Below are 57671 nucleotides of genomic sequence, written 5' to 3'. Positions count from 1 at the left end.
CACCCGAATCCGGTGCCGGTAGGCCAGTTGCATAATATCCCTCAACGATTCCGCCGCGCTGACCTCCCGGAGGGGGATTTCGTAATATTTTTCCCGCAAGCGTTCTATATCCCGGCGTAACTGGTACATGTTGACATGCGGAGGCAGCACCCCCAGGCTCATCACCGCCCGCAAAATTTCACCGGAGTTTTTATTGATCAGGCCGAATACCAGCCGGGTAATTTTATCGCGCAGTTCTTGCTCCAAGTAACCCATAATGCCGTAGTCCAGAAAAGCCAACCGGCCGTCGGCCAGCACCACCAGGTTACCGGGATGGGGGTCGGCATGAAAAAAACCGTCCACAAGGATTTGCTTTATTATGGCCTCGACTAATTTGCGCGCGATTTCGGCCGGGTCGTGGCCCGCGTCAATTAATTCTTGCCTGTTAATTAATTTTTGCCCGGCCACAAATTCCAGGGTAAGCACTTTTTTGGTGGTATAATCCCAGTATACGGCGGGGATATGAATGCCCTGGTCGGCGGCAAAATTCCGGGCCAGGGTATCGGCGTGGCGGGCCTCCAGAACAAAGTCCAGTTCATCCCGGAGCATATGGTCAAATTCCTCTACCATGGCGGTAAATTTATATATTTCACCCCATGCGCTATGTCTTTCCGCCAGGCCGGCCAGGTCGTACAGTATTTCCATGTCAGTCTCCATATTGGCCCGGATGCCCGGGCGCTGCACCTTTACGGCCACCCGGCGGCCGCCGGCCAGCGTGGCTTCATGCACCTGGCCGATGGAGGCGGCGGCCAGCGGCACGGGATTGATGTTGCTGAATATATTGCTCAGCGGTTGGCCCAGTTCCAGTTCCAGCCGCGCCTGGATTTGGTCAAACGGCACCGGGGGCACGTCGTCTTGCAGTTTTTCCAATTCGTCTATATACGCGGGGGCAAAAATATCGGACCGGGTGGACAGCACCTGGCCCAGCTTGATAAAAGTGGGACCCAGTTCCTCCAACACCAGGCGCAGGCGCGCCGCTCTGGTTTCCCGGGGTACGTCCGCCTTTTCGGGCGCGGAGATGCGCCCCGGCGGGATGAACTCAGCCAGACCCAGGGTGTCGAACAGGTAGCCGAAACCGTGCTTGGCCAGCACGTTGGCTATTTCCCGGTAACGGCGAAAGTGCTTGTACCGCTTGTGCAGTTGCAGGCGCAACCCCAATCACCCCCAGTTTATAGAATGCCATTATTTGCCCCGGTTTAAAAACGAGTTGGTAAGTATTATTGTTATAAGGAATGCGGTATATGACAAATTTAAAGGTTAGCGGAGCCATGGGGACGGTTCGAGCGTCCCCGAAGCGCAGCGAAGGACCGAAGGGAAGACGATGGAACCGTCCCCGTGTAATGAAAATAGATTTAGAAAGGATGAGGTTGATTTGTACATAAAATTAATCCCGGTTGCCGCTTCGTGCGATGTAACAGACTTGGCCGGAACCACGGCAGTGGTTTTTGACGTGCTGCGGGCCACCAGCACAATTGTAACCGCGTTGGCTTCCGGGTTTCGCCTGGTGTATCCGGTGGCGGAGGCGGATGAAGCCCGGGCGCTGGCCGAAGCCCGCGGCTTTTTGCTGGCCGGTGAACGGGGCGGGGAAAAAATTGCAGGTTTTCCCCACGGCAATTCGCCGCTGGAATTTTCCGCAGGGCCCGCCGCCGGCAGCGATGCGCTGGTGCTCACCACTTCCAACGGGACCGGGGCGATACGCAAGGCCGCCGCGGCCGCCTGCGTGCTGACCGGTTCGCTGCTGAACGCCCGGGCGGTTGCCGCGGCGGTCTTGCGGGAGGGCCGGGACGTGCAGCTGGTTTGTGCCGGCACGGCGGGGGAATTTTCATTGGAAGACGCGCTGGGTGCGGGATTTGTGCTGGTGGAAATGGAGCAGGCCGCCGGCGGTCTACCGGAGATGGACGACCTGGCCATGGCGGCCTACGACCTGGCAAGATTTTATAGCCGAGACCCGCTTGCCGGCCTGCGGGCGGGACGGCACGGGCAAAAGCTGCTGCGCCTGGGCCGCGAGGCGGATTTACGCTGGTGCGCCCGGCTGAACCGGTTCGACCTAGCCCCGGTATTCACCGGCGACTGCCTAATGGTGCCGGGTGTTGAAAGTTGAATTGTTGAAAGTTGCTTAAATTCGCTCAATATTTCTTCCAGTAGGGAATTGTTTTTCAAAAAGTCCGCGAAGGAAAGATTGACAAACCTGATATTGGGGGTCAGGGCCCGGTAATTATATTTTAATTGCTCTTTTTTGCTGTTATTTACCACGATTATTTCCTGCCCTGCGGTAAGGCTTTTTTTGAACAGCGCCTTGAAGTGCACGTCAGCGTCGGGGAAAGAATACCCGACAAAGACAATTTTCCGACAGGCCCTGATTTCCCGCAGCGCCTCATTTAAAATTTGTGAAATGACGGGGTGCGATATTTTTTTAATATGTGAGGGCGGAATGATCAGGGTTTCAAATTCCGACGCGTCAATTGGGCAGCGGTGTTTACCGGCATCAGCGTCAGGTTTGTCAAACCCGTCGCTGAACAAATCTATTTTGGTGTCCCAGGGCGTGAGCAGAATCTGGTTGCAGCAGTTGCAGTATTTCCAGTTCAGACTGCCGTGGCCTTTCATTATCTTGACCGGCGTCGGGCTGTCCCCTTTTGCGGGCGCTGCACTTTTTTCGGGGAACGCCCACCAGTTGGGGGCGCTGCCGTTGCCGGGTAAATCATAGTTCATGAGATGAATGCAGTAATTAATGTAACCGAGATTGGGGCGCACAGAGCCAAACGCTTCTTCCAGCAGCGTGTCGTAATTTAAGGTTAAGACGGCTATGTTCCGGTTGTATTTGCGGACGGCTTCCCAAAAGGAACGGTAGGTTTGCCCCTGTTTGTTTGATTTTGCGCTGATTACATAGTGAATCAGTTTTATCAGCCCTTCTTTTATGTAGCGGATCTTTCTGTTGGTGTACTTGGCGCTCAAGTGTTCATCCTGGCTGATAAAGTAGTCCAAAAAGCCGAAAACGGTTTCCAGGGTGGGGTAAATCCGGGCACCGGCGTTCCAGGCAAAATTATCCGCGATAAACTCCCTGACCGTCCGGCCCACGGGCGACACGGGAATATCCTGTAATTCGTCGGACATGATGATGGGAAGTATTTCCGCCTGCAGCGGCGCGCCGTCCGCGTAAGACGCCCCGGCGCCCAAAACAAAAACCACATTGGAATTTCCCATAAAAACACACCTGCAATTAAACCACCGGTATTGTAAGCCGGTGGGTTTAGAATAATGAGTTATTAAAATACTTACCAATTCAAATTCATTGTATGTAACCCCTGAAAACAAGAATAAAAAGGGGAGAGGCACCGTAAAAGGGGACTGGCTCCGATTCGTTTTGTAAATCGGTGCCTGTCCCCCTTTTACCATATTTTGCGTATACTTTAAAATAAAAAAAAGGCCGTCCTGTGCCTTCTTTACCGAACTAATATTGGGGTATCAAAATAAAATCCGGCACCTTTTACTGGTGCCGGAAACCCTTGATATTACTGGTGGGGCTAACTGGTTTCGAACCAGTGGCCTCTTGAATGTGAGTCAAGCGCTCTCCCGCTGAGCTATAGCCCCGTTTGTTGACAAAAATTATTATAACACAGACAGCCTGCCAATGCAACACCATATTGCGTAAATGTCTGAAGTATATTTTACCGATTTACGTACCAGCAGCAAGCAGAATTTGCTGGACAAATTATCCAAGCTGTGTGACCGGTTGGGATTCCGGGATATGATAGTGGACAAGGTCAGGGCTGCCGGGGGCAAGCCGTTCCTTACCGACGCCAACACCTTGTACGCAGGCTCCCGGGCCAACGCGGCGGATCACCTGGAAACCGCCGTCCAAAACGGGTTTGATTTCGCGGTGGTCAACGCGCCGCTGGTGATTGCCGACGGGCTTACCGGTAAAGATTATATTAACGTGCCCATCGAGGGCAAACACTTCAAGGAAGTCAAGATTGGCAGCGCGGCCTGCCATGCCAACGCCATTATATCCATCACCCATTTCAAGGGCCATGAATTGACCGGGTTTGGCGGGGTACTGAAAAACCTGGGCATGGGCCTGGGTTGCCGAAAATATACACTTGTTAAAGTATAGCGTGGCGACCGGTCTCTGGTGCCGGGTGTTAAATTGTTGCGATTTGACAAATCGCAACAATTCAACACCCGGCACCTTTGTTAGTTAGCCCGGCTGATCGCGGAGCCGTGGCGCCGTTTGACGGCCAACGCGGCAAAAGCCACTATCGCCGGCAGGGCCAGCAACGAGCAGCTGTAATACAGATACCGGGAGCCCATTTCGTCCATAACAAATCCTCCCAGCAGAGAGCCCGCTATGCCGGCCACGCCTCCCGCGAATGTGGAAAGCAGTCCCTGTCCGCTGGCGCGCAGTTCGGGCGGTACAATTTTACTTATATATGAGACCGCGGACATATAAAACAGCCCGAAGGACAGCCCGTGCAGCAGTTGAATCAAAATAACGGCATATGAATCGCCGGTGGTGGTGAATAAGAACCAGCGCAGGGAATAAATGGCCGCCGCCAGCGCCAGCAGGGCCAGTTCATTAAAGCGGGCGAACAACAATCCCGACAGGGCGAATACGGGCACTTCGCTGAGCGGGCCCACCGTCCAGGCCCAGCCCACTTCGGCCTCGGTGCCGCCCAGTTCGTGGATATAAATGCCCAGAAAAGCGTCGTTGGCCTTGTTGGTGGTACTGATCAGGGCGATAAACAACAAAAATGCCAGCACTTCCCGCCGGCCGACCAGCGCTCCGAGTTGCGCCGGGGTGGCCGGCCGGCCCGCCGGTGGGGCGTCGTGCGCCAGAAACGCCAGCAGCAGTGCCAGCAGCAGCAATCCCTGGTATATATAGTTGACTCGCTCAATGCCCACTGCGGCCAGCGTTGTGCCGGCCGCCAGCGCAGTCAGGGCAAAACCTAGAGAGCCCCACAGACGGTAGCTGCCGAAACTGCCACCCGCCTCCCTGATGGTGGCCAGCACCAGGCAGTCCAGCAGGGGAATGGGCGGCCAGGCAAAAGCATAAAAAAGGAACATCACCGGTATCAGCCAGTAAAAGGAATGCAATTGAAAGAGTACCAGGCTTAATAAAAAAGTTACACTGATCTGCAGAATAATTACCTTGCGGACGGTCTGCAGGCGGTCGCTCAGGTATCCCCAGGGTGACTGCACCAGCATGGATACAAAAGGCCCGATGGCCAGCAGGATGCCGATTTGTCCGGCGTCCAGCCCCCGGGATTGCAAAAGCAGGGGCAGAAAGGGCAGTAGGATTCCGATGGTTGAAAAATACAAAAAAACCAGTAGTTTTATTTTCCAGTACAATTTATTAACATCTCCCGGGTTTAGTCTTCGCCCTTAATGACCGCAGTAAGTCTATTCTCAGCATAACTTATTTTTTTAGCAGGCGCAAATAAAACTGTTCGCAGAATAGCGGTTTTAAAAGGGGACAGGCAACTTTTTCAAAAAGCGAAAAAGTAGCCTGTCCCCTTTTAAAACCATTATTTAACTAATACGTAAAGGTGAATGAATCCAGTACTACGCTGACCGGACGGGATTGCAGGAATTTATTTGGGACCCAGGATTCAAAGAAATACAGCGCTCCGTTGGAGGGATCCCAACCGTTTAACGCATCCCTGGCGGCCTGTCTCCCGGACTCGCTGGCCGGGTTGTTGATCCAGCCGTTCAGTACCGGCTCAAACTGGTACTTGCCGCCGGCGTCCACCTGGTAAACTACTCCCCGGATGGAGTCGGGAAACTGCCGGCTGACCACGCGATTTAAAACAACCGCGCCCACAGCCACCTGGGTTTTGTACGACTCGGAATCGGCCTCGGCGGTGATAATGCGGGCCAGCAGGTCAAAATCATACGAACTGATTCCCCCCCTGCTCACCGGTGTGTAACCGCTTGACCTTGGTGCTGGTATGTATAGAACTTGTCCCGGATAAATCAGGTCGCTTTTAAGTTGATTGATGTCACGAATATTAATATAATTAACACCGAATTTTTGGCCGATGATAAATAAAGTATCTCCCTTTTGCACGGTATATTTGGCAGGGATGGTCAATCGCTGACCCGGGTAAATTTCATCGGTCCACAGTTTGTTGGTGTAACGCAGGGCATACTGGCTGACATTGTACCATTTGCTGATCAGGTAAATGGTATCCCCTTTGTTGACGGTATGTACCTGCGCCATGGCAGCCGCGGGAAGTGCCAGTAATAATACAGCTACCAATAAAAAAAAGATAATTTTTGTTTTACAGCCTGTACTCATGTTGTCGATCAAACAATTCCCTCCTTGACCATAGATTGTCGGCTTTAATTATACAAGCCTGCCGCTTTTTGGCCAAGGATCAATATTTGGTAAAAAATCAATGCATTTTATTCTTCCGCTGCTTGTACATTTTTTCGTTGATATGGTCCACCAGAAACATCGTTGAAAAAACATGGAAAATACGGATGACAACACTTTCCATAGAGCCATCCATGGTACTGAGACGTTCATTAAACACCGGGCGAAAACCGAAACGCTTTTCCAGAGTTTGCATAAACGCTTCAATAATATCCTCCCGTAGCTCTTCACCGCCCACATCTGCCCAGGCCATGTAAGTGTTTTTTGTTTCCACCGGCGTGTGTTTTTTTACCTCTTCTACGAACCATTCCTTGAACTGCTCAAAGGAAGGTCGCTTCCGACTGAAACTTTCTTCCATTTTTAGTGCCTCCTTTTCCAAAAACGGTCTTCTGTACCCGTGCGGCACGGGCGTTGTTCTACAGCTTATTGTAACTCAATAAATGCCCTTTGGTAACAGTTATAGAAATAATAAGAAAAAAAGGGGACAGGCTCCGTAAAAGGGGCTTGTCCCCCTTTTACCGGAGCCTGTCCCCTTTTCCTTTAACCATTGATAAACCGTCGCATTAGCGAAGGGCCGTCCGGAATCATGAGTCCTGATGCAGTTGCCGTTTCTTCGTTATATGCTTGCACACTACTGTGGGCGCTGCCTTTGCCGCTGACGACAAAGGGCACCGGCTCGGCGGTGTGAGTACGGGTACTGAGCGGCGTGGGGTGGTCGGGAAGCACCATGACTTTGTAATCTGCAAATTCCGCCAGACCGTCCATTATCAGACCCAGCACATTGCGATCTATTTCCTCAATGGCTCTGACCTTGATATCGGTATCTCCCTGGTGCCCGGCCTCGTCGGGCGCCTCCACATGCAGGTATACGTAATCCGCCCCGTCCTGCAGTGCCTGCAGGGCAGCCTGTGCTTTACCCTTGAAGTTGGTGTGGATATTGCCGGTGGCGCCGGGCACCTTGATCACTTGCATCCCGGCGCAGATGCCGATGCCCATGATCAGGTCCACCGCCGATATTACGGCACCCTCCAGCCGGTACAAATCCTTGAACAGCGGCAGCGCGGGCCTTTTCCCCTGTCCCCACAGCCACACCGAATTGGCCGGGCGCAGACCTTTTTCCACCCGGGTAACGTTTACCGGGTGATTCCGCAGAATCGCATAACTCTGTTGCATAATTTCCAGCAACTCTGAGCTGCCGTCGCCCCGGGGCAGATATTCACCCACTATTTGCCCGGAAATGTCATGGGGCGGGGTCAGTGCGGTTTTTTCCGGCCCACCGCGCCAGACCATCAGATGGCGGTAGCTGATGCCCGGGTAAAAATGTTTATCACCGGTGCCAAGCTGCGATTCTATCACATTAATTAGTTCGCGGGCCTCTTCACTGGATATTTCCCCGGCGCTGTAATCGACCATTTGCTTGCGGGCATAATCCGGTTCACCGGAAAGCGTTACCAGGTTGCAGCGAAAGGCCACATCTACGTCAGTAAGGTCCACCCCCATACTCACCGCCTCCAGCGGCGAGCGGCCGGTGTAATACTTTTCCGGCGCGTAGCCCATCACGGACAGATTGGCCACGTCGCTGCCCGGCGCAAACCCCTCGGGCACGGTTTTAACCAGCCCCACTTCGCCCCGGGAGGCCAGCAGGTCCATATTGGGGGTATTGGCGTACTGCAGCGGCGTTTTATTCTCCAGTTCGGGACGGGGGTAGTCGGCCATCCCGTCACCGACGACTATTATATATTTCATCGCTAACCTCCGGTTTGCTTATCCGATATTTTCCAACTCAAATTTATTATGTAGTATCTGCACTGCTTTTTCGGCAAATTGGTTTTTAACTATGCAGGAGATCTTGATATCTGAAGTGGAGATCATATCTATATTGATATCTTCGTCGGCCAGTGCGCCGAACATCATGGCCGCCACGCCGGGGTTGCTGTTCATGCCGGCGCCGACCACCGAAACCATGGCCACGTCCCCGTCATGGGTGTAACCTTGCGCGCCCACCACCTTAATGATTTCCTCGATGGTTTCCAGGGATTTGCGCAGGTCATCCTGGGCTACGGTGAATGAAATATCGTTAATGCCGTCGCGCATGGAGCTTTGGACAATCATATCCACGCTGATATTGCGATCGGCCAGCATTTTGAAAATCAAATATGCAATGCCCGGCTGGTCGGGTACGCCGAATATGCCCAACTTGGCTACGTTCTTGGTGTAAGTTACGCCGGTAATAACCAGGTTCTTTTCCATTTCATTTTCCTCCTTTACAATCGTGCCCGGGTTATCATTGAAACTACACCGCACATGCAGCGGGATGCCGTATAGTTTGGCGCATTCCACTGCCCGGGGATGCAGCACCGCGGCCCCCAGGTGGGCCAGTTCCAACATTTCATCGTAAGTTATGTAATCCAGTTTGCTTGCCTGGGGTACCAATCTAGGGTCAGTGGTATAAACGCCGTCCACATCGGTGAATATTTCGCACAGATCGGCTTTCAAAGCGGCCGCCAGCGCTACGGCGGTGGTGTCGGAACCACCCCGGCCCAGCGTGGTGATATCGTTGAACTCGTTTAAACCCTGGAACCCGGCCACCACCAATATTTTGCCTGCGTCCAGCTCGGCCCGCATCCGGGTTACGACAATGTCCGTAATCCGCGCCTTGGAGTATATATTGTCCGTTTTTATGCCCGCCTGCGGCCCAGTCAGGGAAATAACCTCCGCGCCCAGGTTCTTAATGGCCATGGCCAGCAAAGCAATGGACACCTGCTCCCCGGTGGACAACAGCATGTCCATTTCCCTGGGAGAGGGGTTGTCGGTAAGCTGCCGGGATAAATCAATCAACTCATCGGTGGTGTGCCCCATGGCGGAAACCACCACCACCATTTGATGGCCTTCCCGCTGCTTGGTGACCACCCGCCGGGCCACGTTTTTGATGCGGGCAGCGTCCCCCACCGATGTACCGCCGAATTTTTGCACAATCAACATTTGTTTCCACTCCTTATATTACTTCCAGTGCTCTTGCTCCCACCGGGCCGGGCGCCAGGATCATGGTACGGGCACCGACGCCGCACTCCCGGAAGGTATTTTTCATGACTTCCGCAATAAGTTCAAAGTTGCCGTCCGCCAGGGCCACGATGGTCGGACCCGCGCCGCTTAACGCCACGCCACGAGCGCCGGCCAATCTGGCCGCCGATATCACTTTTTTGAAGCCGGGAATGGCCCCCTGACGGTAAGGCTGGTGTAATCGATCATCCATGGCTGTACCCAGGATGGACAGGTCGCCTTTTTGCAGTGCGGCTACCAACAGCGCCGCCCGACCGATATTATACACCGCATCCCGCATGGTTACCAGTTGCGGCAGGGCTTCCCGCGTATCCCTGGTATTCATGATGAAATCAGGTATGGCTACCACTGCCTTGAGCGCCGGTGGCAGGTCAATTTTAGTCCAGGTAATTTCGCCTTCCACCGAAGTATAAATTATAAGACCGCCCAGCAGGGCCGGGGCGATATTATCCGGGTGTCCCTCCATTGAACAAGCCAGGTTAAGCATTTCCCGCATGCTGAGATTGGCGCCGCACATTACGTTGGCAGCAATGATGCCCCCGACGATTGCTGACGCGCTGCTGCCCAGGCCCCGGCCCACCGGAATGTTATTGACCAGCTTGATGCGCAACCCTTCCGGAACACGGCATGCACGTTCAAAAACCCGCCGGGCCGCCCGGTAGACCAGGTTTTTTTCATTGCGCGGCAGTTCCTCGGCGCCGTCGCCCTCAACCTCGATCACCAGGCCGCGGCTGATTTTGCTAAACTCAACAATATTATATAACTCCAGGGCCATCCCCAGGCAGTCAAACCCCGGGCCCAGATTGGCGGTGGTGGCCGGAACCTGAACTCTTATCACGGGTTTATTCACCCTCCACGCGAATAATATTGGAAACCTCGTTTACCGACGAAAGGTGTTTGATGATTTCCAGCGCCTCCTGCATATTCTGTTCCCTGACCAGGTGAGTTACCAGCACTATTTCCGCATTTTTGGTGTCGGTTTGCTTTTGTAGCACCGAGGCCAGGCTGACTTCCTTATCCCCGAAGGCGTAAGCAATGGAGGCCAGAACGCCGGGCCGGTCGGCCACATTGAGGCGGATGTAGTACTTGCACAAAGTGGCACCCATATCCTTGACCGGTTTTTCCTCGTAACAGGTGCAGGAGATAATACCGGGCACGCTGCGCAAGAGGTCCCGGGCGGCGTCCATAATGTCCGCCGTCACTGCGCTGGCCGTGGGCAATTCTCCGGCCCCCTGGCCGTAAAACATGGTGTCGCCGACGGCATCGCCGGTGACAAATATAGCGTTGTAAACATCGTTGACCGCCGCCAGCGGGTGGTGATGCGGAATCAAAGTCGGGTGTACCCTGGCCTCGATGCCGTCCGCCGTTTCCTTGGCGATGCCCAGCAGTTTGATGGTGTAGTTCAATTCCTTGGCGTAAGCGATGTCCGCCGCGGTAATCCTGGTAATACCCTCAACGTATACGTCATCCAACCCAATGCGCGAATTAAACGCTATGGAGGCCAGGATGGCCAGTTTACGGGCCGCATCGTAGCCCTCGATATCGGCGGTGGGGTCCGCTTCAGCATATCCTTTGGCCTGCGCCTCCCGCAATACGTCGTCGAAATCGGACCCTTCTTCGGTCATCTTGGTCAACATATAATTGGTGGTACCGTTTATGATGCCGATGACTTGCGAAATGCGGTTGGCGGCCAGGCATTGCTTTAGCGGTCTGATAATGGGAATGCCGCCCGCCACACTGGCTTCAAACAGCAGATCCGCATTGTTGGCCTCGGAAAGCTCAAACAATTGCTTGCCGTGGGCGGCGATCATGTCCTTGTTGGCAGTGACCACGCTCTTACCGTTCTGCAGCGCCCGGCTGACGTAATCCAGGGTGGGTTCAGTGCCGCCCATAACCTCAACTACTATGCTTATCTCCGGGTCATCAATAATATCTTCCACCCTGGTGGTAAATTTAGCCGGACCAACGTCGATGCCACGATCCTTGTCCATATTGCGTACCAAAATTTTCTTTATTGTAACCCCGGCGCCGATCTTTTGTTTGACACTCTCGCCGTTGCCGGTGAGAATGCGATAAACTCCCCTGCCCACCGTGCCGAAGCCCAGCAGACCTATTTGTAAATGCTCAGCCGACATTGCTTGCGCCCCTTTCCCGTAATGTTAAGATCCCAGCAGTTTGGCCATTTTGACCCCAATGGTGCTGCGCAATATGTTCAACATTTTATCCACGTCGCAACTCAATTGGGCCGTTTCAATGGTGATGGTGGCGGTGGCCACGCTCTGCTGCGGAATGTTTTGATTTATGGTGACAATATTGCCGCCTACCACGGCAATATTGTTCAGCACCGCCGATAAAACACCGGAACGGTGTTCCAATACTATTTCGATGGTCACTGTCTGATCCCGGTTCCAGCGGTGAAACGGGTAAACTTTATCTTTATATTTGTAAAAAGCGCTGCGGCTAAGCTGCACCCTTTCCACCGCTTCGTTTACCGTGGCCACCTCGCCGCGCAGCAGCAATTCCTTGGCCTGGACCGTTTTATGAAAGGCCTCGGGTAGAATATCCTCCCGCACCAGGTAAAATCGCGGTTCTCTGCCTCCCACCCGTTTTACACCTCCCGTTTTAGTCCATGACAGATGGATATAATTCCATGCATGATAGACATTATATCACTGTTCATATTACTTTACAATATTTGCCCATGAAAAAAGCGTGCTTAAATCAGTTTACTTGGCTCGCGCTTTTTAATACTTTAATCCTTAGCCCTTGCCATATATATGGTAAGGTATATTTCACAAAGTAAAAAAACCGGTCCCTGCAGACCGGAGTTAAACGCAATTTAATTAAGCATTATTTCATATAAAATATTTATCCACCATGAAAACCCTTATTTTGCCGGTTCGAGGCTAATCGTCTTAAATAATAATGCAAATGAGGCCTCCGCTGCCGTCGTTTACAATCCGCTGCACCGTTTCTTGCAATTTAACCTGGGCGTTTTCCGGCATCCGCTGCAGCTTGTTTTGTATACCCTCACGGACCAGGTCGCTAACCGACTTGCCGAATATTTCGGAACCCCAAATTTTCTCCGGGTTTTCTTCAAACTCATTCAGCATGTAGCGCACCAGTTCCTCGCATTGTTTTTCCGTGCCGATAATCGGGGTGAGTTCGGTCTGGATATTGGCCTGGATCATGTGAATGGACGGCGCGCTGGCTTTCAACTTGACGCCGAACCGGCTGCCCTGCCGGATAAGCTCGGGCTCAACCAGTTGCATATCTTCAATGGTGGGATTTACCACACCGTAGCCGTTTTCCTTCAGCTCCATGAGGGCCGGCGCCACCTTGTCGTATTCTCGCTTGGCCACGGCCAGTTCTTTAACCAGGCGGAACAGCTGGTGATCCCCCTCCAACTGAAAACCGGTTTCTTCTTCCAGCACCCGGTAAAACAGTTCCGGTTTGGAAGTGATTTCAATGGCGGCAGTGCCGGTCCCCAGGTCCATATTGGTAAGATTGACCTGATGAACCATATCATATTCGCCCAGTTGCTCCACCGCCCCGTCAATATCCCGGAGGCGACGCACCTGCTGGACCGTTTCCTGAACGGCCTGATCAAATTTATCCCGCAGCCAGTGTTTTTGCTCCAGTTCTTCCACCCAGAGCGGCATGGTGATGGAAACCTCGTTAACCGGAAATTCAAACAAAGCCTTTTCCAGGATGAGCATGATATCCTGTTGGGACATTTCCGCGCTATTAATCGGGATTACCGGCACGTCGTATTTTTCTGTCAGTTCATCGGCCAGTTGGATGGTTTCTTCATTATCAGGCACCCTGGTATTTAAAATTATCAGAAATGGACGGTTTATCTCCTTAAGTTCCTGCACAACCCTTTCTTCAGCGGCAATGTAGTTTTCGCGGGGAATATCCGTGATCGTGCCGTCGGTTGTCACTACCAGGCCGATTGTGGAGTGCTCGCTGATAACCTTTTTGGTGCCCATTTCCGCGGCTTCCTCGAACGGAATCGGTTCCTCGAACCAGGGAGTGGATACCATGCGCGGGTTGCCTTCCTCATCCTCGTACCCTAGGGCCCCCTCGACCCGGTATCCTACGCAATCGACCAGGCGGACCTTAACTTTTAAGTTGGGACTAACCTCGATTTCCACCGCTTCTTTGGGCACAAACTTGGGCTCGGTGGTCATGATGGTTTTCCCGGCCCCGCTCTGTGGCAGTTCATCTATGGCCCGCTCACGCTCGTGTTCGTTTTCAATGTTGGGAATGACCATTAGGTCCATAAATCGCTTGATAAAGGTTGATTTGCCCGTTCGAACGCCGCCGCTTACACCCAGGTAGATATCCCCCTCGGTGCGTTCCGCTATATCGCGGAAAATATCAAACTTTTCCATGAACGCACTCCCTCCTTATAAAAAATTTATATAATTAAAAAATTGTTGTTATCAGATCAGCATCCCCCCCACAAGTTAGGAAAGGCGTCTATCAAAAAACCTCGCAGCCTAGTTAACGAGAAGTTTTTTCCAATGGCATACATTAACAATATATATATATGATTAATGATTAAGTTTAATACTAATTTTTCTCAAATTTTTCGGGAGAGCAGGGGAACATATTCCATATGTCGAATAATTAATTATAATTGCTGATATCCCAATATAGTTAATTAGGGCTTAAATTTTTAGCAAAGGAGTTTGTTGTGCGTAAGAAATTGCTTTTGCTGCCAACTTTAGTCTTGTTTTTGTCGTGTATGTCTTTTGGTAACAATGCTTATGCGGTACCCGTTCGCAGTCCGATAGTGCTTGTTGACCTGGCCGGTCAAGTATTTTCCAGCGGGCTTTTTCAATATAATGAGTTCAATAAGCCTTCTACCAATACATATAACCAATCCGTCTCAAAAATTCCGGTAAAATTACCAACTAATAACCAGCCTGTTAAAAAAACCGGCCAAAACAATTATGCCGTTTCCCGGGCGGAAAACGACAATGTGCGGGTGGTGCTCAAAACTGCCGGTAGCTTGCTGGGCAGCAGTTACGTTTACGGCGCGGAGGGACCGCATAGTTTTGATTGTTCCGGGTTTACCAGGTACGTATACGACAAAGTGGGGGTAAATTTGCCCCATCTGGCTTCCAGCCAGTTCAATTACGGCAAAAGGGTCTCACGCAGCGACCTGTTGCCCGGTGATTTGGTATTCTTCGGTTATTACGGCAGCGCCGGTATCCAGCATGTAGGGATATATGTCGGAAGCGGAAAGTTCATCCATGCTTCTACCAAGTACGGGGTGATTACCACCCCGCTGGCGCAACCTTATTATGTTGAGAATTATAAAGGCGCTGTGCGGCTTATACGGTAAAAAAAGGGGACAGGCACCTTTTTCAAAAAACGAAAAAGGAGCCAGTCCCCCTTTTTTACCCAGTCCCCTTTTACGGTGCCTGTCCCCTTATTGCTTTTTTGCTTTTCGTTTTTGTATATCTTTTAATTACGCTCAATCCACCATTTGATCTTGGAAAGGGCCACTTCTTCCACTTCATGGGTTTTTACCCGCGCCATTAAATTATTAACCGCCTCTTCCGGGGGCATGCTCTGGAACAAAACCCGGTACATCTGCTCGGTAATGGGCATCTCCACCCCCCAGCGCCTGGCCAAGCCATACGCGGCCCGGGTGGTACGCACGCCCTCCACCACCATATTGACTCCGGCCAGCGCCTCCGCCAGTTTTTTGCCGCGGCCGATTTCTATGCCGGCGCGGCGATTGCGGCTATGCATGCTGGTACAGGTGACTATCAGGTCCCCCAGACCGGCCAACCCGGCAAAGGTTAGGGGATTGGCGTGCATGGCCATCCCCAGGCGGGTGATTTCTGCCAGTCCCCTGGTCATCAGCGCCGCCTTGGCATTGTCGCTGCCGCTCAGCCCGTCTACTATACCGGTGCCCAGAGCAATGACATTTTTTAATGCGCCGCCGATCTCCACGCCGATAACATCAGGGTTCGTGTAAACCCGAAAATTATCCATCATAAACAAATCCTGCGCCTTTTCCGCTGTTGTCCGGGAAGGTGAGGCAACTACTACGGCGGTGGGCATATTCAGGGCCACTTCCTCGGCGTGGCTGGGTCCGGATAGTACCACGTAATTACCGGCTCTTCGGGCACCGGCCTGGCTTGTATAGACTTCCGACAAACGCAGCATGGTATCTTCCTCAATCCCCTTGGCGGTATTGACAATCAGAGCATCTTCGCGGATGACGGGAAGCGCGCTTTTCAATACCTCCCGGAAACTGTGGGAGGGAACACTGAAAACAATGTACTTGGCTCCGGCCAGCGCCCCCGCCAGGTCCCCTGTTACTTGAATGTTTTCCGGTAAAATAATGCCGGGCAGATAACGTTTATTTTCCCGGCATGCTTTTATTTGCTTCACCAGTTCCGGCCGCCTGGCCCACAGTTTTATCTTTCCGCCCCGACCCGCCAGGTGACAGGCCAGCGCCGTGCCCCAACTGCCCGCACCCAGAACAGCAACATGGTTTGTACCCGCCATTTTATGATCTCCTGCCCTTCCCAACCTTGAATTCCGTTCCTGCCAGGATTCGCTCAATGTTTGCGCGGTGTTTGTAAATGACAAATATCATCAATAATACGCCGAACAAAACATATAACCCGTCCATGTGCAGCAGGTATAATGAAATGGGCACTGAAACGGCCGCCAGTATGGAACCCAGGGACACATAACGGCTGATGCCCACCGTGGTTAACAAAACCACCAGCGCCACCAGGGTGGCGGCCGGTGAAATGGCCAGCAAAACGCCGGCCCCGGTGGCCACAATTTTACCGCCCTTGAAAGTCAAAAATATGGACCAGCTATGCCCGCACAGCGCGCCGAAAGCAGCCATCAGTTCCGTTTCCGTACCGCCAAAATGCCGTCCGATTAGAACCGCGGCCACACCCTTACTCATATCCAGGAGCAACACAATAATACCCGGCACCGGTCCCAGGGTGCGCCACACATTGGTGGCGCCGATGTTGCCGCTGCCGTGTTCACGGATATTAACCCCTTTCGTACGGGATATTAAAACGCCTATGGGTATTGAACCAATCAGGTAGCTAGCCACAATGGCCAGTAAAGTTTCCACATTCTCCACTCCTACCTTTTACGCATCACCATCTTGATTGGGGTGCCCTCGAAGCCGTAGGCCGACCGCAGCCGGTTTTCCAGGTAGCGCAAGTATGAAAAATGCATGATATCGGGCTCGTTGACAAACAAAATAAAGGTCGGCGGCTTGACCCCGGATTGGGTAGCGTAAAAAATTTTCAATCGCCGCCCCCGGTCCTGGGGCGGCTGGCTGTACATTACGGCCTCCCGCAACAGGTCATTCAAGTTGGCGGTGGCAATGCGCATGTTTTGCTGCTCGCTGACATAATCAACCAGTTCCAGCACCCGGTGCACCCGCTGGCGGGTCAGGGCGCTGACGAATAATACCGGGGCGTACTGCATGAACCCCAGCCCGTCCCGAAGGTTTTCGATATAGCGATTAGCGGTATGACTGTCTTTTTCCACCAGGTCCCACTTATTGACGACCAGTACCGCGCCGCGCCCTTTTTCATGGGCGTAGCCGGCAATTCGCTTATCCTGATCGGTCAATTTTTCCACGGCGTCGATCATCATCAAAACAATGTCACTGCGATCAATGGCCCGCAATGAGCGGATGACGCTGTATTTTTCCGTGGCCAGGCCGATTTTGCTCCGGCGCCTGATGCCGGCGGTATCAATAATGAGGTAATTTTTGCCGTCGCGTTTGATATATGTATCAATGGCATCCCGAGTTGTGCCCGGTATATCGCTGACGATAGTCCTTTCTTCGCCCAAAATGGCGTTAACCAGGGAGGATTTACCCACGTTGGGCCGGCCTATAACCGCTATTTTTATGACGTCGTCGTCTTCTCCATCTTCTACAACCGGCGGCAGCTTTTCCATCACCATATCCAGCAGATCCCCGGTATTTCTGCCTTCCGCCGCTGAAACCGGCACCGGCTCGCCCAGGCCCAGGCGGAAAAAGTCGTAAAGTTCGTGCACCCTGGCGAAATCCTCCACTTTATTGGCCACCAGGATAACCGGTTTATCGCTGCTGCGTAGTATTTTGGCCACGTCTTCATCTGTGCCGGTCAAGCCGAACCGCGCGTCCACCACGAACAGGATCAGGTCCGCCTCGGCAATGGCCAGTTCGGCCTGTTTGCGGATATGGGTGACCATTTGGTCGTCGTCCTGGTAATCCAGGCCGCCGGTATCAACCAGGGTAAACAGGCGGCCGTTCCATTCGGCATCCTGGTAAAGGCGATCCCTGGTAACGCCCGGGGTATCTTCCACTATGGCTACCCGGCCGCCCACTATGCGGTTGAACAGTGTGGATTTGCCCACGTTGGGGCGACCCACTATTGCTACAATTGGTCTTGCCATGATTCACACCATCTCTCTATGTACTACGAATTGAAATACCTTTACGTCAACAAACCAAGCTCCCGCACCAGGTCTTCCGGCCCGTTCACCATCGTTATCGGCACGTGCAAGCGGCGGGAAAGTTCGTCCACTGTGATGTCGTCCAGGAAGACTTCCTGTCCCTCCCGCAGCATGACCGACGGGATGAACAGGCGGTCGCCCAGATCGCGGCCCGTTAGGCCGTCCAGTAGGTCGCGCCCGGTCAATAAACCGGCTACGGTTACAGTGTTACCGAAAAAGTTGTTTTTCAGAACATGCAGCATAATCGCCAGGTCGGAAATCCGGTTCAATTTCTCCACCACGGGCGCCAGCACCGGACCGGCTAGCCGGCCGGTCACCACGGAATACCGTGCCGGATGAGCAACCCGTACGGGCAAATGCCTCCGTACCCGGTCCCATTCATCCATAAACAAACGCAACAAACCCACCCCGTTTTCAGTCTGTGGGAAGCCGCCGTATTTTTCCGCCGGGGGAACGGGATACCCGGCCAGCAGGTAAAATTCGTCACTGGCAAAGACCAGCGGGTACTGAATTTGGGCCAGGAAATCATTTTGCCGGCGATGCACTTCCTCAACCACCGCTCTGGCCTCGTCCCCGTTAAAGGGACGCAGGTGGTGCAAACCCCGGCGGTGGGCGGTCAGGCCCACCGGCACAACCGCCAGGGAGCGCACCGCGGGCCAAAGTGCGCCCAGGTCGCTGACGGTCCTGGTAAGTTCCGCACCGTCGTTGACCCCGGGGCACAACACCGCCTGGGTATGCATTTCAATGCCGTTATCGGCCAGGTAACGAAGCTGTTCCATGATGCGCCCCGCACCGGGATTGCCCATTATACGCCGCCGCAGTTCAGGGTTGGTGGTATGCACTGATATGTACAACGGGCTCAGGCGCATAGCGACAATTCGCTCCAGGGCGGCTTGTCCCATATTGGTCAGGGTAATAAAATTGCCCTGGGCAAAGGACAGGCGATAATCATCATCCTTGACGTAAAGCGTGGAACGCATTTCCCCGGGCATCTGGTCCACAAAGCAAAAGATGCAATTATTGGCGCACCGGCGGGTGTGCCCCCAGCCGCCGTCCCGGAAAGTGACGCCCAGGTTTTCATCCGGATCTTTTTCTATTTCCAGCAGCCAGTGCTCGCCGTAGTGTTTCTGCACCAGTACCTGTAAATTTTCTTCCGCAATCAGGTACCGGTAATCAAGGACGTCTTCTATTTCCTGATCATTTATTTTTAATATAACGTCGCCGGGTTCCAGTTCCAGTTCACCGGCGATACTATCTTCTTCCACCGCTGTTATAATCAGCCCGTGGTCCCGCATGGGGACCCTCCCCTCATGTAACATTCTCGTTACATTATCCGATAGCTGGCAGATTTAGTCAAGCTGCCCGAATTAAAAAGTATGTTATACTCTTATTTGCGCCAACAACAAGGGTAAAGGCGGGATATGGGTTAAGCTTGTGTTCATGCAGCCCTTGATCAAATTTGCCGGACCGGTGCGGTAGCCTTTGGTGCCAGGTGTTGAAAGTTGAAAATCTTCGATTTTCAACTTTCAACACCTGGCACCAATCACATTACGCTACAGTGTTTAAGATTAATAAGTTTAAGTCTGACCCCAGTAAATGGTTTTTAGCTGGCGGTGGATTAAACCAAGGCCGCAGGAACGCAGGCCGGGTACTTTGGTCAGCCAGACGCCCAGGGTCAACAGCGGGGTTTTGCGATGAGGCAGTTGTACCAGTTCATAATCATGGATTTGAAAAAGACCGAGAAAGCTTTGCACCGTGCGCCTGATCATGTCGCCATTGCCCTGGGACCACAAGGCCAGGCATTTCTCGCCCCGGCTGCCGTAACCCAGGTGATATACGGTTGCGTCCCCCTTACCCAGCCCGCACCGGCGCAGGACCCTTTCCAGTTCGTCCCGTTCAGGAGGCCGTTGCGCGGGCAATTCGCCGCTCCTCACCGCAGCGGCAAGTACGGCATATGGAAACCCGGTGTCATTGAAATATATGATCTGCTTCACTTTATCGGGCTCTCTTCCGCTTTAATTTTCCGCACCAGGTTTATTATCTTGGCGTAGGCCCGCACCGTGCCCCAGGTTACCAGCGGCCGCCCGGCTGCAATCCACTTGAGCCGGCGCGACATCGTGCCCCCTATTTTCATGCTCACGTTCACTTTATACATCACGTTGACCATCTTAAAATCCCGGGAGGGTATGTCAAAATGCCGGGCCAATCCGAAGATAACATTTTCCAGCATTTGCGGCGCCCCCCTTTGCCCGACAAAGTAAACTTCATTGCCGCTGTCATCCACTCCCATCAATTTAATCTCACCGTGGTCATCGTTTTCCCTGGTATCAAAAAACGGGACGGCCAGCAGGTCGGCCGGGCGAGGCGGACGGTCGGCGGGAAGCATTCCCAGGTGGGCGGCGGCCGCCGTTACGGATGAGTGGGTACCCCCGAAACAATGGTAAATAATTTTCAAATGAAATCACCCTCAGTGTCGGACGATGAAGTAAACACCGTTTTCCAAATCGTGTACCATGGCGTCCAGTGTTTTGGCCAAAAAGAGTGCGGTTTTTTCCTTTTCCCGATCGTTTTCGGCGATAAATATGGGCACGGCACCGGTCACCTTATCTTTATTGGTGGTGATCACGGCCAGAATTTGCTTTTCCCCTTCGCTCAAGCAGCACTACCTCCGGTTGCTATGATTTTAATCGGCCGCCATGCGCCCGGCCTGGGTTTTCAGCGGTTTGACCCGGGCACTTTCCAGCACGGGCGTACGTTTTACGGCTAAAACAAGTACTTCCATATCTTTCTCCATGGGCATGATGTACAGCGCCACCGCACCGGTATCCGGGTTTTTGCGCACCAGCGGGGTAAACTCCGGGATATCCACGTCCTTTTTACTGCCCATAATCACTGCCGCCGTGTGGGCTATAGCCATGCGCTGACCCATGTCGTGCAGCGTGGCCCTGGCGTCGTCATTTTTAGGTTTGATCATGACCCCCAGCGCTTCGTTTATAATCTTTTCCCGCATTTCCGGCAATCCCACCGACATGAAATTAATATCCTCCACATTCAGCAGAGAGCCCTGGAAATGCACTTTGCCGGGGACCACCTCGCAAATGTCTCCAATTGTTTGTCCCGCCATGAAGGTCAGACTGAATAGAATCAGTACAACCGCCGCCACGGCGCCACCCCAGATGCCGGCAACAACCGTCGCCACGCTGGTAAAAAACGCGGTAATCATGACCAGGTAATTGCGGGCCTCAAAAGTCCGGGCAATCCCTTCTATGTAGTCCTTACCCCTCTTTTCCAGCCTGGTTTCCTCCAGGTTTTCCAGTGTCTCCCGTTCAATATTTCTAATTTCACGAAATTGCTGGGCCGCCAGGGCCAGGAAAGTGAAGGCGGTAAAATCCTTTTCCAGGATGGCGGGAACGGCAACGGCGCCCAGGGCCGAGGCTATGGCGCCCAGGGACAGGTGCGATATGTATCCGTGGGGATAACCCGGGTACTGGCGGTAATCCAAGCGGAGCAGCAATAATCGGGCCAGTGTGCCGGCACCGCTGCCGAACAAAATGACGTCCAAGTATTTTTCCAACTGGATCACACCTTTAACAATATGTTAAAGAGTTCTTTTTATTTTGCAGTAATGTGGGCGTATCACTTGGTTTTTGGTAAATGATACGCCCATTTATTGCTACCCTATTTTCTTGTCGGGGTTTAAGTTATTACAGTTACGACGGGTCTGACCCCTTTAATCGTTTCTTACCTTCTCCAGGTTTTCCCTGGCCGCTTTATTGGCCTCTTCACTGTACGATGTTTCCACGTCGCCCTTTTCGGTGCAAATTTTACCCTTCTTGCGCTGTGGGGCCATAAAGCCGGCGAATTCACGGCCCCAGTAGCCGCTCAGGCGCTTGCGGGCGTTATCCCAACTGCCTGAACTGATAAGCAGGAAGGCACCGCCACCCAGTATGGTAATACCGATTATCCAGGCCAGGGTTTTCCACCCCGCCGGCGTCGCGGCACCGGGTCCGACGGCACCGCCGGGACCTGGCACATGGCCGCCCACTCCCAGCAAGTCCGGCAGCGCGTCAGCAAAAAGCCTGGCACCGTTTTCAGCAGCTGCTCGAGAATTGGTGTGGGTGCCAACCTCCACCAGCATTGCCGTTGACATTAAATCCTGGTTATAGTTGCCTCGGGCGATAAAAATTTCTTTCACCAGACCCGGGTGGACCTTATTGGCATAGGCCATTACTTTTTTGGCAAATTCCATGTTGGAACCCATCTTGGGGTTTTGCCTGCCCACCACCAACCGCACTTGAGTAACATCTTTGCCGTCAATTTTTCTGCTGTAGTAGTCCGGGTCCGGTATCCCGTCCCGGTGTACGTCAATCATGGTTACCGGGTTTTTCTTCATCAAACCCGCCACCGTGCGCCGGGAACGATAATACGCGTTTTTATCCCGGGGTTCGTGGGGTGTTTTGTCATGCAGCACCTTGACGCCTTCCTTGCGCAACTGGGCGGCCATGGCATCCCCCACCTCAAATATACCGCCATGATAAGGCTCGCTTTCCGTGCCGTCGGTGGGTACATAAGATTCTGCACTGTGGGTATGATAAATGGCCACCGGTCTGTTTTTCCATTCCGGCTGTCCGGCCACCGGCACGGCCATGTTTTCAAATTCGTCCATAAACCCCAGAAGTTCCCGGTCCAGTCCGTTAAATTCCGCCCGGGCGTCGAAGCCATTTACCGATGTGATTTTATATCGCCGCCCGCTGCCTGTGATCAACTCGTCCCCCACCGTAACTGTGCGGGACATTTTACTGAGCAGCTTGTTACCGGCATCATGTATTTTAAACACTTGTCCGTCTTTATGTTCAGATTCCATAGCTTCGTTCCACAACCCGCCGGGCGACCAGGCCGGGTTTACCGAACGGTGCACCGAGAAAAACGCCAGCAGAGAAACGCCCAGCACCAGGAGTCCGGCCCCCAGGGCTATTTTATAACGCTGATTTCTCACTTTTTTCACCGCTGCTCCCCCTCCCTGTGATCTGCGTTTTCGGAATTCTCCCGATCGTGTTCCGGGCTGTTGATGCCGGGTTTGCGCAAGCCCTCCATCAACTCCTGCGACCGCCCTTCCGAAGCAGGGCCACCCTGCAGTCTTTCCCGGGTTTCCCCGATAATTTCCGCCAGTAATACGGCCACTATGCCGGCCAGCACAATGCCGTCAAACGCGCCGGCCCCGCCGATGGCCACCCTGCCGGCGGGCGCGCCGGTGTAGACAAGCCAGACCAGATAAGCAACGTCAACCAGCATCAACCCCAGCGTAGCGGCTATAAAGGCAGAACGCCGGGAACGTCCTGCTATATAGGCCACCAGTCCGCCGATGATGGGGTAAACCCACAGGGCATCCAGGTAACCGAAAAACCGGCCGCCGGGTTCAATCTCGGTGCGTCCCATAAGGTTGCCCACACCAAAAATAACCGCCCCGGTGATAACTGCCGCCAGAAGCGCCCTGCCCCATTCCCGGTCGGTGCCCGCCCTTGTCAACAGGTAAATGGCTACCCCCAGGGGAACCAGGGCGCCGCCCAGATTAACTGAAACATCATAGCGCCCGGTGGATAGCGGAATGTCAATGAAGCTTCCCACGGCCAGCAGGGCAATGATCCCCAGGGCGGCCCGGTCCGACAGGCGCATTCTGTCCAGCACGCGTTGGGCCAGGCCGAAGTAAATGAGGATTGAAACAGCAATTAGTACAATAATGCCGATAGGTAACCGCGTCATTGCGCTTCCTCCTTAGCCAAAAATAAATTGATTTTTGATTCCATAAAATTATGCTTCCCCGAGAAAGCCTAAATATACACAAGAAGAGGAGTGCACTTAACCAGTTCCCATAATGCGGGCAAAAAAAATGAGGCTTATTCAGCCTCATTTTATAACGAAAGCTTTATTTTTTTTCGTCAAATATGTCTCCCACCATTTCACCGATGGTGACTGTCCCGCCGTCACTGGTCGGGTTTTCTTGCTTCTTGGCTTGATATTCTTTATAATTGTTCTTGCCTTTTTCCCGGTTCACTTCCCTGATAGAAAGGCGGATACGCTTATCTTCGGGGTCCACGCTTAGCACTTTAACCCGGATTTCTTCTCCTTCCTGTACCACTTCATCGGGAGTGGCCACATGCCGGTCGGCCAGGTGAGAAATGTGCACCAGACCCTCCACGCCGGGCTCCAGTTGTACAAAGGCGCCAAACGGAGCCAGGCGTACCACTTTGGCAGTGATAATACTGCCTTCTGGATACTTTTCTTCCACGTTGTCCCACGGATTGGGCAGTACCTGCTTAAGGCCCAGGGAAACCTTTTCATTTTCCCGGTCCACCCGCAGCACCATGACTTCCAGTTCATCGCCCACGTTAACCACTTCAGAGGGGTGGTTGATGCGGTACCAGGCCATCTCGGAGATGTGCAGCAGGCCATCTACACCACCGATATCCACAAAGGCGCCGAAATTCGTCAACCGCCTGACGATGCCCTTAACCACCTGTCCTTCTTCCAGGTTGGCCAGCAGATCCTCGCGCTTGCGGGCGTACTCTTCTTCCAGAACGGCTTTGCGGGAAAGAATGACCTTCCTTCTGGGCCGGTTGAGCTCTATAACCTTGGCTTCAATTTCCATGTTCAGGTATTTGCTGAGATCTTCAACGTAACCTCTCTCTACCAGGGAGGCCGGGAGGAATGCACGCACGTTCATTACATCCACCAAAAGGCCGCCTTTAACCACTTCGCGAACGTTGCCCTTTACGACTTGCTCCTCCTGCATGATTTCTTCAAGGCGGGTCCAGGCCTCCTCTTCATCGGCCTTTTGTTTGGATAGGATCAGCTTGCCCTCGTTGTCTTCCGACTTCAATACGTAAACATTTATTTCATCGCCCACATTGACCACGTCATGTGGGGAATCAACACTAAAGCTGGAAAGCTCTCTGAGGGGAATAACTCCTTCCGACTTGGCGCCCACATCAACCAACACCTCGTCCTGGTTGACCTGCACCACTATGCCCTTGACGACTTCGCCGTTTTTAAGGTTTTTTACTTCCACGGCTTCTTCCATTTCCTGCTGCATTTCTTCCCGGGCGCTTTCTTCCTGCTGCGGCTCGGCTTCCACCGTTGGCGGTTCAGCCTCTACCACGTCATCAACCTTTTCTTCCATTACTTCTTCTTCCTTCATGTCTTCAAACTCCATCATTCGACTACAAACCTCCTCTATAATCCAGCCGGGTGTAGATGCGCCTGCCGCAACCCCGATGGTTTTCAGACCCTTGAACCAGGCCGGGTCTATTTCCCCGGCTGTTTCTATCCGATAAACCGGAATTCCGGCAGTGCGACAAATTTGGGCCAGTTTGGCCGTATTAGCGCTGTTTTTGCCACCCAGCACCAGCACAGCTTCCACCTGCCGCGCCAGTTCCAGCGCTTCCTGCTGCCTCTCGGCAGTGGCCGAGCAAATGGTGTTATACACATACACCCGGCTTCCACTGTCCTTAATAACATTCACCACGGCATCCAAATTATCCTGCCGCTGGGTTGTTTGGGCTACCACGCCCACTACGGGGTATTGATCAAGTTCTCCGGCCTGTGCGGCATCTCTGACCACCCTGGCCCTGCCTCCGGCCCAGCCCACGATACCCTGTACTTCCGGGTGTTCCGGATCACCCACTACGACCACGGGTATATTTTGTTGCACCATGTCATGTACTGTTTGCTGTACTTTGCGTACAAACGGGCATGTGGCGTCCACCACTTGCAACCCTTTTTCTTGCGCTTTTTGCAACACTTCCGGAGCCACGCCGTGGGAGCGAATAATAACGGTGCCCGGCCCGTCGATATCATCCAGGTCGTTTATGATGTTAATCCCTTCCCAGGCCAGCGCACCGGTCACCTGATCGTTATGGATTAGCGGACCCAGTGTGTAAACCGGTCCATCCCTGTCGTGCAAACACTTACGGGCCATATCCACGGCCCTTTTCACGCCAAAGCAGAAGCCCGCTTTGGCAGCCACCTTCACTTCCATCCCATTCACCGCTCTCGTTAAGTTACACCGCTATTTCTCTACAACCGACAGCAGCCGGCCTATTTCCGCCATTAACTCCCGGCTTACCGATTCCATTTCGGCCCTGGATATTTTGCGCCGGTTCTGGGCGGTAAAATACATGGGCTGGCCGATAATGACCTTTACCTGTCCCAAAATACCTTTGGTCCCGCTGACCGCTACCGGCAATAATGGCACACCCCCTTTAAAGGCCAACATGGCGGCGCCCAAATGGGGGTTTAAAAGTTCACCAGTTTTGCTGCGGGTACCCTCTGGAAAGATGCCCACCACTTTGCCGGCGCCAAGTAACTCCAGCGCCCGCCTAATTGACGACCGGTCGGTGCCTTCACGGTGGACCGGAAAAGCACCAAGCTTGGTTATAATAAGCCTGAGCACTGGAATTTGAAACAATTCTGCCTTGGCCATAAAAAAAATCTTTCTATTTATGGCGCAACCTACCACCACCGGGTCCCAGTAACTGACATGGTTCGCCACCAGCAACATGCCCTGCCCGGCGGGCAAGGCAGTGTTGCCATATACCTTCCAGCGACGCAGCAACAGCAAAGTTACCCGGCAGATGATCTTGGCCACACTGTAAAACATTAATTAAACCTCCCTGAAACCCTGGTCACTATCAGATTTACCACTTGCTCCACCGTCATTATGGAGCAATCGATAATTTCAGCGTCCGGAGCCGGTTTCAGGGGCGCCACTGCTCTACTGGCGTCAATGTTGTCACGCTGCTTGATATCTTCTACAATTTCCGCGAAAGACAATGTATAACCACGTTCCTGCAATTCGGCATGCCTGCGCCGGGCCCGTTCTTCCACCGAGGCGGTAAGGAAAAATTTCATATCCGCATCCGGCAAAACATGGGTACCGATGTCCCGGCCCTCCATTACCACGCTGCACCTGGCCGCCATTTCCCTTTGCAGTTGAGTCATGCGCTTTCTGACGCCGGGCACGCGAGAAACCAGTGATACATGGCGCGATACCTCCGGCGACCGTATTTCCTTTGATACGTCCAGACTATTCAAATAAACGCGGGTATGACCTTTTTCGTTGACCCGTAATGCAATATCCACGTCGACGGCTACCCGGGTCAGGGCTGTTTCATCATTTATATTTATTTTATCCATTAAAGCCTGTAATGTTACAGCCCTATACATGGCACCGGTATCTATGTAAATATAACCCAGTCTTTCGGCCACCAGCCTGGCCACCGTGCTTTTACCGGCGCCGGCCGGGCCGTCGATGGCAATGCTCACGCGGTTATCCATCAAGTTCCACTCCAGTGAAAACGAATATCTCAACTAATTCGACATGCTGTTTGAATTTCCTTTTAAAAATAAAAAATAAACCTGAAAAAGGTAAATACCTTCCAGGTTTATTATGACACGCTGATAGAATTTAATGTATCAAAAAAATTCGGATAGGAAATTTTTACACATTCTGCGCCTTTAACCGTGGTTTCCCCGTACGCGGTCAGGCCGGCGACGGCGGCAGACATAGCCATACGGTGGTCGCCGAAGCTGTCACAAACTGCGCCCCGCAGGCGCCGCCCGCCGCGAATGATAAAACCGTCGGGCCGCTCCTCGATGTCGGCGTTCATACTGCGCAGCACCTGTACCACAGCGGCGATGCGGTCCGTTTCTTTGTGTCTCAATTCAGCGGCGTCTTGCACCACCGTTTCTCCTTCCGCCACTGCCGCAGCCACCGCCAGCACCGGGAGTTCGTCAATCAGGTAAGGTATGATGCTGCCGCCGATTTCCGTACCGGTCAGGCGACTGCCGCGCACCCGGATATCCGCCACCGGTTCGCCGTTAATTTCCTTCGGGTTCAACAATTCAATCTCGGCGCCCATTTGGGTGAGCACGTCCAAGGCACCGGTGCGGGTGGGGTTGACCCCCACATTGTGGACCACCAAATCGGCGCCGGGCACCGTGGCGCCGGCCACCAGGAAAAACATGGCCGAGGAAATATCCCCGGGCACGGTAATTTTTTGTCCTCGCAGGTCCGGCTTTCCCCACACAGTAACCCGTGTGCCGGCAGCCTCCACCCGGGCGCCGAAATAGCGCAGCATTCTTTCGGTATGATCTCTGGATTGCGCAGGCTCAATAACTGTTGTCGGACCGTCCGCAAACAGACCGGCCAGTAATATGGCAGACTTTACTTGCGCACTGCCCACCGGCGACGTGTATTCCACGGCCCGGAGACCGCCTCCTTTAATGGCCAGGGGCGCGTAAGCGCCGCCCGCCCTGGCCGCAATTTGCGCTCCCATGTCTGTCAGCGGCCGGATAACCCGCTTCATGGGGCGGCGGCGTAGCGATCCGTCGCCGGTGAGCACCGAGAAAAAAGGGTTTCCCGCCAGTATGCCCGCCACCAGGCGCATGGTGGTGCCGGAATTTCCGGCGTCCAGCACATTATCAGGCTCCTGCAGCCCTTCCAGGCCACGGCCCTGCACCACCACCCGCTTGCCCACGGTGGTTATCCGCACCCCCAGGCCGCGCATCACACGGATGGTGGACAGGCAGTCCGCGCCGAAAAGGAAGTTTTCTATTTTAGTTTCGCCGTCGGCCAGGGCCCCCAGCATCACGGCGCGGTGAGAGATGGATTTGTCACCGGGCACCTGGACTTCGCCGCGCAAGGTCCGCACGGGTTTTATGGTTACTTCCATAGATAAAATCACCTCGGGGTCAGACTTAAACTTGTTTAAACTAACACTACAGCGTAATATTGCTTATTTCGCTATGCCCACTACGCCACGGGGACGGTTCCATCGTCTTTCCTTCGGCCCTTCGCTGCGCTTCGGGGACGCTCGAACCGTCCCCATGGCTCCGCTAACCTTTAAATTACGCAGTAGTACTAATTTCTGTTATAAAATTAACCTCAGTGTCCAATAATCTCCTCGCTCACGGTGTGAGGATCCAAACTGCAACAAGAATAAAAAGGGGACAGGCACTTTTTTCAAATGCGAAAAAGAGCCAGTCCCTTATTGGCGTATACTTTCCCAACAATAAAAAAATATACGCTTGGGCCTTACCCTTTCCGGCGGCACTTGATATCTTTATTCCGCAGCACCTGCAGCGCTCGTTCCTGTTCTTCCACCGTGGCGAACCCGATCCGGATGGTGCCGCCGTAGCCTTCCCGGGCGCGCAATATTTCAATTTCCGATATATTGATCCCCGCTTCGCCCAGCAATCCCGCCAGCATAGCAATGATACCGGGCCGGTCGGGCACCGTGACGACAATTTCGTAAATGCAGGGTAAATACCCTTTAGGCCTCAGCGGCAATTTTCTCCTGGTCGCGCTGGCCCCGGTCAGTATGTTCATTAACTTTTCTTCATCTTTTCGGTACACTGCCGCTTTTAATTCATCAACAGCGTTTTGAAAATACTCAAGCGCTTGCAGCACCTGCTTACGGTTGGATAGGAATATGTCCCGCCACATCCGGGGGCTGCCGGCGGCAACGCGGGTGGTGTCCCGAAAACCCCCGGCCGCCAGCGCCATGGCCCGCTCTCCCACCGGCATACCGGCCACCGCGGCCACTGTGGCCACCGCCACGAAATGTGGCAGGTGGCTGATGGCTGCCGTCATCAGGTCGTGCTCTCGTGGTGTCATTTCCATGACCACTCCGCCGATGGCGTCCACCATCCCCCGCACCAGACCCAGGGCAGTTGGGTCGGTACGGGTCGTGGGTGTCAGCAGATAAAAGGCGTTTTCAAAAAGATACGGGTCGGCCCCCGCAAAGCCGGCGGTTTCCGCGCCGGCCATGGGATGCCCGCCCACAAAACAGTTACTGTCCAGAATTTCTTCGGCCCGCGCGACCACATCCTGCTTGGTGCTGCCTACATCGGTGATTACGGCGCCCGGTTGCAAGTAATCTTTAATTTGCCTTAATATCGGCGGCGTTGCCCCCACCGGCGCGGCCAGGATAACCAGGTCGGCTCCCGTTACCGCTTCGGGCAGTTCGGCAATTTCGTTGATCGCACCGGCGGCCAGCGCCATGTCGAGATTTTCCCTGTGCAAGTCAACCCCGCAAATGTGCCCTGCCAGACCCCGCTCATTGAGAGCCAACCCCAGTGAGCCGCCGATCAGCCCCACCCCGATAATGGTACATCTTTCAACCATCATGGTAATTTAGCCAATTTCCTTTCCATAACTGCGGCGATGCCGGCCAATTTTTGCATCAACGCCTGGAAATTTTGCGGTGTCAGTGATTGTGGGCCGTCACAAAGGGCTTCCGCCGGTTTTGGATGCACCTCCACCAGCAGCCCGTCGGCGCCAGCTGCAACGGCGGCGCGGGCCATGGGTTCCACGAACCGCCACTTGCCGATGGCATGGCTGGGATCCACTATAACCGGCAGGTGACTGAGGTGTTTCACCACCGATACGGCCGTTAGGTCCAGGGTATTGCGGGTGTATTCCTCAAAGGTGCGGATGCCCCGCTCGCAAAGAATCACGTCCCGGTTACCCTCGGCCAGTATATACTCAGCCGCCAACAGCCATTCCTCGATTGTGGCCGAGGAACCGCGTTTTAGCAGGACAGGCTTTCCAGCCCGGGCCACTTCCCGCAGAAGGAAAAAGTTTTGCATGTTGCGCGCCCCGATTTGCAGAATATCCGCGTACCGGGCCACTACATCCAGGGTACGGGGGTCCATTACTTCGGTTACAATCGCCAGCCCCGTCTGCTCCCGGGCTTCTGCCAGCAATTTCAATCCCTCTTCCTCCAATCCCTGAAAGGAATAGGGGGAAGTACGGGGCTTGTAGGCACCCCCGCGCAGGATGGTGGCACCGGCATTGCGGACCGCCTGCGCCGCCTGCAGCAATTGCTCCTTGCTTTCCACCGCACAGGGGCCGGCCATGACATGAATGGTATCCCCACCTATTTCCAGGTCCCCCACCTTGACCACGGTGGGACCGTCCATGTAGGCACGGCTGGCCAGCTTATAAGGCTGCAGTATGGGCACCACCTTTTCCACACCAGCCATGGCCTCCAGGGACAAGTCACTTAACCTGGTTTTGTCACCGATAGCCCCGATAATGGTTCTCTCCACCCCTTGGGAAAGGTGAATTTGAAAACCGGCGCTTTCCAGCCTTTGCAGTACTCGATCTATATCATTTTTCTCCGCGTTATGATTCATTATCACGATCATGATTAAACCTCCATATATATACATTCTAAAGGCAGATAATGGTAAACAAGCCTTTATATATATTATTATCGTGACCCGCAAATGACATTTTCACGCAAAAAAACAAAAACTCCCCCAGGGGAGCGCTATGTAATCATGATCGCATCGCCTCCCTACCGTCCTACCGTATTAGTCGTTGGTTGCCTGTGGTCTGTCGTCGGTAAAACTCTACAGGAAAGTTGCTGTTTGAATAACTGGTTGTAACTGCGTTCTACCGTTTAATCATGTACCCGACTACCGCCTGACCGATTAATTAAATAACCATACTACCATGTCAATATGTTAACACTTTTTACCGTGCGACGCAACCTGTGTGTAAAGCATCGCGCACCGCCCGCGCCCGATTGATTAACGGGGCCAGTTCATGTGGCCGGAGGGATTGGAACCCGTCGGAAAGAGCATTTTCCGGCTGGGGATGCACTTCCACCATGATGCCGTCAGCACCCGCCGCCACCGCGGCCAAAGCCACCGGCTCCACCAGTTCCCGCCGCCCTGTGCCGTGGCTGGGATCCGCCAGCACGGGCAGGTGGGTGAGCCGCTTCAAGGCCGGTATGGCGTTGATATCAAAGGTATTACGGGTATAGTTCTCAAAAGTCCTGATGCCCCGCTCGCATAAAATCACTTGGTTGTTCCCCGCCGACATGATGTATTCCGCCGCCAGGAGCCATTCTTCCAGGGTGGCCGAAAAACCTCTTTTCAATAATACGGGGCGACCGGAACGTCCCATCTCCTTGAGCAGCCCGAAATTTTGCATGTTCCGGCTGCCAACCTGCAATATATCGGCATAGCGGCTTACTTTTTCCACGTCACCAGCTTCCGTTACTTCGGTAATCACCGGCAGGCCGGCGTTCTGTCCCGCTGCGGCCAAAATTTCCAAACCATTCCAGCCCAATCCCTGAAAGGAATACGGGGAAGTGCGCGGTTTGAAAACACCGCCCCTTAATATATGTACGCCCATGTGTTTTAATGCACGGGCCAATTCAAACGTCATTTCTTCCTCTTCCACCGCGCAGGGTCCGGCAATGACTGTTAAATCACCGTCCCCTATGCAACATTCCTTTACTCTGACCATAGTTTTTTCATGCCGGTTTTGTTTGCGTACTAACTTATACTCTGACAACTGCTGCTCCCCCTTGCATGAGTGCATCGACTGTAATATGGATTTACTATTCCTTGAGGTCCGGGCGGAGTTTAACAGCATCACCCAGGTAAATATGTTGAATATCCCGCTGGCCTGCCTTGATATCAGCCAGCATCAACACTCTGATGCACCGACCCAGGCTGCCCGGCACGTCCACCTCCGTGGCGCAAAGCATAGGCACGTAGTTCCAGCCCGCCATTTCCCTGGCAGTGGCGGCTGGAAACTCCGCGTTCAGGTCGTTGGTGAGGGTAAACATGACGCTGACAATATCCTCCACGGTCAGGTTATTTGCACGCATCATGGCCTGGAGAAGCTCGCGGGTAGCCCGGCCAATCGCTTCCTTTGTATTTTTTTCTACGGTTATGGCGCCTCTGATGCCTCGCATATGGTCAACCTCCTAATTTTTCAGGAAGATACCGCCCGGTGACCCAACCCGATGGCCACCTCGTCAAGGTGCAAAAGACCAACCCCAAAAAACACGGCCACGCTGATATGGTCCTTATACCTGGCAATGCCGATTTTGCCGCCCACGTTAAGCCCCAACGCCTTGGGCATCACCTGTGAAAGGGCCTCCCGGGTGGCCCCGGCCACAGCCCCTTCGTCGGCATGCACCTCTCGGATTACTTTTTCCCGCTTGGCGGCCACCACCGAACGCTCCGTGATTTTGTTCACCGACGCGATAAAATCACCGCCGTGGTCCACTGCCGCCGCTTTGATGCCTTTTTTTATAAAAAACTCCTTAAGTTCCCTTTCCTGATCCCTGCTTTCCGAAAGAGCCATTTTAATGGCAGCTCTGGCCACTTCCTTGCTGCCCAACAGTGACATTAACTCACCTCCACGTTTAATGACCCCGTGCCCGGGTCAATCAATTATTACCTTGCCTATTTTTTTTGTGGTCCCGTGCACTTTGACTATCATGCCCGATTCAGGCCAGCGCACATTACCGTAAGTTTCAATTATTTTAAAAGAAACCGGTTGTTCGTAAAATGCTGCGTCAATAGCCAGTTCATCCCCGTCAGCCACCGGCACCGTAACATAGCGATATTGAAAACTTCCCCTCTTTTCGCCGTTAACCAGTACAGCCGCCCTGGGCAATGTAGAATAGTCCAGTAATTGAAAAGTGACTAGGTGATCCAGACTGGTAAGTGAGGATCCGGCATTGCCGCGTAAATCATCGTCAACCTTGCTGATAACCCGTACCGCGGGGTCGTACGCAAACCACTGGACAGTCACCATCATTACCGCGCATAGAATAACGACGCGCATCAACCAGTGCTCCAACCTGGTGCCCCAAAACAAAAAATCTTTTCGCACAGCATATCACCTTCTTTTTTTTACATGATATATGCCGTGCCGGGGCTTATTATTATCGCAAGTTATATTTCCTTTCCAGGTGGTTGATATAATCCTTCATTTCTTCATGCATCTTAAAAAGCAGCCGCTCCATGTCGTTCCGGCAAAGTACCATGCGCCCCGGTTCAACAACCTCAATTTTACGAAAATCTTCCCGCACGATAAACCGGAGCAAGTCCTCCACATTTTCCGCAGTAATAGTCAGTATGACCGGCGCGTAAGCTATCTCGCTGTTGGCTACATCGTCCCACACCGTATAAACTTCGATGCTCATATCAATATCGTCTATATGTAAACCTTGCATGGGCACGTTTCTGAACAGGGCCACTTGCTGTTCCCTAACCTCTTCGGCCACCCTGTCCACCGGCTTACCGCCGAACAGGAAACGGCCGGGGCGGGCTTGTCCTTTGAAATCCAATCTTATTTTCACTTTTATTTCTCTGTCTTCATTATGTTCCGCCGTGTTCATGAGCGCACCTCCGAGCAGGCTTTGTGGTCATAATTCTACCATAATGACGGAATATCCTGCCACCGGCAGGCCCGGTGTGAAATTTCTTGACGCATTGTACTATTCAGCAAGCCCGCTGTGGTATTGCCCAACGCTCGATGCACTTACGGTCTATATCCTGGCGGCTTTTTTCAGCCGGTGCACTTCCTTTACGGTCAGGTGGCGGAACTGGCCCGGCTGCAAGTCGCCCAGCCGTAACGGGCCGACGCGCACCCTTTTTAATGATAATACGGGATGCCCGATATGCTCGCACATACGCCGCACCTGACGGTTTCTCCCTTCGCGGATGGTGATTTCCATCAGGGCATTGTTTTTCCTGCTGCCGATTATGCGTACCCCGGCCGGGGCGGTAAGTCCGTCTTCCAGTTTCACTCCATTTTGCAGCGCCTCGATTTGTTGCCGGTTCGGCATGCCCTGCACCATGACCAAGTAGGTCTTGGGCACTTCGTGCCGGGGATGGGTGAGGGCATAGGTTAACGCACCGTCGTTGGTGAGCAGCAACAGTCCCTCGGAATCAAAATCAAGGCGCCCCACCGGGTAAACCCGTTGCTTGATACCGTGCAACAGGTCGGTTACTTTGCGGCGGCCCCGGGGATCGCTCACTGTGCTAACGTAACCGGTGGGCTTGTATAGCAAAAGATATACCTTTTTTTCGGGTTTCCTCAGAAACTGTCCGTCCACCTCCACCCGGTCCCGCAGCGGGTCTATTTTCAGCCCGGGCGTTGTCACGGGCTTACCGTTGACCATCACTTTCCCCTCGACAATCAGTTCCTCGCTCCGGCGACGGGAAGCCACCCCCGCACGGGCCATGTATTTGTGCAGACGCTCCAAGAAAAATTCACCCCATTAAGCATTTTATTACTCTATATTTCAAAAAATATAATATCACTATTTTAAATGAAAATCATAAAAAAATGCATCTCCCGGACTGCCGGCGGGGATGCATTTCTTAATTATACTATTCCATTTTTAAATGGGCCCGAAAAGTTTATGGGCCACGTACACGGAAGCTATCAAGGTGGTGAAATCGGCGGAAAGGCCGGAGATAATGGAGTAGCGGTAGCGGGAAATACCCACCGAGCCGAAATACAAGGTTAAAACATAAAATGTGGTATCTGAACTTCCTTGCATGGTGGAAATCAGCCGTCCGATAAAACTGTCCGGACCATGGGTTTTAATAATATCCGTGGCTATCCCCAGGGCGGCACCGCCGGAAAGGGGGCGCATCACGGCGTGCGGCAGCACCTCGGCGGGCACGCCCACCTTATCCAGCACCGGTGAGCAGACGCCCGTCACAATGTCCAGCGCCCCGGAAGCTCGAAACACGCTTATGGCCACCAGCATGGCTACCAGGTACGGAATAGTCTTGATGGCCGTGCTGAAGCCGTCTTCCGCCCCTTCCACAAATTTTTCGAATACATTTACCCCCCTGATCATGGCGATAAGGGGCACCAGTAGCAGAACAACCGGAATGGCCCAGCGGGAAAGGTCGGAAACAATGCCGAACATTTATATCACCACCTCCGGCTGTATATGTACCGCAGCATCCGGTCCATAATGACGGCCACCGTCATGCCGCAGGCCGTGGCAAATATGGTGGTGCCCACAATTTCTGTGGGGTCCGCCGAACCGTAGATCAGCCTGATGCCGATGATGGTGGTGGGTATCAAGGTGATACACCCCGTATTCAGGGCTAAAAATGTGCACATGGCGTCGGTGGCTTCTTTGGGATCGCCCCGGTTTAATTTCTGCAGTTCCTGCATGGCAATCAATCCCATTGGCGTAGCGGCGTTACCCAGGCCCAGAATATTAGCGCTGAGGTTCATGACAATGGCCCCCATGGCCGGGTGGTCCCTGGGCACGCTGGGGAAAAGAAAACTGGTGATGGGCCGGACCATTCTGGCCAGCGCCCGCACCAGGCCGGCGGCTTCCGCCAGTTTCATGATCCCCAGCCAGAAAGTGATAATGGCGATCAGGTCCATGGCTGTCTGCACCGCGACCCGGGCTCCATCCAGGGCGGCCTTGGTCACCACTTCGATATGCCCGTTGAACCCCGCCACCAGCACCCCAACCACCATCATGCCTAACCAGATGTAATTGACCATACTTTTCTCCTCCGCCGTATGAGGTTAAGAGGACGGGCCACAACTTATTCAAAACAAGTCCCCTTACAACAAAAAGTATGATCGGGTTGTCCCAAATATGAAAAATATTCCTGGCCAATGCTACCCTTTAAGTGTTTCTATGTCGGTGATGTGCTTGCTGACAAAGCTTTCTTCAAGGTTGTCCTCCTGCAAAAGACCCTTGGAATAGGCACTGATAATGTCCGTTCTGGACAGCAACCCGATAATTTTCTCGGCATTATCGGGGTCTACCACCGGCAGTCGCCCTATGTCATATTCGACCATCCTCCTGGCCGCCACACTGATAGGCTCGTAAGGGGTGACCGTAACCAGGTGGTGAACGGCCAGTTCATTAACCTGTTTGTCGATATCCCCTTCAGTAAAAGCTCTTTCCAATTCGTTGCTGGTAACAATACCACAAATGTAACCATCTTCGGTTACTACGGGAAATCCCCGGTGCGGGCTGCCATGAACCAACTTCCGGGCTTCTTTAATGGTGAATTTACATGGAATTGTTTCAATCCGGGAGGTCATGACGTCCTTGACGAGGACATTTTTCAATACATCAGGCCGCCGAGCCGCTTCAATGTCCAGCCCGCGTCTAACCAGCTTGACTACATAGATATTATTATGATAAACAGTTTTGGCCACGACCGAACTGATCACACACGCAATCATCAGCGGTAGAATAATATGATAGTCGTTACTCATTTCAAACAGCATGATTATGGCCGTAATAGGTGCATGAGCGCTGCCGGCAAATACACTTCCCATCCCGACCAGGGCATAGGCGGCCGGTGTTATGGCAATGTTGGGAAATAAATAATGAAATACGTAACCCATTGAAGCGCCCAGCATCGAACCCATAAACAGCCCCGGCGCAAAAACCCCGCCGGAACCGCCGGAACCAATGGTAATGGAAGTAGCCAACAACTTCAATAGCACCAGTGCCGCCGTAATACTAAATATCATGTTTCCGGTTATGGCCATCTCGATACTTTCATAGCCAACCCCGAAAATCTGTGGAAACTTCAGCCCTATGGCACCGATCAAAAAACCGCCTAACACGGGTTTTAAGTATTCCGGAATAATCTTGATGGAATCAAAAATGTCTTCAGACTTATAAAGCACCCTGATGTATACCACGGCAAATATGCCACAAACAACACCCAGTAGAGCGTAAAGCAGCAACTCCACGGGGTGGCTGAGCGGGTAGGCCGGAACGATAAAAGCCGGGTCATTGCCCAGCATAATTCTGCTGATTACAGCGGATGTTACGGAGGAGATAATAACCAGCATTAAATGATCGCCTGTAAAGTCACCGAGAATTATTTCCAGTGCAAATAGCACACCGCCTATGGGCGCGTTAAAAGTAGCGGCAATACCACCCGCTGCCCCGCAGGCTACCAGCGCCCGCATTTTACGCGTTGACACTTTAAATACTTGTCCTACCGTGGAACCTATGGCCGATCCAATCTGCACAATAGGGCCCTCGCGGCCGACAGAACCGCCGGAGCCGATGCATACGGCGGATGCTAAAGCCTTTACCAACACTATCCTGGGCCGTATACGGCCACCACGTACAGCAACCGCCGCCATTACTTCCGGAACACCGTGCCCCTTGGCTTCCCGGGCGAAAAAATAAGTCAGCGGCCCTACAATCAGACCGCCAGCCATTGGTATAATTATTACGTAATACTGCCCCAGGAAAGAAAGTAACTGCCCACCATGGTCAAAAAATCCGTTGTGGAAAAAACTTATCAATTTACGAAAGGCCACAGCACCGAGCCCGGTTAAAATACCAATTACCAGCGCCAACGCTACCCGGTAAAATTGTTCATAGAGTTTATTACTATTCCCGCTTTTTCTTAGTTCCTTATTCGTGCTTACCACTGCTATTTCTCCTTTGAATTACTTCGTACACCTCATTATACAGTTTGTTATAATAATCTATTTTCTCTTATTTATTTAAATTTCCTGCAATAATTACTATAATTTATTGTTTGGTTAGTCAACCAATCATATTACAATACCCGGCCCGGCGGACCCGTTCATGAATGGCTGTGATGTCGGTGGTATATAACCCCCTTTGCTGCATCCTTTCAAAGTAAACCGAACCGGAAAAAGTGTATTTTTTGGTCAATTCCGCGGGTTGCTTCATTTGCCGGTGCATGTAAGCAATGATATCCCCGGCGGCCAGGTCTTCCGGCAATGTCACCGGTTCGCGGCCGTTTACCAGCCTTACCGCGTTATAGCCGGCAAGTAAGCCGGTAACAATGGCCTCGGTATGACCCACCAGCGGGCCGGTTTTTTCCCCGGCGCAAAACAGATTCTTAACGCCGTCTACCTGCAGGGCGTCATTGCAATGGGACATGGCCATAAAGCGCACCGAGTTACCCCGGCCGCCCGAGTATGGGTCGGCGTAACGGGCGTTGGCAAATCCCGGCAACTCCCGCAATTTTTCCAGGGGAAAATAAGGCGTCATCAACTTGGCGTGACCGGTATCGAGAATAATCAAATTCCTGGCATAATCAGTCAGGGCATACTGCTGGCAAGCCTTGCCGCCAAGTAGTTCGTCCTTGTACATTTCCGGCGGCAGGGGAATAATCAATACGCCGTCCTTTTCCAACTTTTCCACCAGATGCTGGGCCAGCGACCCCTTATCCAGCTTACAGGAACCGCTCATGGCTTCGAAATGCGGAAAACCCTCACCTGCCGTGATTTCCGGCAGGCCGGCCCTGGCCGTGAGACTGACCCGGGGGCCGAATGTGGGGCAGCGCAGGATGCACATGGCGCAACCGCTCCCGAAGCGGGTGCAATTCTTGGCCGGGCCGGCACTGCCGGTGGTGTCAATGAAGGCATCGGCGCGCAACATTTCATCGTTACCGGTTACCACCCCGTTAATATAACCATTGCTGGCAAAAACCTCCGTCATTCTGGTTTGCAGTTTTATTTCAACACCGCAGCCGGTCAGGAATTTACGCATTACCGGCTCGATTCTGGTTACATCGTAGAGCATGGCATGCTTGTGTCCCGGAAAATCAACGGAACCGTGCCTGGCAACAGATTCAATCAGGGCTATGAACTCATGCCCCCCCAGCGCGCGGGCCTCTTCCAGGGCAGTAAACCGGCCGTTGTTGCGCATAATGCCGCCCACCAGGCCGGTACCCAAAAGCAAGTCTGTTTTTTCCAGCAAAACAACTTCCCCGCCGGATTTTTCGGCGGCATATGCCGCGGCGCAGCCGGCCCAACCGCCGCCCACAATTATCACTTTCATTAAATCATCCTCCTCCGGAGGGCATAAAGGCACCCAGTATCATCATATTCTGCAGGTATGGAAAAGTTGAAAGTGATCCTATGCTTTACGTAGCAAAACAGGATAGGCATTATATGGCTCCATCAAGTAAGTTCGTTCTTATTGATCTTCTTTTCTCCGCGTTTTTCCAGCATACCCTGGATTTGATTCAACACCTGGGGCGCCATATCAATCAGCCTGTCCAGCAAAGCGTTGCCGTCCACCGGCAACAGGCGCACCTGCCCGTTACCGGCCACCAGAAACCCTACGGGCTTAACAGACATGCCGGCACCGCTACCGCCGCCGAAAGCCGGGACCTGGCTTTCCCCTCCCTGCTGGTCCTTACCGCCGCCGGCCTCACTGATTTCAAATTCGCCTCCGCCGGCGCCAAACCCACAGGCCACCCGGGAGATGGGAATAATAACGCTTCCGTCCGGCGTTTCCACGGGTTCTCCCACCACGGTATTTACGTCCACCATTTCTTTTATGCTTTCCATGGCTGTTTTCATCAAGCCTTCAATGGGATGCTGTTCCATTTGACTACCCCCAGATTTTAACGGCTATTTTTACGTAAAGCCGCCTGTATTCCTGTAAGGGTAATATTACCGGGAAGCGGCCTAAATATACAATGCCCTTTTGCACCGGTTCAAAACTAAAAGGGGTTATTCCTCACCTTAACAATTCTTCCGGTATAGCCACCCCCCCAGCATTAAGGCCAGCATCAGGTAGCCGAGCCGCAGGCTTAAAACCAGGTTCAGGTGCATGTTCAGCAGGCGGGCATTAAAAACCGGCGTAACCTGCAGATCGGGCTTTGGGGCCGGTTTATTCAGCAAACGGTATATGCGGGCGGCAACATTACTTTTAACAATCCATAACACCCCCGCCGCCAGCCCTGTCTGGTCGGCCTCATATAATCCCAGCCTGGTTTGCCAGCAGAAACGGTGTAATATTGTTTTAGACAGCAAATATTTATAGGCAGGGAAAACCGCCCGCATAATTTTTCTGATACGCCTGTATAATCGCCAGGCCCGGGCCGGGGTTATGCCGGCCTTTTCCCGGGCCAGGGTGGCGCCCGACCGCCCGGCCAATCTGGTGCGCAGCCTCAATACCGGGTTTAATGCTCCGAAACCCATGCCGGCAGAGGACATGCGCATACGCAAGGTTGCCAGGCCCCATAAAAATGACAGGCGCAAACCGGTATCAGGCGATGCCAGGTTTAAAACGGCGTTGGGGTCCGGGTCTTTTTCCTCGCGCAGCGTGTATCTTAGATTGACTGTGACCGGTGAAACCACCAGGATAATCATGACCCCGGCCGAAATAAAAAGCAAATACCACATACTACCACCCCGCCCTTTATTGTTGCCTTTCCGGCAGCACAACTATACAAGCAAAAAAGGGGACAGGCTACTTTTTATGGCAAATAAAGGAATAACGTGTTTTTTGAGTATATAAGCAAAAGACCTCCCTTATATAAATAAGAGAGGTCATCTATAACATAGCTTAAATGCTCCGGTAATCCAACCCCACGTTGTGGCGGGCGCGCTCCAGATAAGTCGATGCCGCCTCCCTGGCTTTGCGGGCTCCGTTTTGCATGGTTTCCAGCACATACTGCTTGTCCCGGGCAAGCCTTTCCCGCTCCTGCCGGTAAGGGGCGAAATATTCATAAATCACGCCGAACAATTCCTTTTTAACTTCACCGTATTTAAGCCCCGGGGTAAGAAACCTTTCCTTGAGAGTTTCCCTTTCCCGTTCATCCAAAAACAGGGCATAGAGGTCAAAAAGCACATTTCCTTCCAGGGGCTTGGGTTCGTCAACCGGCGTGGAGTCGGTCTTGATGCTCATAACTTTTTTGCGCAGCGTTTTTTCATCGGCAAAAATTTCAATGGTATTATCATAGGACTTGGACATCTTTTGGCCGTCGATGCCCGGCACCAGGGCCACGTCTCCGGCAATGTCCGGCTCCGGTACGACGAAGGTTTCCCCGTATACATTGTTAAACCGGACGGCGATGTCCCTGGCCACTTCCAGGTGCTGCTTCTGGTCCTTGCCCACCGGTACCTTTTCTCCGCCGAACAATAAAATGTCCGCAGCCATCAAAACCGGGTATGCAAACAGCCCGTGGCTGGCGGGAATACCCTTGGCGGTTTTATCTTTATAGGAATGGCAGCGTTCCAGCAGCCCCATACCCGTGATGTTGCTGAGCAACCAGGTCAATTCCGTTACTTCGGGCACATCGGATTGCACCCAGAACACCGACTTGTCCGGGTCAAGCCCCAGGGCCAGGAAATCGCAAGCCGCTTCAAAGGTTTGCCGTCGCAGCCTGTCCGCGTCAAAAACAGAAGTCAGCGCGTGGTAATTCACCAAAAAACAAAACAGCTCGCTGTTTTCCTGATAATCAATCATTCTCCGCATCATGCCGAAATAGTTCCCCAAATGCAGGGAACCCGACGGTTGAATACCTGATAAAACGCGCATAACCTATCTCCTTCTTTGCATGAGGTTTTTTCATTCCTGTTTCACACTGCAGTCCGTCAAATAATTCTGGCCACAACTAAAAACAAATTAACAACAAAACTTACCGCCGGCCAGATAATTCTGCCCAACACGCCGGTAAAAAGTAAAATTAGCAGTATAATTGTGCCGTAGGTTTCCATTTGATAAATAAAACGCGACTGACCCGGTAACAGCCCGGCGAGAATCTTGGAGCCGTCCAGGGGAGGCACCGGAATCAGGTTAAATATGGCCAGCACTACATTTATTTGCAGGGTCAGGTAAAAAAGATAATTTCCGTAAGGAATAATCCGGGGCAGGCCGGTGCCGATCAGCACAGCCGCCAGTAATGCCACCAGTATATTCGCGGCCGGGCCAGCCAGCGACACCAATAGCATGTTGCGGGACGGGTCACCGCGCATATTGTAAGGGTTGACCGGAACAGGCTTGGCCCATCCAAACTTGAATAATATCAGCATCAAAAAGCCCACCGGGTCGATATGGGCCAGGGGATTCAAGGTCAGCCGGCCCTGGTATCGGGCCGTATGATCACCCAATCGGTCGGCGACCCACCCGTGGGCGAACTCATGAAAAGTAAGCCCGATTAAAATGGCCGGCAATAAAAGCAGTAGTTCCGTCAAGCTCGGTAAATTTAACATTTACTCTCTCCTTTGGTTACCCGGTCCAGGTAATCCCGAAGAAATTGCCGTTCATCCTCTTCGGTGCGCAAATTTCCGTCCAGACGCTCCCGCCATAAAGCGTCCAATGCTTCCCGGTAGACCGGGCCGGGGCGGTAGCCCAAACTTTTTATATATTTTCCGTTAATTTTCGGTTTGCTATCCATAATAATATTCAAGAGTTGCCGGAAACGTACCTTGATCCAGCTATCTTCCAGAATAGCCAGCAGCATGGGGTAAGATTCCCGGGGCATTTTCAACAATACTTTGGCCAGTTGACTGATTTTTACGTCCTGCGGCGCTTTCCAGATCATGGCTACGGCTTCGCGCCAGCCCTCCAGTGCCAGCTGTACCTTCTCGGTCTGCCTCTTGCTCAGGTTGTACTTCCGGCAAACCCGCAGAGCCACCTCCACCTCCGACCAATGCAGCACGGCGATATAATAAGGCAGCCATCTTTCGGCAGGCTGTAATTGTCCCCATTGATCCAGCAAATCCATGGCATTATGCAATTCCTTTAATACCGGGTCGACTTCCCAGTAGTTAACGTCCGGGAAAACATAAGGCCAAACATTGAGTTCCTCCAACCGATGCAACATCTTAGCAGCCTCGGCTTCCACCAGTATGTGCTTCAGTTCCTCCCAGACCCGCTCGCTGGTCACCTTGTGCAGCACCCCCTGGCGCACTGCTTCCTTGAGCAATTTCAGGGTCTGCGGCTCAATTTTAAAACCATAGCGCTGTTCAAAACGTACGGCCCGGAGGATTCTGATGGGGTCTTCAACGAAACTCAAATTATGCAGCACCCGCACCATACGTTGTTCCAGATCTTCACGGCCGTCAAAAAAGTCCACCAGATCCCCGAATTTCTTTTCGTTCAGGGAAACGGCCATGGCATTGATGGTAAAATCCCGCCGGTAAAGGTCCTGGTGCAGGGAAGAACTTTCCACCTGCGGTAAAGCGGCCGGGTAGGCATAAAATTCCACCCGGGCGGTGGCCACGTCTATTTTAAAATCTTCCGATAATATCACTTCGGCGGTACCAAATTTGTGATGCTGCCGAACCCGCGCCCTGTGCGCCTTGCCCAGTTCCTCGGCCAGCCGGATGCCATCACCCTCAACCACCAGGTCCACATCCAGGCTTTCCTGCCCCAAAAGCACGTCCCGGACCAATCCCCCGGCGGCGTATATTTTAAACCCCATACCGTCGGCCAGTTTGCCGGCCTGCTTGAGAATATTCCAAACGGTGGGAGATAGCGTGCGCTGCATGACCCAACCGATGTTGCGCCGGCTGAGCGTCCCCCGGCCGTTGTTATAGACAATCCGGTGCCGGGATTGCACTTCCCCGTGCAGCGTGCGCAGGATATCAGTGCGGGAAACGATGCCGATCAGTTTCCCGTCTTCCACCACGGGCACGCGCCCGATATCGTGGTTGATCATCAACTCCTGCACCTCGGAAACGGGCATATCGCCCGGTACGGATACCACCCTGACGCTCATGAAACCTTTCACGGGGGCGTGGCCCAGCCCGTGGTGGTTGGCTTTTTCCACGTCGCGGCGGGATATTACGCCAAGCAGCTTTTCCCCTTTGACCACGGGCAAACCGGTATGGCCGTAGCGCAACATAATATGTCCCGCCTCGGCTATGCTCATTTCCGGCGCTACTGTCTTCACCGGCGTTGACATGATATCGGCCGCACATAACGGCGGATCTATTTTTTCGTATATCACATCAAGCAACGCCCAGGACACATCATCAAGCACCCCGTTTTTGATGGTGGCCGAAGCGGCGGCGGCGTGGCCGCCCCCGCCGAAATGTTTTAAAATATCGCCGACATCGGCCTGGGGTATGCTGCTCCGGCCTACTATATGTACCCGGTCTTCCATTTCGGCTATCACAAAAACCACATCCAGTCGCTCAATTTCCGAAATGGTGTGCGCGATCATAGCCAGTCCCACTACAAATTCATCGGTTTTGGTCCGGGCTATCAACACCTTGGCGCCGTTGATCTGATGCCGCTCGGCGTTTACCAGCAAGTTTTTCAACAGGTCTTTTTGTTCATCGGTCATGGGTCGGCCCAAAAAGTCCGCCACCACCGCCAGGTTGGCTCCCCGGCGCAGAAGGTAGGATACGGCATCCACATCCCGGGGCGTGGTGCTGGTGAACATGAGGGAGCCGGTGTCGCCATAAATACCCAGGCAAAGAATGGTTGCTTCCAGGGGATTTAAGGGCAATGCGGCCTGCTTGATGCGTTCCACCAGCAGGGTTACCGTGGCCCCCACCGTCTCCACCACTTCCACAGAGCCCCGCACGTCACCTTCCACCCAGGGGTGGTGATCGTAAACATGCACATCAACGCCCGGCTTGTTTAATATATCGCCGATTTTGCCCACCCGGCGGCGGCTCTTGGTATCGACCAAGACAACCTTTTTAACCTGTTCCAAATTTATTTGCTTGATGCTGTAAACATTGAGGGTGTCTTTATGCAGTGACATGAATTCTTCTACGTTGCGGGACAATTTGCCGGGCAATACCAGCCAGGCCTCGGGGTATAATTTTTGCGCCGCCACCATAGCCGCCAACCCGTCCATGTCGGTATTCGTATGGGTGGTGATTATTTCCATGCCAATCCAGCCTCCGCGTTATTCTGCATTAGTTTTTAATTATACCATAAGTTGACACTTTGTGTTAAAAAAATGCCCCGCCGGGATAGCCAGGCCCATTTAATGTGGTTCTGTAAACAAAAAAGCTCCCTTTCAACGAATGAGAGGAGCCTTATGTGCGGACATACTTTTTTTGGCATGTATTAAAGAGGTTGTTCGAAAAGTCCGCGCGAGATCCACGTCGAATTTCTGCGTTGGCTCGGCTTTTACGGTGCTCACGTATTGTTTTAAGTGCAGCGACATAAAAGTCCTGTTTCATAACATGCGGATAATTTTCTAAGCATACATTGGACTTTTATGTCAATGCTGCACGCTTTCAATGATACTAGTGCCGAAGGCACTAGTCGTTCCGCTCCTCAAAGCCTTCGACGCCTTGAAATTCTCGTGTTTATCGTGCTCCTTTTCGAACTCATACTTAAATTTTGGGCAGGTTTTGTAGTGATTTGGCCAGTATGTCTTCGGGGAGCGGGAAATCTTCCAGTTTGCCCGCCATGAACTTGTCGTACGAAGGCAGGTCCAGCAGCCCGTGCCCGCTCAGGGTGAACAAAATAGTGCGGGCTTCGCCGGCCTCCTTCGCCGCCAGGGCCTCGTTGATTGCACACTGGATGGCATGGGCCGATTCCGGAGCCGGAACTATGCCTTCGCTGCGGGCGAACATTATGGCCCCTTCGAAAATAGAGGTTTGATCCAGGGCAGTGGCCTCGATAATGCCGTCATGCAACAGCTGGCTAACCAGCGGGGAATCACCGTGGTAACGCAGCCCGCCGGCGTGGATGCTGGGCGGCATAAATTCGGACCCCAGGGTATACATGCTGAGCAGCGGTGTCAGCCCGGCCACATCACCGAAGTCGTATCCGAACCGGCCCCGGGTCAATGTGGGACAGGAGGACGGTTCCGCAGCAATCAATCTTATCTTGGCGCCCCGCACCAGTTTGTCATATACGAACGGAAACGCCGTGCCGGCAAAGTTACTCCCGCCGCCGCAGCAGCCTATTACTATGTTGGGGTATTCCCCGGCCTTGGCCATTTGCTCCTTCGCTTCCTGGCCGATGACGGTCTGGTGCAGTATCACGTGATTTAGCACGCTGCCCAGGGCATAGTTGGTGTCTTCGCGCTGGGCGGCTACTTCCACCGCTTCGCTGATGGCAATACCAAGGCTCCCGGGGGAGTCGGGATCGGCAGCCAGCACTTTCCGGCCCGCTGCGGTTTCATTACTTGGGCTGGGCACCACCGAAGAGCCGAAAATCTGCATCATGGAACGGCGGTACGGCTTTTGTTCATAACTAACTTTGACCATGAATACCCGGCATTCCATGCCGAAGAAGTTGCAGGCCTGACTGAGGGCTACGCCCCACTGCCCGGCGCCCGTTTCCGTGGTCAGCCGGTTGATGCCTTCCTTTTTATTGTAATAGGCTTGCGGTACGGCGGTATTCAGCTTGTGGCTGCCCGCTGGGCTGACCCCTTCATATTTATAAAAAATTTTGGCAGGTGTATCCAGCGCTTTTTCCAACCGGCGGGCCCGGCACAGGGGCGAAGGGCGCCAGAGCCGGTAAATCTTCTGTACCTCTTCCGGAATGTCGATCCAGCGTTCGGTGCTGACCTCCTGCTTGATCAGTTCCATAGGAAATATGGCAGACAGGTCTTCCGGACCCACAGGCTTTTGGGTGGCCGGGTGTAATGGCGGTTTGGGCAAATTGGGCATGTCCGCCATCACGTTATACCACTGCCGGGGCATTTCTTTTTCCGTGAGCAAAATTTTATTTTCGCTCATCTCTTCTATAACTCCTCTCTACTCAATTTTTTGGTGAAAAAACCATAAAAACATTGTAGACTATGAGTTATTTTTCCGCAAGGGATTATCAACTAATTTTTTCTTTTTCTACCAGCGTGTTGCTCCAGCGCCCGCAGCGGTCCCCCCAGCGGGCAATCACCCGGCCGGACTCCATAATTTCCACCACTTCACAAATGTTCGGACAGCCGTCACATGCAAATCCACCGGCCCGGAAATCCTTATCCACAATATCAAACCCGCGGAAACAGGTGGGTTTACGGTTGGTGGCCTCCCGGGCCAGCATAGCCGAGCCCAGCGCGCCCATTACGTTGTAATAAGGTGGTATGTGCACTTCCAATCCCAGGGCCTTTTCAAAGGCCCACTTCATGCCGGCGTTGGCGGCTACACCCCCCTGAAAAACCACCGGGGGCAATATTTCTTTACCCTTGCCCACATTATTCAGATAATTGCGTACCAGCGCCTCGCACAATCCGGCCAGGATATCCCGCACATTGTAGCCCATCTGCTGCTTATGAATCATGTCACTTTCTGCAAAAACTGCGCAGCGCCCGGCGATGCGCACCGGCACTTCCGATTCCAGCGCCAGGGGGCCGAATTCTTCAATGTCAATACTCAGGCGAGCGGCCTGCTGGTCTAAAAACGAGCCCGTACCGGCAGCGCAAACGGTATTCATGGCAAAATCCGCTACCACATTGTTGCGCAGGATTATTATTTTGGAGTCCTGGCCGCCTATTTCCAGGATGGTCTGCACCCCGGGGACAATATTGGAGGCGGCAATGGCGTGCGTTGTAATTTCGTTCTTTACAATATCCGCACCAGTGATGATCCCCGCCAGGTGCCGGCCGCTGCCGGTGGTACCCGCACCGGCAATTTTGGCCCCGGGCGGCAGGGCCGCTTTCATTAATTTCATTCCCTGCTGCACCGCTTCGATGGGCCTGCCCCGGGTGCGCAAATATATACTGTGTTTCACCGTACCGTCTTCACCGGTCAACACCAGGTTAGTACTGACCGAACCAACATCAATACCCAGATAACAATACATTTCCAGCCAATCCTCCCGCAGCTTGTTTTTTTCTGGCAAGTAAATCCACAAAGGCTTCCAACCTGGTGACTATGCCAGCGTCGCCGGACTGTTCATCCACGATCAGGGTCATGGTGGGAATACCCAGGTCGGCGCTTATTTTCGGCAGGATACTTTGGGCCACAATCTCCGGCATACAGGTGAAAGGTAGCAGTTGAATCACCCCATCAAACCCCTGCTCAGCGTAAAGGATAGTATTGCCTACGGTTTCCAGCCCGTGCCCGCCGACGAAATGCTTCAGATACTTTAGCGCCTTTTGTTTGGCCAGCTTGTTGGTGCGCATGTTTTTAACCAGTCCCATGAAGAGGTGCTCGTTGATCCACTCGCTGAGGTAAATGGAACGGTCAACCTCTACACCCATCCCGCCCAGCTTGCGTTCAATGTCGAGATTGGTAAAGGGTTCCAGTAAAGTGTAAATTTCCCCCACCAGTCCAATGCGCACCACCGGTCGGTGGCTGTCCACCGCTACGCCGCCCATGATGGCGACGGCTTTTTCCCGGGCCTGCGGCAGTTCATCCGGCGTAGCGGCGTGCACTATTTCCCGCAGCGCCGCTTGCAATGCCCGATCGGTGTCGCCGGTTTGCCGTTCGCGCGGCCTGGAATAATGGGCCATACGTTCCACTTCATCCATGGCCTTGGCTTTGCGGTAGCCGAACTGGATCCCCTTGATGACCCGGCGCCAGGAACTGTTGCCGGTTATATACTTTATTTTGCCCAGTAGTTCGCCGATATGTTTTTGGGGTGGCTCCAACACTATTAGATTGTACCGGTAGCCCAAGTCCTGCAGTATAGCATGTTCCACCTGGGCGTAGTAGCCAAAGCGGCAGGGCCCGCACCCGCCGGCCATGACCATGGTGTCGGCGCCCATTTCGGCGGCTTCTATAAAATTGCCCAGATTTAACTTTAACGGCATACAAGCAAATTCGGGCCCGTGTTTTACGCCCAACTGCAGCGTTTTTTTGCTGGAAGGGGGCGGCACGACCACTTCCACTCCCAGGTATTCAAGCATGGCCTTGACGCATATCCACATATGCCCCATATGGGGGTAAACTACTTTCAATAGAATCATCACCTATTTTTGTAAAATAAACATAGTTACTTCAACGGGACCGGTAGTTTCCCGCTGCGTTCAGAATCTCCGCGCCGACGGGACTTTGACTTGCCTCGGACCGGCTCCGGCGGTCCTGCATATTGCGCGCAACGGGATGGCTATTCTATATTCAGTTATAAACAGTCGCATTCATGCTACCTGCTATCACAGATTATATCTGCGCGATTCGTCCCGCCGAGCCGGTAACCTCGGCTTCGTCAAGTCCCGTTACCGGCGCTCCGATACATCTCTTGCGGGAAACTACCGGTCCCCCAAAGCAATTTACTTCCCGGACACTTTCCGTTCGAGAATATCATCTACAGTGTCGCCGCCACGTCTTCCAGGCTGCGGCGCCACCGCACCATGTCCAAGAACGCCTCCAGGCGCGTAACCATGCCCGCTTCGCCGGTATGCTCGTCAATGGTCAAATTCAGCAGGGGCTTGCGCGTCTGGCGGCGGGCGAATCTTTCAATAAGCTCGCCTGTCATGGAATCCGGTCCGCAGCCGAAAGAAGCGACATGGATAACACCGTGTACGTCCGGCCGGGCGAAATAATGGTAAGCGGCCCCGGTCATGCGCTGGTTGAGGGTCCAGAACAGCTTCTTGGGTAATTTTTGCGACTCCCGCCGAATAACATGTTCGGGTAACTGGTCCGCGGTCACCACGTGGGCCCCGTTTTCCCGCAGCCGGCCAATCATATTCATGCTGATAAAACGGTCATATATGTTATATGGATGACCGATAACCGCTATTCTCAAGTCACTGTATTGACCGGCGTCAGTTCCGATCGCACTTTTATCCGTTTCACATGGCAGCTTACCCGACTCCAGGGCCCGGTATTGCTGTTGCAACGCATCAAAAGAGGCCCGGTAGGCCATAAAAATGCGCGCCGGGTTGCGGGTAAAAAGTTTGCCGACGGAATAAAAAAATTCGTACGGGCTGCTGCCCCTACGGTACAAATCCACATTGCAGTCAATCAGCGGCGGAAGCCCTTCAATGGTATTGCGCACCATATCGGGGAACCCCAGGAATTTCGGGCAGATATATTCCCGTACCGCCGTACTGACCATACGAGGTAAAAATATATAATCCACCCGGTCGCGTAAATCCAATACGTGACCCACCGCCAGTTTTACAGGCAGGCAGGCTTCATCGACAGTGGATTGCAGGCCTTTTTCCAGCAACCCCCGGGTGGTGTCCCTGGATATAACGGTCTTCACACCCAATTTAGTAAAAAAAGTTTTCCACTGGGGGTAATAGTAATAAAACAATAATGCTTTGGGTATGCCCACTTTAACGGACATGGCGCTCAAAAGCCCTCCCATCTGACACTTTTCTCACATTATGATATTATGGACTAAAACAAGCGGTGGTATACTTTTAGACGATCAATAAAAAAGCCAAAAAGGGGACAGGCATCTTTTTTCAAAAAACGAAAAAAGCAGCCTGTCCCCTTTTTGGTATACTTTCCTAAGCAATAAAATAACCGCGACCGGAGCCGCGGTTATTTGTTGCCTTTGGTTTTACCTGCTTTCTCATCGGGCTTGCGGGCCGGCACCGGAACTCCCTGCCGGTCAATATCACGGGGCTTCAAGGCGCTGGGCCGAATATTGGCCGTCGGCACCGGCCTGCGTACCAGGATGCTGTACATCGCCCGGGCATTAAACGGTATCAGCGGCCACAGGTAAGGCACCCCGAAAGAGCGGGTGAAAACAAGCAATGCCAGCACGAGAGCAAAGCCGATCAAAAAGCCGGGCAAACGGAACAGCCCCACTAGAACCAGCAGGAACAAACGAATCAGACGGTTGGCCCAGCCCAATTCGTAGCTGGGGGTCAGGTAGTTGCCCACTACCGCCGCTGCCGTGTACATAACCACTTCGGCGTTAAACAATCCCACCGTTACCGCCATGTCACCAATCAGCAAAGCGGCAATAATGCCGACGGCGGTGGCCAGCGCCGTCGGCGTATGGATGGTGGCCATGCGCACCATGTCCACGGCCAGCTCGGCGATCAGGAACTGCAAAAATATCGGTATTTTGCCTATTTTATCGGGGCCGATAAATTTAAGCGCCGGCGGCAGTATTTCCGGCTGCAAAACAGCCAGCAACCATAAGGGTAATAAAAATACGGAAACAGCCACTCCAAAAAACCTGACCCAGCGCATGTATACTCCCGCTGTGGGGTTTTGCCGGTATTCCTCGGCGTGCTGCAAGTGATGGAAAAAAGTAGCCGGTGTGATGATAACGCTGGGTGAAGTGTCCACCAGCACCAGCACGTGCCCTTCAAGCAGGTGTATGGAAGCCACGTCCGGCCTTTCGGTGTATCGCACCTTCGGCAGCGGGTTCCAGTAGTTGCCCGGCGTGATCAGTTCTTCAACAGCCTTTTCCGCCATGGGCAAGCCGTCAATGTTGATGCTGGAAATCTTCTCCCTTACGCTGTCAACCAAATCCTTGTTGGCGATATCTTCAATATAACAGATGACTATATCTGTTTTCGACCGGTTGCCGGCCTGGACATATTCCATCCGCAGCTTGGGGTCGCGGATACGCCTTCTGATCAACGCGGTATTAAAAACCAGTGTCTCGGTAAAACCGTCCCGGGAACCCCGGACCACCTTTTCCAAGTCCGGTTCCTGGGGGCTGCGGACCGGATAAGTGCGCACGTCCAGCATGATGGCCTGGTCGGAACCGTCTATCAGCAAGGCCAGCGGGCCGGATAACATTTTTTCAATTACGTCTTCCAGGTAGTCCGCCTGCTGCACTTCGACATAGTTAATATATTTGCTGAAAAGTTTTTGGAAGGCGTCCACCGAAAGGTCTTCGCGGTCCAGTTTACCTAAATTATATAAGATGTCCGTCATTAATTCGGCATTGGCGAAAGCATCTACAAAAAGCATCAACACTTTTTTGCCGCCAATGGTCATTTCCCGCCGGACAATGTCGAAATTTTTATCAAAGGCCAGTTTCTCATCCAGCAAATCTTTATTGACATCCAGATGTTTGCTTAATTTAGTTTTTTCCTCAATAGCGGCAGGACTCATGCGTATCCACTCCTCCTGATTATTTCCCGCAGTGCTTTGGTAGTCAACGGAGCACCCCTGGTATAATCATCCGCATAGTTCATTTTTCCCACATCGCCAATGCCGATCACCACCGGCAGGTTTAATTCGTCCAATACTTCCACGGTATCGCCGTGCAAGGATTCGCCGGGGCAATAGTTACCCAATTTATCCACGGGACCGCTGACCAGTTCACCCCGGTAATCCACGGACGCATGCACATGCGTACCTTCCGTGGCCTGGGTGTTGGATGCCACCGCCAGAGCGCCCAGAATGCGGATATCCCGGTGCCCGGCCAAGTAGGTCAATGCTGATTCACCCTGGCCGGGCCCATTTACGCCCCGGTCATCCAGCATTACCACCACCGGCTCGTGAGCCGCCGTTTTAATCAGCTGCACCAGTTGTTCACCGTTTAAGGGGGTGGGGTTACCCGCCGAGGCGGAAATGCACCTGGCCCCGATATTACGGGCCGCCGTTTCCACCGCCTTTTGGGCCACCTTGTCCCCGTCGGTCACTACTATTACGTTGATAGGTTTACTCACTTGCTAACTCCTCACCGACTTCGAGAATACAATGTAAGGACACCTTATGGTGTCCTTGTCAGCTGGTGTGGGCTACTTTTAAATTGGCCTTGTATTCCACTACCTTGCCGTTTTCCACGTTGGCGGTTAAATTTACCACTTCCACGCCCACGATATTGTTCACTGTTCTTGAAGCTTCGTCAACAGCAGATTGTACTGCGCTGCGCCAACCTTCCCTGGATTCCCCCACCATTTCCATAACCTTGATATGCACGTTTCATCCTCCTTTGAACTTTAAAAATAACTTGGCAATTGTATTATTTGTCCTGCTGCGTTTTTTATGCAAATCAGCAAGAAGGGGACCGGCAAAAAAGGGGACAGGCACCTTTTTCAAAAAACGAAAAAGGAGCCAGTCCCCTTTTTTTACCGGGCGCTTTCCATCATGTCTTTTAACTTTTGCAAGGCTTGACGTTCCAGGCGGGATACTTGTACCTGGGACAGGCCCAGCCGGTCGGCTATTTCCCCCTGGGTTTTATCCCCAAAAAACCGCCAAAGGAGTATCAGCCTGTCCCGATCCGGCAGTTTCTTAAGCACCTCTTTCACCGCAATATTGTCCAGCCAGGGAACCTCCGCCTCATCTTCCTCGCTTAACTGATCCAACAGGTAAATGGGGTCGCCGTCGTCCTGGTGCAAAGTTTCGTAGATGGAAGCGGGCGATTGAGATGCTTCCAGAGCCGTGATCACTTCTTCCCTGGGTATGCCCAGCTCAGCGACAATCTCATTTACGGTTGGTTCCCGTCCCATTTTAGCCACCAGCATATCCCGGCTCTGCTGCACTTTGTAAGCGGTTTCTTTAATGGAACGGCTTACCTTGATGGGGTTATCGTCCCTTAAGAAACGCCTGATTTCACCGACTACCATGGGCACGGCATAGGTGGAAAAGCGCACATTGTAACTCATGTCAAATTTGTCGATGGCTTTCATTAAGCCGATACAGCCGATCTGGAAAAGATCCTCCAACTCGTAACCCCGGTTTTGAAAACGCTTGACCAGGTTAAACACCAGTTTCAAATTACAGTTGACCAAGCGTTCCCTGGCCTGGGCATCTCCCGCCTGGGCCTTTTCCAGCAGTTCCTTCATTTCCTCGTCTTTAAGCAAGGGGAAACGGGGTAGGTTCATATCCATCAATCTACTGCTCATCACCCATTCCCCCTACTGTTCAGGCACTGCGGCCTGTCGGGGCGCCCCCGCCCTTCTGCTCATTTTTATTCTGGTGCCCTTACCCGGAGTGGATTGCACAGAAAATTTTTCCATAAATGATTGCATGAAAGCAAAACCCAGCCCCATCCTTTCCGGGTCGGTGGAATAAGCCGGCTCCAATGCCTGGGAAATATCCTTTATGCCCTTACCTTGATCAATTACCTCAATCTCCATGTATTCTTCTGCCACGCGTAATTCCAGCCGGACCGTATGGTCAGGGTTATTCCCGTATCCGTGGATGATGGCGTTGGATACAGCTTCGGAAACCGCCACCTTGATCTCTTCAATATCGGACAAGGTAAAATCCAGTTGGGAAACAAACGCGGCTACCGCTACCCGGGCAAAGGCCACGTTTTCCGTCCGGCTGGAGAATTCAAGCACAGCTTTATTCATTGTTCCGCCTCCTTTCAAGGTGCCCTGAGCAGCTACGCCACGGGGACGGTTCCATCGTCTTCCCTTCGGCCCTTCGCTGCGCTTCGGGGACGCTCGAACCGTCCCCATGGCTCCGCTAACTTTTAAATTACGCTGTAATATTAAAAAAGAATTGTTCTATGCCGTTGATGAATTGATCAACCCAGCTTTTCCCAAAGGGCGCCGGTTGACGGGTATTCATCCATTAGGCCGAGTAATCCGGACAGTTCCAGAATCTTTTTGACCTGGGGCCTGGCTCCCGCCAGGTAGACTTTTCCGCCCCGGGCGGCAACTTTTTTATACCTGCCCAAAATAACCCCCAAACCGGCGCTATCCACAAATTCCACCCCGCTAAGATCAAAAATAAGGTTGTTTAAACCGTAATCCTGCAGTGCCCGGTCTATATCTTCCCGCAGCGAATCGGTTATACTTATATCCACTTCGCCCGATATGGAAACCACCAGGTAATCTTTTTCCTTTTTAATTGTATAATTCACTACTTACCACCTCAATAGGCAAGATTGTAAATAAAGGACTACCTGTTAGATTTTACCACAACAGTATGGCAACATGCAAGTATCGTTATCTAGCGTTTGACTAACGGGGCCAGTACATGATAATCAGCACACCCATCAGCGCAATAAACCCGCCAATTAAATCAAACCTGTCTGGAGTAATCTGGTCGATTTTCCAGCCCCACAGAAACCTCCTAACCGGTACCGTTTATCAACATTTGGATTAATCGCTTGTCTGTACTAATAATGTCCGGTGGCCCACTTGCGGACAAAATTCAGAAAAGCAAGCACCGCAGGATACGAGTGCATATCCTTCACCGATATGATGGAACAGTACACCGGTACAGCCAGCCGGTTGTGATCCACCACCCGCAGGACACCGGCCGCCAGTTCTAGTTCCACCGCGTGTTTCGGCAGAAATGCTACCCCCACTTGTTCGGTCGCCAAGCGCTTAATGGCGCCGGCGTCGCTTATCTCCGCCGTTTTCTTGAATGAAATGCCTTCCTCATCAAGGAACGATTCCACCAGCGCCCGAGCGGCGGAGCCTTTTTCCCGCCAGAGCAGGGTTTCCTCCGCCAGGTCGGCTGCGGTAACGTTCCGGCCTGCCAGGGGGTGTTCCAAGGTTTTTTCCAGGGCCGCCACCTGTCGCGACACGGCGGGCTGGCTGAGGGCCAGTTCTTCTCCCGCCCGGGAATAATTAAGGTGCCTGGCCACGGCATAAAAAGTTTTCAGGTGATAGAGGTTCAGCTCGGCCATTATCCGCCCGACCCTTCGATAAACTATAACCTAACTGCATAATGCTTATTGTTATAAATTCATTTGTATTATAATTAATCCTGTGCTAATCTGTAAAATGTTAAATGGTCAGGGGTGTAGATTATGAAGAACCAACCATTAAATGTCAAACTGACTTCTTATTCCCCGGGCTCGGGGTGAGCATGCAAGATAGGTCCGGCGGACCTGGCGCAGGTTCTGCGCTGCCTGCCCCCGGTGAGGGACCCCAACGTCCTGGCCGGGCGCGACGAAAATGCGGCAGTTTACAGGTTGAACGATGAACTGGCCGTTATCCAAACCGTTGATTACATCACTCCAGTGGTGGACGATCCCTACCAGTTCGGGATGATTGCGGCGGCAAACGCCCTGAGCGATATTTACGCCATGGGGGGGCAGGCCGGTGACCGCCCTGAACATCGTCGGGTTTCCCAACCAGAGCCTGCCCCTGTCCATTATGGAAGCTATCATCAAGGGCGGCGCGGATAAAGCCGCCACAGCCGGCGTCACCATTGTGGGCGGGCATTCCATCACCGACAGCGCTTCCAAATACGGCCTGGCGGTAACCGGTTTCGTGGAGCCGGGCAAAATAATCACCAAGAGTGGGGCCAAACCCGGCGACCGGTTGGTTTTAACCAAGCCGCTGGGCGTCGGAGTGGTCACCACCGGCATAGACCATAAGCTGGTGCGTGAAGACCTGGTCGGGCGGGTGACCGACATCATGCTCACGCTGAACCGGCGGGCCGCCGAAATTATGCTGGAGGTGGGGGTCAGCGCCTGCACCGACGTGACGGGTTACGGCCTGCTGGGACACCTGCGGGAAATTGTTACCGCCAGCGGGGTCGGGGCGCGGGTGGAGGCCGCCGGGGTACCAGTGATCCCGGAAACCGAGGAACTGGTCCGGGCCGGGGCGGTGCCGGGGGGTACCCACAATAACTACCGCTACCTCCGGGAAGCGGTGCAGTGGGACCCGGCGCTGTCCAATGAAATGAGGTTGATCCTCTGCGACCCCCAGACATCCGGGGGCCTGCTCATGGTGGTTCCCCGGGAAAGGAAAGACTGCCTGCTGGCCGCCCTGCGCAAAGACCCGGAAGTGGTGCTGGCGGAGGAGATCGGGGAAATCGTTGAGGAGCCCGGAGTGATTAGCGTAACGACATAAAACGCTGTGCCGCATTTCAACTATGCTTCTAATATCCAACATCAAATGTCCAACCTCCAATATGGGCCAGGGCTGAGGTACAAAGTATTAAAAAGCGCGCGCTGAGGGAACTGAATTAAGCGCGCTTTTTTTATGATTAAAGAAACAGCCCAAAGGGGGCTGGCTCCTTTTTCGCTTTTTGAAAAAGGTGCCAGCCCCCTTTGGGCTTTTGTATATTACTCAACTTTCGCAGTAACAAGCAGCCAGTCGTTCCTTGAAAAACGAGGGTAAATTGCTGATCAAGTAGTCGATCAGCTTGCGGATCTCCGCCTCCGCCAGTTGCAGCTGCTCTTGTAAAAACCGCTCCATCAGGGAGAAAATCCTCTGTAGCGCATCTACCAGACTGATATCCTGCAACTCGTCGCAGCAGATGTAGAAGAGGTTGCCGATGGTTCTCGGGTCTTCGCCGTTTCGGCTCTCCAGAGCCAGCATGATGTATCGGATGAACACGATGGTAGTGTGCGCCACCATGGAATCGTAGGAACGTCCCTGAAACTCTTTG

The 57671-nt window shown here is 53.1% G+C and carries 55 protein-coding genes, 1 tRNA gene and 5 pseudogenes (1 of these 61 running past the window's edge); 4 read left to right on the top strand and 57 right to left on the bottom strand.

The features are described from left to right. On the bottom strand, positions 1-1191 hold the 5' portion of the coding sequence (locus tag BM299_RS01725; protein WP_092481735.1) for an ABC1 kinase family protein. Its footprint begins 477 nt before the window's first position; only the first 1191 of its 1668 coding nucleotides appear in the window; it begins with the start codon at positions 1189-1191; its stop codon lies beyond the left edge, outside the window. Between the two features lie 220 nt (positions 1192-1411). Between BM299_RS01725 and BM299_RS19870 the strand changes: the two genes are divergently transcribed. Next, on the top strand, positions 1412-2140 hold the full coding sequence (locus tag BM299_RS19870) for a 2-phosphosulfolactate phosphatase (protein ID WP_165608130.1): 729 nt from the start codon (positions 1412-1414) through the stop codon (positions 2138-2140). Positions 2141-2286: 146 nt separating this feature from the next. Here BM299_RS19870 and BM299_RS19865 read toward each other — a convergent pair. Then, positions 2287-3150 (bottom strand): annotated as a pseudogene (locus BM299_RS19865) (SIR2 family protein); the annotation flags it as partial. 402 nt (positions 3151-3552) lie between these two features. After that, positions 3553-3627 (bottom strand) — tRNA-Val (locus BM299_RS01710). Positions 3628-3688: 61 nt separating this feature from the next. On the opposite strand from BM299_RS01710, the pseudogene BM299_RS01705 reads away from it, so the two are divergent. Further along, a pseudogene (locus tag BM299_RS01705) lies at positions 3689-4126 on the top strand (DUF362 domain-containing protein); the annotation flags it as partial. Between the two features lie 104 nt (positions 4127-4230). Here BM299_RS01705 and BM299_RS01700 read toward each other — a convergent pair. The 9 genes from BM299_RS01700 to spoIVA form a co-directional block, all read right to left on the bottom strand. Next, positions 4231-5385, bottom strand: coding sequence for an MFS transporter (locus BM299_RS01700; protein WP_092481732.1), 1155 nt, complete (start codon positions 5383-5385; stop codon positions 4231-4233). Positions 5386-5569: 184 nt separating this feature from the next. Next, positions 5570-6346 (bottom strand): cell wall hydrolase, encoded by a 777-nt coding sequence (locus BM299_RS01695; protein WP_245779603.1) that lies wholly within the window; start codon positions 6344-6346, stop codon positions 5570-5572. A gap of 85 nt (positions 6347-6431) precedes the next feature. Continuing rightward, entirely contained in the window at positions 6432-6770 is a 339-nt protein-coding gene (locus tag BM299_RS01690; protein WP_092481731.1) for a hypothetical protein, read from the bottom strand. 182 nt (positions 6771-6952) lie between these two features. Beyond that, positions 6953-8158 carry a cofactor-independent phosphoglycerate mutase gene (locus BM299_RS01685; RefSeq protein WP_092481730.1) on the bottom strand — a complete coding sequence of 402 codons (1206 nt, stop codon included), beginning with the start codon at positions 8156-8158 and terminating at the stop codon, positions 6953-6955. Positions 8159-8176: 18 nt separating this feature from the next. After that, positions 8177-9394, bottom strand: coding sequence for an aspartate kinase (locus BM299_RS01680; RefSeq protein WP_092481729.1), 1218 nt, complete (start codon positions 9392-9394; stop codon positions 8177-8179). A gap of 13 nt (positions 9395-9407) precedes the next feature. Then, on the bottom strand, positions 9408-10310 hold the full coding sequence (gene thrB / locus BM299_RS01675) for a homoserine kinase (protein ID WP_092481851.1): 903 nt from the start codon (positions 10308-10310) through the stop codon (positions 9408-9410). A 4-nt stretch (positions 10311-10314) separates the two neighbouring features. Next, positions 10315-11607, bottom strand: a complete 1293-nt coding sequence (locus tag BM299_RS01670; protein WP_092481728.1) for a homoserine dehydrogenase — start codon at positions 11605-11607, stop codon at positions 10315-10317. 24 nt (positions 11608-11631) lie between these two features. Further along, positions 11632-12075 (bottom strand): ACT domain-containing protein, encoded by a 444-nt coding sequence (locus BM299_RS01665; RefSeq protein ID WP_092481727.1) that lies wholly within the window; start codon positions 12073-12075, stop codon positions 11632-11634. A gap of 312 nt (positions 12076-12387) precedes the next feature. After that, positions 12388-13869 (bottom strand): stage IV sporulation protein A, encoded by a 1482-nt coding sequence (gene spoIVA / locus BM299_RS01660; RefSeq protein ID WP_092481726.1) that lies wholly within the window; start codon positions 13867-13869, stop codon positions 12388-12390. 305 nt (positions 13870-14174) lie between these two features. Between spoIVA and BM299_RS01655 the strand changes: the two genes are divergently transcribed. Next, the gene (locus tag BM299_RS01655; protein WP_245779602.1) at positions 14175-14828 is read left to right on the top strand and encodes a C40 family peptidase; all 654 of its coding nucleotides are present in this window, start codon (positions 14175-14177) and stop codon (positions 14826-14828) included. A 122-nt stretch (positions 14829-14950) separates the two neighbouring features. Here BM299_RS01655 and BM299_RS01650 read toward each other — a convergent pair whose 3' ends face one another. The 44 genes and pseudogenes from BM299_RS01650 to BM299_RS01440 all read right to left on the bottom strand — a co-directional run bounded on the left by BM299_RS01650 (position 14951) and on the right by BM299_RS01440 (position 55956). Next, the gene (locus BM299_RS01650) at positions 14951-16006 is read right to left on the bottom strand and encodes an NAD(P)H-dependent glycerol-3-phosphate dehydrogenase (RefSeq protein ID WP_092481725.1); all 1056 of its coding nucleotides are present in this window, start codon (positions 16004-16006) and stop codon (positions 14951-14953) included. 1 nt (position 16007) lies between these two features. Continuing rightward, positions 16008-16598 carry a glycerol-3-phosphate 1-O-acyltransferase PlsY gene (gene plsY, locus BM299_RS01645; RefSeq protein ID WP_207545095.1) on the bottom strand — a complete coding sequence of 197 codons (591 nt, stop codon included), beginning with the start codon at positions 16596-16598 and terminating at the stop codon, positions 16008-16010. An 11-nt stretch (positions 16599-16609) separates the two neighbouring features. Then, positions 16610-17920, bottom strand: a complete 1311-nt coding sequence (gene der, locus BM299_RS01640; RefSeq protein ID WP_092481723.1) for a ribosome biogenesis GTPase Der — start codon at positions 17918-17920, stop codon at positions 16610-16612. A 41-nt stretch (positions 17921-17961) separates the two neighbouring features. Continuing rightward, positions 17962-19275 carry a DUF512 domain-containing protein gene (locus tag BM299_RS01635; protein WP_092481722.1) on the bottom strand — a complete coding sequence of 438 codons (1314 nt, stop codon included), beginning with the start codon at positions 19273-19275 and terminating at the stop codon, positions 17962-17964. An 84-nt stretch (positions 19276-19359) separates the two neighbouring features. Beyond that, complete coding sequence (locus BM299_RS19635; protein WP_207545094.1) at positions 19360-19503, bottom strand: hypothetical protein; 144 nt, start codon at positions 19501-19503, stop codon at positions 19360-19362. Between the two features lie 54 nt (positions 19504-19557). Then, positions 19558-19974 carry a DUF3189 family protein gene (locus tag BM299_RS01630; protein ID WP_092481721.1) on the bottom strand — a complete coding sequence of 139 codons (417 nt, stop codon included), beginning with the start codon at positions 19972-19974 and terminating at the stop codon, positions 19558-19560. Further along, positions 19971-20435 (bottom strand): DUF3189 family protein, encoded by a 465-nt coding sequence (locus BM299_RS01625; RefSeq protein WP_092481720.1) that lies wholly within the window; start codon positions 20433-20435, stop codon positions 19971-19973. Before BM299_RS01625 ends, BM299_RS01630 begins: the two co-directional genes overlap by 4 nt. A 12-nt stretch (positions 20436-20447) precedes the next feature. Further along, positions 20448-20636 (bottom strand): capping complex subunit for YIEGIA, encoded by a 189-nt coding sequence (locus tag BM299_RS01620; protein ID WP_092481719.1) that lies wholly within the window; start codon positions 20634-20636, stop codon positions 20448-20450. A 27-nt stretch (positions 20637-20663) separates the two neighbouring features. Further along, positions 20664-21554: a YIEGIA family protein gene (locus BM299_RS01615; protein WP_092481718.1), complete on the bottom strand. Its 891-nt coding sequence runs from the start codon at positions 21552-21554 to the stop codon at positions 20664-20666. 156 nt (positions 21555-21710) lie between these two features. Further along, entirely contained in the window at positions 21711-22985 is a 1275-nt protein-coding gene (spoIIP, locus tag BM299_RS01610) for a stage II sporulation protein P (protein WP_245779601.1), read from the bottom strand. Continuing rightward, positions 22982-23740: a DUF1614 domain-containing protein gene (locus BM299_RS01605; RefSeq protein WP_092481717.1), complete on the bottom strand. Its 759-nt coding sequence runs from the start codon at positions 23738-23740 to the stop codon at positions 22982-22984. Before BM299_RS01605 ends, spoIIP begins: the two co-directional genes overlap by 4 nt. 163 nt (positions 23741-23903) lie before the next feature. Then, on the bottom strand, positions 23904-26015 hold the full coding sequence (locus tag BM299_RS01600) for a bifunctional 4-hydroxy-3-methylbut-2-enyl diphosphate reductase/30S ribosomal protein S1 (protein WP_207545093.1): 2112 nt from the start codon (positions 26013-26015) through the stop codon (positions 23904-23906). A gap of 30 nt (positions 26016-26045) precedes the next feature. Continuing rightward, a complete protein-coding gene (locus BM299_RS01595) occupies positions 26046-26636 on the bottom strand; it encodes a lysophospholipid acyltransferase family protein (protein WP_092481716.1) in 591 nt (196 codons plus the stop codon). Continuing rightward, positions 26636-27313 (bottom strand): (d)CMP kinase, encoded by a 678-nt coding sequence (gene cmk, locus BM299_RS01590; protein ID WP_092481715.1) that lies wholly within the window; start codon positions 27311-27313, stop codon positions 26636-26638. The genes BM299_RS01595 and cmk overlap by 1 nt, the downstream gene beginning before the upstream one ends. 110 nt (positions 27314-27423) lie before the next feature. Further along, on the bottom strand, positions 27424-28710 hold the full coding sequence (gene aroA / locus BM299_RS01585) for a 3-phosphoshikimate 1-carboxyvinyltransferase (RefSeq protein WP_092481714.1): 1287 nt from the start codon (positions 28708-28710) through the stop codon (positions 27424-27426). Positions 28711-29072: 362 nt separating this feature from the next. Then, complete coding sequence (locus tag BM299_RS01580) at positions 29073-30167, bottom strand: prephenate dehydrogenase (RefSeq protein ID WP_092481713.1); 1095 nt, start codon at positions 30165-30167, stop codon at positions 29073-29075. Beyond that, the gene (gene aroF / locus BM299_RS01575; RefSeq protein WP_092481712.1) at positions 30164-31189 is read right to left on the bottom strand and encodes a 3-deoxy-7-phosphoheptulonate synthase; all 1026 of its coding nucleotides are present in this window, start codon (positions 31187-31189) and stop codon (positions 30164-30166) included. The genes BM299_RS01580 and aroF (BM299_RS01575) overlap by 4 nt, the downstream gene beginning before the upstream one ends. 331 nt (positions 31190-31520) lie before the next feature. Beyond that, positions 31521-32375 carry a 3-deoxy-7-phosphoheptulonate synthase gene (gene aroF / locus BM299_RS01570; RefSeq protein ID WP_281246348.1) on the bottom strand — a complete coding sequence of 285 codons (855 nt, stop codon included), beginning with the start codon at positions 32373-32375 and terminating at the stop codon, positions 31521-31523. Between the two features lie 19 nt (positions 32376-32394). Then, positions 32395-32754 carry a chorismate mutase gene (gene aroH / locus BM299_RS01565; RefSeq protein ID WP_092481710.1) on the bottom strand — a complete coding sequence of 120 codons (360 nt, stop codon included), beginning with the start codon at positions 32752-32754 and terminating at the stop codon, positions 32395-32397. Positions 32755-32774: 20 nt separating this feature from the next. Next, positions 32775-33194, bottom strand: a complete 420-nt coding sequence (locus tag BM299_RS01560; RefSeq protein WP_092481709.1) for a HutP family protein — start codon at positions 33192-33194, stop codon at positions 32775-32777. Between the two features lie 36 nt (positions 33195-33230). Beyond that, positions 33231-33683 carry a hypothetical protein gene (locus BM299_RS01555; RefSeq protein WP_092481708.1) on the bottom strand — a complete coding sequence of 151 codons (453 nt, stop codon included), beginning with the start codon at positions 33681-33683 and terminating at the stop codon, positions 33231-33233. Positions 33684-33735: 52 nt separating this feature from the next. Then, the gene (locus BM299_RS01550) at positions 33736-34191 is read right to left on the bottom strand and encodes a hypothetical protein (RefSeq protein WP_092481707.1); all 456 of its coding nucleotides are present in this window, start codon (positions 34189-34191) and stop codon (positions 33736-33738) included. Positions 34192-34341: 150 nt separating this feature from the next. Continuing rightward, on the bottom strand, positions 34342-35061 hold the full coding sequence (locus BM299_RS01545) for a pseudouridine synthase (protein ID WP_092481706.1): 720 nt from the start codon (positions 35059-35061) through the stop codon (positions 34342-34344). A 138-nt stretch (positions 35062-35199) separates the two neighbouring features. Beyond that, positions 35200-35739 (bottom strand): spore maturation protein, encoded by a 540-nt coding sequence (locus tag BM299_RS01540; protein ID WP_092481705.1) that lies wholly within the window; start codon positions 35737-35739, stop codon positions 35200-35202. 5 nt (positions 35740-35744) lie between these two features. Further along, positions 35745-36335: a nucleoside recognition domain-containing protein gene (locus BM299_RS01535; RefSeq protein WP_092481704.1), complete on the bottom strand. Its 591-nt coding sequence runs from the start codon at positions 36333-36335 to the stop codon at positions 35745-35747. A gap of 120 nt (positions 36336-36455) precedes the next feature. After that, on the bottom strand, positions 36456-38246 hold the full coding sequence (locus tag BM299_RS01530; protein ID WP_092481703.1) for a chloride channel protein: 1791 nt from the start codon (positions 38244-38246) through the stop codon (positions 36456-36458). Positions 38247-38364: 118 nt separating this feature from the next. After that, complete coding sequence (locus tag BM299_RS01525; RefSeq protein ID WP_092481702.1) at positions 38365-39630, bottom strand: FAD-dependent oxidoreductase; 1266 nt, start codon at positions 39628-39630, stop codon at positions 38365-38367. Between the two features lie 122 nt (positions 39631-39752). Then, positions 39753-40184, bottom strand: a complete 432-nt coding sequence (gene ytfJ, locus BM299_RS01520; RefSeq protein WP_092481701.1) for a GerW family sporulation protein — start codon at positions 40182-40184, stop codon at positions 39753-39755. Between the two features lie 138 nt (positions 40185-40322). Further along, positions 40323-40985, bottom strand: coding sequence for a DUF2953 domain-containing protein (locus BM299_RS01515; RefSeq protein ID WP_092481700.1), 663 nt, complete (start codon positions 40983-40985; stop codon positions 40323-40325). Between the two features lie 163 nt (positions 40986-41148). Continuing rightward, on the bottom strand, positions 41149-42123 hold the full coding sequence (trpS, locus tag BM299_RS01510) for a tryptophan--tRNA ligase (protein WP_092481699.1): 975 nt from the start codon (positions 42121-42123) through the stop codon (positions 41149-41151). 56 nt (positions 42124-42179) lie between these two features. Beyond that, entirely contained in the window at positions 42180-42797 is a 618-nt protein-coding gene (locus tag BM299_RS01505) for a site-2 protease family protein (RefSeq protein ID WP_092481698.1), read from the bottom strand. After that, positions 42791-45433, bottom strand: coding sequence for a CBS domain-containing protein (locus BM299_RS01500; RefSeq protein WP_092481697.1), 2643 nt, complete (start codon positions 45431-45433; stop codon positions 42791-42793). Before BM299_RS01500 ends, BM299_RS01505 begins: the two co-directional genes overlap by 7 nt. Positions 45434-45887: 454 nt before the next feature. Next, positions 45888-47243 (bottom strand): TrpB-like pyridoxal phosphate-dependent enzyme, encoded by a 1356-nt coding sequence (locus BM299_RS01495; protein WP_092481696.1) that lies wholly within the window; start codon positions 47241-47243, stop codon positions 45888-45890. A gap of 88 nt (positions 47244-47331) precedes the next feature. Next, positions 47332-48306, bottom strand: a complete 975-nt coding sequence (locus BM299_RS01490; protein WP_092481695.1) for an acyl-CoA dehydratase activase — start codon at positions 48304-48306, stop codon at positions 47332-47334. After that, on the bottom strand, positions 48284-49405 hold the full coding sequence (locus BM299_RS01485; RefSeq protein ID WP_092481694.1) for a CoA protein activase: 1122 nt from the start codon (positions 49403-49405) through the stop codon (positions 48284-48286). The genes BM299_RS01490 and BM299_RS01485 overlap by 23 nt, the downstream gene beginning before the upstream one ends. Positions 49406-49752: 347 nt before the next feature. After that, complete coding sequence (locus BM299_RS01480; RefSeq protein WP_092481693.1) at positions 49753-50739, bottom strand: acyl-CoA dehydratase activase-related protein; 987 nt, start codon at positions 50737-50739, stop codon at positions 49753-49755. A 200-nt stretch (positions 50740-50939) separates the two neighbouring features. Continuing rightward, the gene (locus BM299_RS01475; protein ID WP_092481692.1) at positions 50940-52475 is read right to left on the bottom strand and encodes a spore germination protein; all 1536 of its coding nucleotides are present in this window, start codon (positions 52473-52475) and stop codon (positions 50940-50942) included. Continuing rightward, positions 52472-53035, bottom strand: a complete 564-nt coding sequence (gene spoVAEA, locus BM299_RS01470; protein ID WP_092481691.1) for a stage V sporulation protein SpoVABEA — start codon at positions 53033-53035, stop codon at positions 52472-52474. The genes BM299_RS01475 and spoVAEA overlap by 4 nt, the downstream gene beginning before the upstream one ends. 58 nt (positions 53036-53093) lie before the next feature. Beyond that, entirely contained in the window at positions 53094-53288 is a 195-nt protein-coding gene (locus BM299_RS01465) for a dodecin family protein (protein WP_092481690.1), read from the bottom strand. 149 nt (positions 53289-53437) lie between these two features. After that, positions 53438-54214 carry an RNA polymerase sporulation sigma factor SigF gene (sigF, locus tag BM299_RS01460; protein WP_207545092.1) on the bottom strand — a complete coding sequence of 259 codons (777 nt, stop codon included), beginning with the start codon at positions 54212-54214 and terminating at the stop codon, positions 53438-53440. A gap of 12 nt (positions 54215-54226) precedes the next feature. Next, a complete protein-coding gene (gene spoIIAB, locus BM299_RS01455; RefSeq protein WP_092481688.1) occupies positions 54227-54667 on the bottom strand; it encodes an anti-sigma F factor in 441 nt (146 codons plus the stop codon). A 176-nt stretch (positions 54668-54843) separates the two neighbouring features. Further along, positions 54844-55182, bottom strand: a complete 339-nt coding sequence (locus BM299_RS01450) for an STAS domain-containing protein (RefSeq protein ID WP_092481687.1) — start codon at positions 55180-55182, stop codon at positions 54844-54846. Between the two features lie 100 nt (positions 55183-55282). After that, positions 55283-55399, bottom strand: a pseudogene (locus BM299_RS01445) (YnfA family protein); the annotation flags it as partial. Positions 55400-55440: 41 nt separating this feature from the next. Next, positions 55441-55956, bottom strand: a complete 516-nt coding sequence (locus BM299_RS01440) for a LysR family transcriptional regulator (protein ID WP_092481686.1) — start codon at positions 55954-55956, stop codon at positions 55441-55443. Between the two features lie 123 nt (positions 55957-56079). Between BM299_RS01440 and selD the strand changes: the two are divergent. Next, positions 56080-57130, top strand: a pseudogene (selD, locus tag BM299_RS01435) (selenide, water dikinase SelD). Between the two features lie 219 nt (positions 57131-57349). Here selD and BM299_RS19170 read toward each other — a convergent pair. Next, positions 57350-57671 (bottom strand): annotated as a pseudogene (locus tag BM299_RS19170) (IS4 family transposase); the annotation flags it as partial.

Source organism: Desulfoscipio geothermicus DSM 3669, assembly GCF_900115975.1.
In the GTDB taxonomy this organism is placed as follows: Bacteria; Bacillota; Desulfotomaculia; order Desulfotomaculales; family Desulfallaceae; genus Desulfoscipio; species Desulfoscipio geothermicus.
The sequence above is the reverse complement of the archived record's forward strand: the minus strand, read 5'-3'. Positions and strand labels throughout refer to the sequence as shown.

What these genes read in the sequence shown, in the direction of transcription:
- BM299_RS01690 (WP_092481731.1), bottom strand. Translation starts at nt 6,770, where the DNA reads ATGGAAGAAAGTTTCAGTCGGAAGCGACCTTCCTTTGAGCAGTTCAAG.
- BM299_RS01685 (WP_092481730.1), bottom strand. Translation starts at nt 8,158, where the DNA reads ATGAAATATATAATAGTCGTCGGTGACGGGATGGCCGACTACCCCCGT.
- BM299_RS01680 (WP_092481729.1), bottom strand. Translation starts at nt 9,394, where the DNA reads ATGTTGATTGTGCAAAAATTCGGCGGTACATCGGTGGGGGACGCTGCC.
- BM299_RS01670 (WP_092481728.1), bottom strand. Translation starts at nt 11,607, where the DNA reads ATGTCGGCTGAGCATTTACAAATAGGTCTGCTGGGCTTCGGCACGGTG.
- spoIVA (WP_092481726.1), bottom strand. Translation starts at nt 13,869, where the DNA reads ATGGAAAAGTTTGATATTTTCCGCGATATAGCGGAACGCACCGAGGGG.
- BM299_RS01650 (WP_092481725.1), bottom strand. Translation starts at nt 16,006, where the DNA reads ATGGCGGGTACAAACCATGTTGCTGTTCTGGGTGCGGGCAGTTGGGGC.
- der (WP_092481723.1), bottom strand. Translation starts at nt 17,920, where the DNA reads ATGGCAAGACCAATTGTAGCAATAGTGGGTCGCCCCAACGTGGGCAAA.
- BM299_RS01635 (WP_092481722.1), bottom strand. Translation starts at nt 19,275, where the DNA reads ATGCGGGACCACGGGCTGATTATAACAGCGGTGGAAGAAGATAGTATC.
- BM299_RS01605 (WP_092481717.1), bottom strand. Translation starts at nt 23,740, where the DNA reads ATGACGCGGTTACCTATCGGCATTATTGTACTAATTGCTGTTTCAATC.
- BM299_RS01600 (WP_207545093.1), bottom strand. Translation starts at nt 26,015, where the DNA reads ATGGAAGTGAAGGTGGCTGCCAAAGCGGGCTTCTGCTTTGGCGTGAAA.
- BM299_RS01595 (WP_092481716.1), bottom strand. Translation starts at nt 26,636, where the DNA reads ATGTTTTACAGTGTGGCCAAGATCATCTGCCGGGTAACTTTGCTGTTG.
- cmk (WP_092481715.1), bottom strand. Translation starts at nt 27,313, where the DNA reads ATGGATAACCGCGTGAGCATTGCCATCGACGGCCCGGCCGGCGCCGGT.
- aroA (WP_092481714.1), bottom strand. Translation starts at nt 28,710, where the DNA reads ATGGAAGTAACCATAAAACCCGTGCGGACCTTGCGCGGCGAAGTCCAG.
- BM299_RS01580 (WP_092481713.1), bottom strand. Translation starts at nt 30,167, where the DNA reads ATGATGGTTGAAAGATGTACCATTATCGGGGTGGGGCTGATCGGCGGC.
- aroF (WP_092481712.1), bottom strand. Translation starts at nt 31,189, where the DNA reads ATGATCGTGATAATGAATCATAACGCGGAGAAAAATGATATAGATCGA.
- aroF (WP_281246348.1), bottom strand. Translation starts at nt 32,375, where the DNA reads ATGCACTCATGCAAGGGGGAGCAGCAGTTGTCAGAGTATAAGTTAGTA.
- aroH (WP_092481710.1), bottom strand. Translation starts at nt 32,754, where the DNA reads ATGCGAGGCATCAGAGGCGCCATAACCGTAGAAAAAAATACAAAGGAA.
- BM299_RS01560 (WP_092481709.1), bottom strand. Translation starts at nt 33,194, where the DNA reads ATGTCACTGTTGGGCAGCAAGGAAGTGGCCAGAGCTGCCATTAAAATG.
- BM299_RS01550 (WP_092481707.1), bottom strand. Translation starts at nt 34,191, where the DNA reads ATGAACACGGCGGAACATAATGAAGACAGAGAAATAAAAGTGAAAATA.
- BM299_RS01540 (WP_092481705.1), bottom strand. Translation starts at nt 35,739, where the DNA reads ATGTTCGGCATTGTTTCCGACCTTTCCCGCTGGGCCATTCCGGTTGTT.
- BM299_RS01535 (WP_092481704.1), bottom strand. Translation starts at nt 36,335, where the DNA reads ATGGTCAATTACATCTGGTTAGGCATGATGGTGGTTGGGGTGCTGGTG.
- BM299_RS01525 (WP_092481702.1), bottom strand. Translation starts at nt 39,630, where the DNA reads ATGAAAGTGATAATTGTGGGCGGCGGTTGGGCCGGCTGCGCCGCGGCA.
- ytfJ (WP_092481701.1), bottom strand. Translation starts at nt 40,184, where the DNA reads ATGGAACAGCATCCCATTGAAGGCTTGATGAAAACAGCCATGGAAAGC.
- BM299_RS01515 (WP_092481700.1), bottom strand. Translation starts at nt 40,985, where the DNA reads ATGTGGTATTTGCTTTTTATTTCGGCCGGGGTCATGATTATCCTGGTG.
- trpS (WP_092481699.1), bottom strand. Translation starts at nt 42,123, where the DNA reads ATGCGCGTTTTATCAGGTATTCAACCGTCGGGTTCCCTGCATTTGGGG.
- BM299_RS01505 (WP_092481698.1), bottom strand. Translation starts at nt 42,797, where the DNA reads ATGTTAAATTTACCGAGCTTGACGGAACTACTGCTTTTATTGCCGGCC.
- BM299_RS01500 (WP_092481697.1), bottom strand. Translation starts at nt 45,433, where the DNA reads ATGGAAATAATCACCACCCATACGAATACCGACATGGACGGGTTGGCG.
- BM299_RS01495 (WP_092481696.1), bottom strand. Translation starts at nt 47,243, where the DNA reads ATGAGCGAAAATAAAATTTTGCTCACGGAAAAAGAAATGCCCCGGCAG.
- BM299_RS01490 (WP_092481695.1), bottom strand. Translation starts at nt 48,306, where the DNA reads ATGTATTGTTATCTGGGTATTGATGTTGGTTCGGTCAGTACTAACCTG.
- BM299_RS01480 (WP_092481693.1), bottom strand. Translation starts at nt 50,739, where the DNA reads ATGTCCGTTAAAGTGGGCATACCCAAAGCATTATTGTTTTATTACTAT.
- BM299_RS01475 (WP_092481692.1), bottom strand. Translation starts at nt 52,475, where the DNA reads ATGAGTCCTGCCGCTATTGAGGAAAAAACTAAATTAAGCAAACATCTG.
- sigF (WP_207545092.1), bottom strand. Translation starts at nt 54,214, where the DNA reads ATGAGCAGTAGATTGATGGATATGAACCTACCCCGTTTCCCCTTGCTT.
- spoIIAB (WP_092481688.1), bottom strand. Translation starts at nt 54,667, where the DNA reads ATGAATAAAGCTGTGCTTGAATTCTCCAGCCGGACGGAAAACGTGGCC.
- BM299_RS01440 (WP_092481686.1), bottom strand. Translation starts at nt 55,956, where the DNA reads ATGGCCGAGCTGAACCTCTATCACCTGAAAACTTTTTATGCCGTGGCC.